The 56110-nt window shown below is 67.0% G+C and carries 51 protein-coding genes and 1 tRNA gene (2 of these 52 only partly in view); 29 read left to right on the forward strand and 23 right to left on the reverse strand.

The annotated features are described in order from the left end of the window. A protein-coding gene (locus ACZ1I2_RS02725) for a histidine phosphatase family protein (protein WP_465175216.1) crosses the window boundary here: on the forward strand, positions 1 to 562 show its 3' portion. 95 nt of this gene lie to the left of the window's left edge; 562 of the gene's 657 nt are visible here — the last part of the coding sequence; the start codon falls outside the window, past its left edge; the stop codon is at positions 560 to 562. After that, on the forward strand, positions 559 to 1038 hold the full coding sequence (locus ACZ1I2_RS02730) for a hypothetical protein (protein ID WP_465171134.1): 480 nt from the start codon (positions 559 to 561) through the stop codon (positions 1036 to 1038). Before ACZ1I2_RS02725 ends, ACZ1I2_RS02730 begins: the two co-directional genes overlap by 4 nt. Here ACZ1I2_RS02730 and ACZ1I2_RS02735 read toward each other — a convergent pair. Then, the gene (locus tag ACZ1I2_RS02735; protein ID WP_465171133.1) at positions 975 to 1904 is read right to left on the reverse strand and encodes a LysR family transcriptional regulator; all 930 of its coding nucleotides are present in this window, start codon (positions 1902 to 1904) and stop codon (positions 975 to 977) included. The two genes, ACZ1I2_RS02730 and ACZ1I2_RS02735, sit on opposite strands and share 64 nt — an antisense overlap. 91 nt (positions 1905 to 1995) lie before the next feature. Here ACZ1I2_RS02735 and ACZ1I2_RS02740 point away from each other — a divergent pair, with 91 nt between their 5' ends. From ACZ1I2_RS02740 to ACZ1I2_RS02750, 3 genes are all read left to right on the forward strand, one after another. After that, positions 1996 to 2949, forward strand: coding sequence for an NAD-dependent epimerase/dehydratase family protein (locus ACZ1I2_RS02740; protein WP_465175215.1), 954 nt, complete (start codon positions 1996 to 1998; stop codon positions 2947 to 2949). Positions 2950 to 2982: 33 nt separating this feature from the next. Beyond that, entirely contained in the window at positions 2983 to 4191 is a 1209-nt protein-coding gene (rlmN, locus tag ACZ1I2_RS02745) for a dual-specificity RNA methyltransferase RlmN (protein WP_465175214.1), read from the forward strand. Positions 4192 to 4326: 135 nt separating this feature from the next. Beyond that, positions 4327 to 5088 (forward strand): sulfite exporter TauE/SafE family protein, encoded by a 762-nt coding sequence (locus tag ACZ1I2_RS02750; RefSeq protein ID WP_465175213.1) that lies wholly within the window; start codon positions 4327 to 4329, stop codon positions 5086 to 5088. On the opposite strand, the gene ACZ1I2_RS02755 is transcribed toward ACZ1I2_RS02750, so the two are convergent. Next, entirely contained in the window at positions 5079 to 5705 is a 627-nt protein-coding gene (locus tag ACZ1I2_RS02755; protein ID WP_465181569.1) for a DUF6445 family protein, read from the reverse strand. The two genes, ACZ1I2_RS02750 and ACZ1I2_RS02755, sit on opposite strands and share 10 nt — an antisense overlap. Here ACZ1I2_RS02755 and ACZ1I2_RS02760 point away from each other — a divergent pair. From ACZ1I2_RS02760 to ACZ1I2_RS02775, 4 genes are all read left to right on the forward strand, one after another. Then, positions 5677 to 5946: a hypothetical protein gene (locus ACZ1I2_RS02760; RefSeq protein WP_465171128.1), complete on the forward strand. Its 270-nt coding sequence runs from the start codon at positions 5677 to 5679 to the stop codon at positions 5944 to 5946. The two genes, ACZ1I2_RS02755 and ACZ1I2_RS02760, sit on opposite strands and share 29 nt — an antisense overlap. A 130-nt stretch (positions 5947 to 6076) precedes the next feature. Beyond that, complete coding sequence (locus ACZ1I2_RS02765; protein ID WP_465171127.1) at positions 6077 to 6817, forward strand: cytochrome b/b6 domain-containing protein; 741 nt, start codon at positions 6077 to 6079, stop codon at positions 6815 to 6817. After that, the gene (locus ACZ1I2_RS02770) at positions 6814 to 7575 is read left to right on the forward strand and encodes a molybdopterin-dependent oxidoreductase (protein ID WP_465171126.1); all 762 of its coding nucleotides are present in this window, start codon (positions 6814 to 6816) and stop codon (positions 7573 to 7575) included. Before ACZ1I2_RS02765 ends, ACZ1I2_RS02770 begins: the two co-directional genes overlap by 4 nt. Positions 7576 to 7595: 20 nt before the next feature. Then, positions 7596 to 8828: a class I SAM-dependent methyltransferase gene (locus ACZ1I2_RS02775; protein WP_465171125.1), complete on the forward strand. Its 1233-nt coding sequence runs from the start codon at positions 7596 to 7598 to the stop codon at positions 8826 to 8828. A gap of 184 nt (positions 8829 to 9012) precedes the next feature. On the opposite strand, the gene ACZ1I2_RS02780 is transcribed toward ACZ1I2_RS02775, so the two are convergent. Together ACZ1I2_RS02780 and ACZ1I2_RS02785 are read right to left on the reverse strand one after the other, a co-directional pair. After that, positions 9013 to 9546 (reverse strand): YceD family protein, encoded by a 534-nt coding sequence (locus tag ACZ1I2_RS02780; protein WP_465175211.1) that lies wholly within the window; start codon positions 9544 to 9546, stop codon positions 9013 to 9015. Further along, positions 9543 to 10049: a ubiquinol-cytochrome C chaperone family protein gene (locus tag ACZ1I2_RS02785; RefSeq protein WP_465175210.1), complete on the reverse strand. Its 507-nt coding sequence runs from the start codon at positions 10047 to 10049 to the stop codon at positions 9543 to 9545. The genes ACZ1I2_RS02780 and ACZ1I2_RS02785 overlap by 4 nt, the downstream gene beginning before the upstream one ends. Positions 10050 to 10163: 114 nt before the next feature. Between ACZ1I2_RS02785 and ACZ1I2_RS02790 the strand changes: the two genes are divergently transcribed. Both ACZ1I2_RS02790 and ACZ1I2_RS02795 read left to right on the forward strand, forming a co-directional pair. Further along, entirely contained in the window at positions 10164 to 10655 is a 492-nt protein-coding gene (locus tag ACZ1I2_RS02790; protein ID WP_465171122.1) for an outer membrane protein assembly factor BamE, read from the forward strand. Between the two features lie 146 nt (positions 10656 to 10801). Continuing rightward, positions 10802 to 11308, forward strand: a complete 507-nt coding sequence (locus ACZ1I2_RS02795) for an RcnB family protein (protein ID WP_465171121.1) — start codon at positions 10802 to 10804, stop codon at positions 11306 to 11308. Positions 11309 to 11380: 72 nt separating this feature from the next. Here ACZ1I2_RS02795 and pbpC read toward each other — a convergent pair whose 3' ends face one another. Next, positions 11381 to 13477 carry a penicillin-binding protein 1C gene (gene pbpC / locus ACZ1I2_RS02800; RefSeq protein ID WP_465175209.1) on the reverse strand — a complete coding sequence of 699 codons (2097 nt, stop codon included), beginning with the start codon at positions 13475 to 13477 and terminating at the stop codon, positions 11381 to 11383. A gap of 148 nt (positions 13478 to 13625) precedes the next feature. Beyond that, positions 13626 to 19424: an alpha-2-macroglobulin family protein gene (locus tag ACZ1I2_RS02805; RefSeq protein ID WP_465175208.1), complete on the reverse strand. Its 5799-nt coding sequence runs from the start codon at positions 19422 to 19424 to the stop codon at positions 13626 to 13628. A gap of 197 nt (positions 19425 to 19621) precedes the next feature. Between ACZ1I2_RS02805 and ACZ1I2_RS02810 the strand changes: the two genes are divergently transcribed. From ACZ1I2_RS02810 to ACZ1I2_RS02820, 3 genes are all read left to right on the forward strand, one after another. Beyond that, entirely contained in the window at positions 19622 to 20536 is a 915-nt protein-coding gene (locus ACZ1I2_RS02810) for a sulfite exporter TauE/SafE family protein (protein WP_465171119.1), read from the forward strand. Between the two features lie 35 nt (positions 20537 to 20571). Beyond that, entirely contained in the window at positions 20572 to 21291 is a 720-nt protein-coding gene (locus tag ACZ1I2_RS02815) for a TIGR02186 family protein (protein ID WP_465174015.1), read from the forward strand. 85 nt (positions 21292 to 21376) lie between these two features. After that, entirely contained in the window at positions 21377 to 23050 is a 1674-nt protein-coding gene (locus ACZ1I2_RS02820) for an ATP-binding protein (RefSeq protein ID WP_465175207.1), read from the forward strand. A gap of 30 nt (positions 23051 to 23080) precedes the next feature. Here the strand turns inward: ACZ1I2_RS02820 and ACZ1I2_RS02825 are convergent, their stop codons facing one another. Continuing rightward, positions 23081 to 24544, reverse strand: a complete 1464-nt coding sequence (locus ACZ1I2_RS02825) for a peptidoglycan DD-metalloendopeptidase family protein (RefSeq protein ID WP_465181570.1) — start codon at positions 24542 to 24544, stop codon at positions 23081 to 23083. A 268-nt stretch (positions 24545 to 24812) separates the two neighbouring features. Between ACZ1I2_RS02825 and ACZ1I2_RS02830 the strand changes: the two genes are divergently transcribed. The 6 genes from ACZ1I2_RS02830 (at position 24813) to ACZ1I2_RS02855 (ending at position 30423) form a co-directional block, all read left to right on the forward strand. Beyond that, positions 24813 to 27314, forward strand: a complete 2502-nt coding sequence (locus tag ACZ1I2_RS02830; RefSeq protein ID WP_465175205.1) for a helicase-related protein — start codon at positions 24813 to 24815, stop codon at positions 27312 to 27314. Then, entirely contained in the window at positions 27307 to 27618 is a 312-nt protein-coding gene (locus ACZ1I2_RS02835; RefSeq protein ID WP_465171115.1) for an RNA-binding S4 domain-containing protein, read from the forward strand. Before ACZ1I2_RS02830 ends, ACZ1I2_RS02835 begins: the two co-directional genes overlap by 8 nt. Positions 27619 to 27691: 73 nt before the next feature. Further along, complete coding sequence (gene fdxA, locus ACZ1I2_RS02840) at positions 27692 to 28033, forward strand: ferredoxin FdxA (RefSeq protein WP_465171114.1); 342 nt, start codon at positions 27692 to 27694, stop codon at positions 28031 to 28033. A gap of 229 nt (positions 28034 to 28262) precedes the next feature. Further along, entirely contained in the window at positions 28263 to 28796 is a 534-nt protein-coding gene (locus tag ACZ1I2_RS02845) for a CarD family transcriptional regulator (protein WP_272624218.1), read from the forward strand. A 111-nt stretch (positions 28797 to 28907) separates the two neighbouring features. Further along, a complete protein-coding gene (locus ACZ1I2_RS02850; RefSeq protein ID WP_465171113.1) occupies positions 28908 to 29660 on the forward strand; it encodes a head GIN domain-containing protein in 753 nt (250 codons plus the stop codon). A 52-nt stretch (positions 29661 to 29712) separates the two neighbouring features. Continuing rightward, on the forward strand, positions 29713 to 30423 hold the full coding sequence (locus ACZ1I2_RS02855; protein ID WP_465171112.1) for a GIN domain-containing protein: 711 nt from the start codon (positions 29713 to 29715) through the stop codon (positions 30421 to 30423). Here the strand turns inward: ACZ1I2_RS02855 and ACZ1I2_RS02860 are convergent. Both ACZ1I2_RS02860 and mgtE read right to left on the reverse strand, forming a co-directional pair. Then, positions 30420 to 30824 (reverse strand): DUF1489 family protein, encoded by a 405-nt coding sequence (locus ACZ1I2_RS02860; protein WP_465171111.1) that lies wholly within the window; start codon positions 30822 to 30824, stop codon positions 30420 to 30422. The genes ACZ1I2_RS02855 and ACZ1I2_RS02860 overlap by 4 nt on opposite strands. Before the next feature lie 24 nt (positions 30825 to 30848). Further along, complete coding sequence (gene mgtE / locus ACZ1I2_RS02865; RefSeq protein ID WP_465171110.1) at positions 30849 to 32255, reverse strand: magnesium transporter; 1407 nt, start codon at positions 32253 to 32255, stop codon at positions 30849 to 30851. Positions 32256 to 32418: 163 nt separating this feature from the next. Here mgtE and ACZ1I2_RS02870 point away from each other — a divergent pair, with 163 nt between their 5' ends. Further along, positions 32419 to 32874, forward strand: a complete 456-nt coding sequence (locus tag ACZ1I2_RS02870) for a peptidylprolyl isomerase (protein WP_465171109.1) — start codon at positions 32419 to 32421, stop codon at positions 32872 to 32874. A gap of 37 nt (positions 32875 to 32911) precedes the next feature. On the opposite strand, the gene ACZ1I2_RS02875 is transcribed toward ACZ1I2_RS02870, so the two are convergent. Then, the gene (locus ACZ1I2_RS02875) at positions 32912 to 33802 is read right to left on the reverse strand and encodes a LysR substrate-binding domain-containing protein (protein WP_465171108.1); all 891 of its coding nucleotides are present in this window, start codon (positions 33800 to 33802) and stop codon (positions 32912 to 32914) included. Between the two features lie 334 nt (positions 33803 to 34136). On the opposite strand from ACZ1I2_RS02875, the gene ACZ1I2_RS02880 reads away from it, so the two are divergent. Further along, positions 34137 to 36431, forward strand: a complete 2295-nt coding sequence (locus ACZ1I2_RS02880) for a CDC48 family AAA ATPase (protein ID WP_465171107.1) — start codon at positions 34137 to 34139, stop codon at positions 36429 to 36431. On the opposite strand, the gene ACZ1I2_RS02885 is transcribed toward ACZ1I2_RS02880, so the two are convergent. Beyond that, a complete protein-coding gene (locus tag ACZ1I2_RS02885) occupies positions 36360 to 37664 on the reverse strand; it encodes an MFS transporter (protein ID WP_465177193.1) in 1305 nt (434 codons plus the stop codon). The genes ACZ1I2_RS02880 and ACZ1I2_RS02885 overlap by 72 nt on opposite strands. Positions 37665 to 37708: 44 nt before the next feature. Continuing rightward, the gene (locus ACZ1I2_RS02890) at positions 37709 to 38032 is read right to left on the reverse strand and encodes an antibiotic biosynthesis monooxygenase family protein (RefSeq protein WP_465171106.1); all 324 of its coding nucleotides are present in this window, start codon (positions 38030 to 38032) and stop codon (positions 37709 to 37711) included. A 137-nt stretch (positions 38033 to 38169) separates the two neighbouring features. On the opposite strand from ACZ1I2_RS02890, the gene ACZ1I2_RS02895 reads away from it, so the two are divergent. Then, positions 38170 to 38784, forward strand: coding sequence for a class I SAM-dependent methyltransferase (locus ACZ1I2_RS02895; protein ID WP_465171105.1), 615 nt, complete (start codon positions 38170 to 38172; stop codon positions 38782 to 38784). Positions 38785 to 38787: 3 nt separating this feature from the next. Here the strand turns inward: ACZ1I2_RS02895 and ACZ1I2_RS02900 are convergent, their stop codons facing one another. Next, a complete protein-coding gene (locus tag ACZ1I2_RS02900) occupies positions 38788 to 39966 on the reverse strand; it encodes a phospholipase D-like domain-containing protein (RefSeq protein WP_465175204.1) in 1179 nt (392 codons plus the stop codon). A 115-nt stretch (positions 39967 to 40081) separates the two neighbouring features. On the opposite strand from ACZ1I2_RS02900, the gene rpoZ reads away from it, so the two are divergent. After that, positions 40082 to 40426 (forward strand): DNA-directed RNA polymerase subunit omega, encoded by a 345-nt coding sequence (gene rpoZ / locus ACZ1I2_RS02905; protein ID WP_272624204.1) that lies wholly within the window; start codon positions 40082 to 40084, stop codon positions 40424 to 40426. A gap of 178 nt (positions 40427 to 40604) precedes the next feature. On the opposite strand, the gene ACZ1I2_RS02910 is transcribed toward rpoZ, so the two are convergent. Both ACZ1I2_RS02910 and ACZ1I2_RS02915 read right to left on the reverse strand, forming a co-directional pair. Then, entirely contained in the window at positions 40605 to 41288 is a 684-nt protein-coding gene (locus tag ACZ1I2_RS02910) for an RlmE family RNA methyltransferase (RefSeq protein WP_465171103.1), read from the reverse strand. After that, positions 41285 to 42340 (reverse strand): Ppx/GppA phosphatase family protein, encoded by a 1056-nt coding sequence (locus ACZ1I2_RS02915; protein ID WP_465171102.1) that lies wholly within the window; start codon positions 42338 to 42340, stop codon positions 41285 to 41287. The genes ACZ1I2_RS02910 and ACZ1I2_RS02915 overlap by 4 nt, the downstream gene beginning before the upstream one ends. A 159-nt stretch (positions 42341 to 42499) precedes the next feature. On the opposite strand from ACZ1I2_RS02915, the gene ACZ1I2_RS02920 reads away from it, so the two are divergent. Together ACZ1I2_RS02920 and ACZ1I2_RS02925 are read left to right on the forward strand one after the other, a co-directional pair. Next, positions 42500 to 42573, forward strand: a tRNA-Gln gene (locus tag ACZ1I2_RS02920). A gap of 286 nt (positions 42574 to 42859) precedes the next feature. Then, a complete protein-coding gene (locus ACZ1I2_RS02925) occupies positions 42860 to 43453 on the forward strand; it encodes an outer membrane protein (RefSeq protein WP_465175203.1) in 594 nt (197 codons plus the stop codon). A gap of 65 nt (positions 43454 to 43518) precedes the next feature. On the opposite strand, the gene ACZ1I2_RS02930 is transcribed toward ACZ1I2_RS02925, so the two are convergent. From ACZ1I2_RS02930 to ACZ1I2_RS02955, 6 genes are all read right to left on the reverse strand, one after another. After that, the gene (locus ACZ1I2_RS02930; protein WP_465171100.1) at positions 43519 to 44274 is read right to left on the reverse strand and encodes a GntR family transcriptional regulator; all 756 of its coding nucleotides are present in this window, start codon (positions 44272 to 44274) and stop codon (positions 43519 to 43521) included. Positions 44275 to 44433: 159 nt separating this feature from the next. Beyond that, on the reverse strand, positions 44434 to 45843 hold the full coding sequence (locus tag ACZ1I2_RS02935; protein WP_465175202.1) for an alpha/beta hydrolase family protein: 1410 nt from the start codon (positions 45841 to 45843) through the stop codon (positions 44434 to 44436). Positions 45844 to 45952: 109 nt separating this feature from the next. Next, positions 45953 to 46963 (reverse strand): SMP-30/gluconolactonase/LRE family protein, encoded by a 1011-nt coding sequence (locus ACZ1I2_RS02940; protein WP_465175201.1) that lies wholly within the window; start codon positions 46961 to 46963, stop codon positions 45953 to 45955. A gap of 56 nt (positions 46964 to 47019) precedes the next feature. Further along, entirely contained in the window at positions 47020 to 47358 is a 339-nt protein-coding gene (locus ACZ1I2_RS02945; RefSeq protein WP_465175200.1) for a c-type cytochrome, read from the reverse strand. Between the two features lie 26 nt (positions 47359 to 47384). Continuing rightward, a complete protein-coding gene (locus ACZ1I2_RS02950) occupies positions 47385 to 49301 on the reverse strand; it encodes an outer membrane protein assembly factor BamB family protein (protein ID WP_465175199.1) in 1917 nt (638 codons plus the stop codon). Beyond that, positions 49298 to 50230 (reverse strand): cupin domain-containing protein, encoded by a 933-nt coding sequence (locus ACZ1I2_RS02955; protein WP_465175198.1) that lies wholly within the window; start codon positions 50228 to 50230, stop codon positions 49298 to 49300. Before ACZ1I2_RS02955 ends, ACZ1I2_RS02950 begins: the two co-directional genes overlap by 4 nt. 210 nt (positions 50231 to 50440) lie before the next feature. On the opposite strand from ACZ1I2_RS02955, the gene ACZ1I2_RS02960 reads away from it, so the two are divergent. The 3 genes from ACZ1I2_RS02960 (at position 50441) to ACZ1I2_RS02970 (ending at position 53739) form a co-directional block, all read left to right on the forward strand. Beyond that, entirely contained in the window at positions 50441 to 51700 is a 1260-nt protein-coding gene (locus tag ACZ1I2_RS02960) for an MFS transporter (RefSeq protein WP_465175197.1), read from the forward strand. Between the two features lie 69 nt (positions 51701 to 51769). After that, complete coding sequence (locus tag ACZ1I2_RS02965; protein WP_465175196.1) at positions 51770 to 52963, forward strand: CaiB/BaiF CoA transferase family protein; 1194 nt, start codon at positions 51770 to 51772, stop codon at positions 52961 to 52963. Next, positions 52960 to 53739, forward strand: coding sequence for an enoyl-CoA hydratase (locus tag ACZ1I2_RS02970; RefSeq protein ID WP_465175195.1), 780 nt, complete (start codon positions 52960 to 52962; stop codon positions 53737 to 53739). Before ACZ1I2_RS02965 ends, ACZ1I2_RS02970 begins: the two co-directional genes overlap by 4 nt. 215 nt (positions 53740 to 53954) lie before the next feature. On the opposite strand, the gene ACZ1I2_RS02975 is transcribed toward ACZ1I2_RS02970, so the two are convergent. Both ACZ1I2_RS02975 and ACZ1I2_RS02980 read right to left on the reverse strand, forming a co-directional pair. Beyond that, positions 53955 to 55445: an NAD-dependent succinate-semialdehyde dehydrogenase gene (locus ACZ1I2_RS02975; RefSeq protein WP_465175194.1), complete on the reverse strand. Its 1491-nt coding sequence runs from the start codon at positions 55443 to 55445 to the stop codon at positions 53955 to 53957. Beyond that, positions 55442 to 56110, reverse strand: partial view of an iron-containing alcohol dehydrogenase gene (locus ACZ1I2_RS02980; RefSeq protein ID WP_465171090.1) — the 3' portion only. 570 nt of this gene lie beyond the right edge of the window; only the last 669 of its 1239 coding nucleotides appear in the window; the start codon falls outside the window, past its right edge — the gene reads right to left on this strand; the stop codon is at positions 55442 to 55444. Before ACZ1I2_RS02980 ends, ACZ1I2_RS02975 begins: the two co-directional genes overlap by 4 nt.

Consider the following 56110-nt stretch of genomic DNA (forward strand, 5'->3'; position numbering starts at 1 on the left):
GGGCGATCACCTTCATACGCCGCTGACGCGCGCCGGATTCGCTCAGGCCGACGAAATGGGCCGGGCCTTGCGCGCCGAACTCGGCCCGAAACCCGCACTCACTCTGTGGGCCTCGTCGACCGGCCGGGCCCTGCAGACCCTTGCGGTGATTTGCGAGCATCTCGAGCTCGACTGGCATCAGGCAAGGACCGATGCGCGCCTCGTCGAGATCGGCATGGGCAGCTGGGGCGGGCGCTATTACACCGATGTGGTGGCCGAGGTCGGGCCGGTGTTCGATTCGGTGCACCAGATGCTGGCGCCCTCGCCGGACGGCGAAGTCTATCATCAGATCGTCGAGCGCGTTTCGGGCTGGCTGGCCGATACCGACGATGATGCGGGCGACCGGCTGGTGATCATGCACGGCATTTCCAGCCGGGTGATGCGTGGGGTGATGACGGGCGCGCCGGATATTCCCGCCCTCGGCGCCCCCGCCGCGCCGGGCCTGCCGCAGGGATCGGTGGTGATGATCGAAGGCGGCGTCGAGACGGTCGTCCATACCGGCACGGGCTATTCGCCGGCGTGAAACGGGCGCTGTTCCTGCTCCTGCTGGTGGCTGCGCCCGCCGCCGGGCGCGAGTCGCTCGGCATTTTCGACCATTGGGGCGCCTTTTCCGATGCCTCGCCCCGGCGCTGCTTCGCGATCGCCGAACCGATGGCGCGGGGCCACGCGGCCGGCTGGCGACCTTTTGCCAGCATCGCGACCTGGCCGGGCCGGGCCGCGCGCAACCAGCTCCATGTCCGCCTCAGCCGCGAACGCGATCCGCGCGCCCGGGTGACGCTGTCGGTCGGGGAGCGCCGCTTCGAGCTGATCGCCGGCAATGCCGATGCCTGGGCGCCGGATTCGCGCACGGACGCGGCGGTCGTGGCGGCGATCCGCTCGGGCCGGAGCATGAGTGTCGAGACCCTGGGCAAGGGCGGCCAGCCCTTTGCCGATGTCTATCCCTTGCGCGGTGCCGCGACGGCGATCGACGCCGCGACCCTGGGCTGCGCGCGCAGATAATCGATCAGCCCCTCGGCCAGATGGTCGAAGGTCGCCCTGATCCGCGCCACGCCGCGCATGTCCTCGTGCATCACCACCCAGGTATCGAGATCGAGGTCGAACGCGTCGGGCATCACCCGGGCCAGCGCGGGATCGCGTGCGGCGAGCGGGATCTGGCAGATGCCGATGCCGATCCCGGCGCGAATCGCGGCAAGCTGGGCGAGGTCGCTGTCGCTGCGGAAGATGAAGTCCTCGCGGCCGATCCGGTACCGGGCCTGTAGGGCGCGCAGCGTGGTGTTGTCATGCTCGACCCCGATGATGCCGATCGCGCGGAGCTCGTCGAACGTTCGCGGCGTGCCGTGTGCCGCGAGATAGTCGGCGCGGGCGTGCAGCCCCAGCGGCACCGCGCCGATCCGCCGTGCGACCAGCGCATTCTGGGTCGGGCGGACCATGCGGATCGCGATATCGGCCTCGCGGCGCAGCATGTCCTCGTTGCGGTTGCTCGGCGACAGTTCGAACACCAGCGCGGGATGCATGCGGCGCAGCGATGCGAGGATCGGCGGCAGCACCTCGACCGCGATGATTTCGCTGGCCGAGATGCGCACCGTGCCCCCGATCTCCTGCGCGCCCGCCGATCCGGCACGCACAAAGGCATCGGCGGCCATCGCCATCGCTTCGGCATGATCGCGCAGCGCCATCGCTGCCTCGGTCGGCTGTAAGCCGCCGGCCGAGCGGGTGAACAGCGGCACGCCGAGCGACGCCTCCAGCTCCTCGATTCGCCGCCGCACCGTCGGCTGCGCGACCGACAATGCGCGCGCCGCGGCGGAAAGGCTGCCCTCGCGCAGCACGGCGAGAAAAGCGCGCTGGCGCTCCCAATCGATGTTCATCAAAAATGTATAGGCCGACTCTATCTCCCTGACAATTTTCAATGAGGTCGAGTCGCCGCATATCACCGCCATCAACGTGATGGAGGCAGCAATGACGAACGGAAAGACGGCCCTGGTGCTCGGCGCAACGGGCGGCGTGGGCGGTGAGACGGCACGCGCGCTGATCGCGCATGGCTGGACGGTGCGTGGCCTGACCCGCACGCCGCGCTCGAGCGACGACGGCATCGAGTGGATCACCGGCGACGCGCTCGACCGCGACGCGGTGATGCGGCCGGCCAGGGGCGTCTCGGCGATCGTCCATGCGGTGAACCCGCCGGGTTATCGCGACTGGGAAAAGCTGGTGATGCCGATGCTCCACAACAGCATCGCGGCGGCCGAAAGCGCCGGCGCCCGGCTGGCGCTGCCAGGCACCATCTACAATTACGATCCGCGCTCGATACCTGTCGCACGGGAAGATTCGCCCCAGCGGCCGAACACAAAAAAGGGCGCGTGGCGCGTCGAGATGGAGCGGGCGATCGAGCAGGCGTGCGATCGCAGCATGCGCGCGGTGATCCTGCGGGCCGGCGACTTCTTCGGGCCGCGGCCGGGCAATAGCTGGCTGTCGCAGGGACTGGTAACGCCGGGCAAGCCGGTGAAACGCATAATGTATCCCGGGTCGCGCGGCGTCGGCCATGCCTGGGCCTATCTGCCCGATGTCGCGGAGACCTTTGCGCGGCTGCTCGATCGCGATGCCGATCTGCCGGCCTTTGCCCGTTATCATTTCCGCGGCGTCTGGGATGGCGACGGCACCGTCATCGTCGAGGCGATCCGCGCCGCCACGGGCAATCCCGGCATCAAGCAGGGCGGCTTTCCCTGGGCGCTGCTGCCGCTGATCGCGCCGTTCAACGCCACGATGCGCGAGATGATCGAGATGCGGCCCTATTGGCAACACCCGGTCGAACTCGACAATCAGGCGCTGGTCGAGATGCTGGGGGAGGAGCCGCACACGCCGCTGGCCGAGGCGATGACGACGACCCTTCGAGCACTGGAATGCGGGGTGGAGTAGAAAAACCCGACGAAATCGCCTATGTGCGCCCGCATGCTTGATATCCCGACGCACTCCATGCCCATCCCCGGGCACATCGACCCCGTGCCCGTCCCCCGCGCGCCGACCCTGCGCGAGGACGGCAAGGTCGACCTAATCGGCCTGCCGCGCGAGGCGATTCGTGCCGCGCTGGAAGAAGCGGGCATGGAACCGAAACAGGCCAAGCTGCGCGCCAAGCAGCTGTGGCACTGGATGTACAATCGCGGCGTGACCGAGTTCACGACGATGACCGACATCTCCAAGACTCAGCATCCCTGGTTCGCCGAACGCTTCGTGATCGGCCGGCCCGAGGTGGTCGAGGCACAGGTCTCGACCGACGGCACGCGCAAATGGCTGCTGCGCTCGCCCGACGGGCAGGACTACGAGATGGTGTTCATCCCCGATGCCGATCGGGGAACCCTCTGCGTCTCCAGTCAGGTCGGCTGCACGCTCAATTGCCGTTTCTGCCACACCGGCACGATGCGGCTGGTGCGCAACCTGACCGCGGGCGAGATCGTCGGCCAGGTCATGCTCGCGCGAGACGGCCTGGGCGAATGGCCGAGCCAGCCCGAGGGGCGCATGCTCACCAACATCGTGATGATGGGCATGGGCGAGCCATTGTATAATTTCGATGCGGTGCGCGACGCGCTGAAGCTGGTGATGGACGGCGACGGGCTTGCCCTGTCGAAGCGCCGCATCACGCTCTCCACGTCGGGCGTGGTGCCGATGATGGCGCGCGCCGGCGCGGAGATCGGCGTGAACCTCGCCGTGTCGCTCCACGCCGTGACCAAGGAAGTCCGCGACGAGATCGTGCCGATCAACCGCAAATACGGCATCGAGGAGCTGCTCCAGGCGTGCGCCGATTATCCCGGCGCCAACAATGCCCGCCGCATCACCTTCGAATATGTGATGCTCCGCGACAAGAACGACAGCGATGCCGACGCGCATGAGCTGGTCCGGCTGATCCGGCACTATCGCCTGCCCGCCAAGGTGAATTTGATCCCGTTCAACCCCTGGCCCGGCGCCCCCTATGAATGCTCGACGCCGGAGCGCATCCGCAGCTTCTCGAGCATCATCTTCGAAGCCGGCATCTCGGCCCCGGTGCGCACGCCGCGCGGCCGCGACATCGATGCCGCCTGCGGTCAGCTCAAGACCGCGTCGGAGAAGAAGAGCCGCGCCGAGCTCGATCGCCAGGCCGAGGAAAAGCTCGCGGCGCTTGGCTGACCTTTTGCGTCAATATCTTCCGTTCGTGCTGAGCTTGTCGGGCCGAAGGCGGCCGGAGGCCAACCACTGCTCTTCCTTTGCCGGCCGCGGAAAAGAAGAGCAGCCCTTCGACAAGCTCAGGGCGAACGGAGGGTGATGGTGCCTGCGCTAACCTCTCTGGCCCTCGCCGCCGGTGCCGGGCTGCTCGCCGGCGCGATGAACGCGCTGGCCGGCGGGGGCACCTTCGCCACCATGCCGACCCTGATCGCCCTCGGCCTGCCCTCCCCCGTCGCCAATGCGACGAGCAACGTCGCGCTTCAGCCCGGGCTCGGCGCCAGCGCCTGGGCCTATCGCAAAGGCCTGGGACCGCTCGCCGGTTTCTCCATGCCGGTGCTTGCCGCGATCACCTTTGCCGGAGGCCTTGCCGGCAGCCTGTTGCTCGTCGCGACGCCGGCGCGGCTGTTCGACATGGTCGTGCCCTGGCTGTTGCTGCTCGCCACGATCGTGCTCGCCTTTGGCCAGCGGGCCGCGGTGGCGCTGCACCGCCGGGTGACGATCGGCCCGAAGACGCTGGTCGTCGCCCAGATCCTGCTCGGTATCTATGGCGGCTATTTCGGCGGCGGCGTCGGGCTGATGATGACGGCGGCGTTCGGGCTGCTCGCGCATCAGGAACCGCACAAGATGGCCGGCGCGCGCACCCTGATGGTGGCGACCGCCAATGCGGCGGCGGCGCTGATCTTCATCATCGCCGGCATGGTGCGCTGGATCTACTGCATCCCGATGCTGATCGGCGCGATCATCGGGGGCTATCTCGGCGCGCGGCTGGGGCAGATCCTGCCGCCGCTGGTCATCAGGATCTGGACCCTGCTGATCACCGCGGTGACGACGGCGGTGTTCTTCTGGCGCGCCTACGCCTGAGCGGCGGGCGCGGCGGCGAAGAACATCAGATGGACCAGCCGGCCATTGTCCGGCCGGTCGCCGAACGCGGCGCCCGAATTATGGAACATCCACGGGCTGAACAGGATCAGCCGGTTGAAGCGCATCGGCACGGTCATGGCCTTTTCCCAGCGCGACGGCTTCAGCGTGTCCTGGTTGACCACTTCCTCGATCAGCCGGTTGATGTCGGTATAGCCCGCGGCGAACAGACCGGCCTCGGTCTGGGGCACGCGTTCGAGCCCGGTCGGGCGGTGGCTGAAGAAATCGGTGCCGCCGCGGCAATGCTCGGGCAGCGAGAGATAGAGGATGCCCGAATAGAAGCACGGATCGATATGGACGCCGCTCGCGCCCTTGTCGCCTTTCAGGGTCAGGCGGCAATGCTGGTGCGTCGTCCCGGCAGCGGGTTGTAACCGAACGCCCGTCCGCGACGAAACAGCATCGTCGAGGCCGGCGATCGGCAGCGGCCGGGTGGAGAGAAGCCCCGGATAATTGCCCTTCTTGAAGGCCGGATCATAATCGAGCGCCAGCGCCTGGGCGCGAAAGCTCAGGGGATCGCGCAGGAAATCATCGATGACCATCAGCGACGGCAGCATGGCCATGGCATGGCAGATTTGCCCACCTCGGGGAACGCCGGTTTTTCCCTGCTATCGAGCGATAACAGCGAAAGAACAGGGAAATATTTTATTTTCTTGTTTTTCGGGCACGAAAACCGTCATTTTTCACGATATTATCCTGCTAAAACAACGGGATATGCTACACTTCCCTGATGTGCGGAACAGCGAAATCCGATGCGGGAACAGGGAAAATTCCGGAACAGCGTTAAGCCCTGAACGCGTTTGACGATGAGAAACAGCAGCGCGGGCCGAAGATCTCGCGCGGTGCCCCCGTTGCACAAAGAGTGACGCGATTGAATCGACCCGGGCCCGATTGCGGCTCTACAACGGGCCCGAAATAAGGATATGCAACCGCCATGGATGATGCGCCCTTATCCCCCGAGACCGAGGCCGCGCGGCCAACAGGGGTGATCTACCGCCATGGGCTGGCGACGCGGCTGTGGCACTGGGTCAACGCCGTCACGATCTTCATCCTGCTCGGCAGCGGGCTGATGATCTTCAACGCGCATCCGCATCTCTATTGGGGTCTCTACGGCGCGAATTACGATCATGCCTGGCTGACCCTGCCGCAATGGCCCGGCTGGCTGACCATCCCGGCGAACTACAATCTCGCCATCGCCCGGCGCTGGCATTTGCTGTTCGCGCTGCTGTTCGGCTTCGGCCTGTTGTTCTTCATGGTGGCGAGCCTGATCAACCGGCATTTCCAGCGCGACCTGCGCGTCCGGGCCACCGAGTTGACGCCGCGCAGCCTGCTCCATGACCTGCGCGAGCATGTCGCGCTGCGCTTCCACGATCCGGAAAATCCGGGCGCGTTCAACATCTTCCAGAAGCTGTCCTATGTGCTGGTGATCTTCGTGCTGATCCCGCTGATGATCCTGACCGGCCTGACCATGTCGCCGGGCATGAACGCGGCCTGGCCCTGGCTGCTCGACCTGTTCGGCGGGCGGCAATCGGCGCGGTCGATCCATTTCATCGTCGCGGCCGCGCTGACCGGGTTCATCATCGTCCATCTCGCGCTCGTGATCATCGCCGGGGCCTGGAACGAAGTGCGATCGATGATCACCGGTCGCTGGACCATCCCGGAGGATGAGGCATGAGCCGCATCATCACCCGCCGCGCCCTGATCACCAGCGCGGCCGTCGGCGGCGCCGGCCTGCTGACGGGTTGCGACAAGGTCGCGAACGACCCGGGATTTCGCAAGATCCTGTTCGCGGGCGAGAAGATGAACCTGGGGCTGCAGCGCGCGCTGATGAATCGCGACGCGCTCGCCCCTGAATTCCGCCCCGACCAGATGTCGCCGCGCTTCCGCACCAATGGGACGCGCAACCCCAATACGCCCGATTATACCGCGATGCTGGCGGAGCGTTTCGCGCAGTGGCGGCTCCAGGTCGGCGGGCTGGTCGCGCGCCCGCTCAGCCTGTCGCTGGCGCAGATCCGCGCGATTCCGGCCCGAACCCAGATCACCCGGCACGATTGTGTCGAAGGGTGGAGCGCGATCGGCAAATGGCATGGGCCGATGCTCGGCACGATCCTGAAGGCAGCGGGGCTCAGGTCCGATGCGCGCTATATCGTGTTCACCTGCGCCGACCTGTTCAGGGGCAAGAATTATTACGAATCGATCGACGTGATCGATGCCTTCCATCCCCAGACCATCCTCGCCTGGGCGATGAACGATGCGGTGCTCGATGTCGGGCACGGCGCGCCGATTCGCCTGAGGGTGGAGCGCCAGCTTGGCTACAAGCACGCCAAATATGTCATGCGCATCGATGCGGTCGCTTCGCTGGCCGGAATCGGCAAGGGCAAGGGCGGCTATTGGGAGGACAATGTCGATTACGATTGGTATGCTGGCATCTGATTGTTAGGAGCCCATTTTATATGGCTCTGATCGATCGATTCCTCGCCGCTCGCGTCAAGCGCGGACAGCTTACCGTCCATCACGCCAACGGCACCGTCAGGGTGTTCGGCAAGCCGGATCCCGATCCGGATTTCCCGAACGTGACGATCCGCTTCACCGACAATGGCGCGGCCAATTTCATCACGCGTCATCCCAGCCTGGGGGCGGGGGAGGCCTATATGCAGGGCCGGATGGCGGTGGATGGCGAAGACATCATGGGCCTGGTCAAGCTGATGACCGCCAATGACCTGTGGGAACATGGCCTTGGCGGCCTCCATCCCAGCCGCGCCCGCCGAGCGGTCGGCGCGGTCACCCACCGCATCAGCCGAATCAACATGGCGCGCCGCTCGAAGAAGAATGTCGCGCACCATTATGATCTCAGCGACCGGCTGTACGATCTCTTCCTTGACGCCGACCGCCAGTACAGCTGCGCCTATTTCACGGATCCGGCCAATAGCCTTGAACAGGCCCAGGCGGACAAAAAGGCGCATATCGCTGCCAAGCTCGCGCTGAAGCCGGGCATGACGGTGCTCGATATCGGCTGCGGCTGGGGCGGCATGGCGCTCTACCTGCACGAGAAGACCGGCGCCAGCGTGCTCGGCGTCACCCTGTCGGAGGAGCAACTCAAGGTTGCCCGGCGCCGTGCCGAGGAAGCCGGCGTCGCCGACAAGGTGACGTTCGAGCTGATCGATTATCGGCACGTGACGGGCAAGTTCGACCGCATCGTCTCGGTCGGCATGTTCGAACATGTCGGCCCGGCGCACTACCGGACCTTCTTCAGGCAGTGCCGCAACCTGCTGACCGATGACGGCGTGATGCTGCTCCACACGATCGGCCGCGCAGGTGGGCCGGGCGTGACCGACGACTGGACCGCGAAATATATCTTCCCGGGCGGCTACAACCCGGCCTTGTCGGAGATCGTGCGGGCGCATGAGGGGCTGCGGTTCTTCCTCACCGACGTCGAGGTGCTGCGGCTGCATTATTCCTACACGATCGACCACTGGTACGAACGCACCGTCGCGGCGCGCGACGCCATCGTCGCGCTGTATGACGAGCCCTTCTATCGCATGTGGCAATTCTACCTGGCCGGTGCTTCCTGTGCGTTCCGCTATGGCGGCATGGTCAATTACCAGCTGCAATATGCCAAGAATCGCCACGCCTTGCCGATTACGCGCGACTATATGATCGAGGGCGAGCAGGCGATGCGGACCTAGAGCAAACTTAGCTGGCTGGCGTCACATCTTCCCGTTCGCCCTGAGCTTGTCGAGCCGAAGGCGAGCGAAGCTCAACGGCTGTTCTTTCTTCCGAGCAAGCGAAGAGCAGGGCTTCGACAAGCTCAGCCCGAACGGGGGTGGTGGATCAATCCAGCTCGAAAACGCGCTGGAGGTTTCGGTTCGCTTACCGCTTTTCCAGCCTGGCCTTCAGATCGGCCAGCCCGGCAAGCGCGCCGAGCGGCTTTGCCTCTTCCTCGCTGATCACGCCGGCTTCCTTCAGTACCGCCGCCGCGTTCGGCCCGCGCGGAAAGGGGTCGAGCGCGAGCGCCATGGTCTCCGCCGCCGCTTCGCCCAAATCGATCGCGGCGCCATCGAAGCTCATCGTGTCGAGCGCATCCTCGCTGAGCTCGACCTCGTCGCTTTCAGGCTCGTTCCCGGCGACGAAGCGAAGCGCGACGGGTTCGTCGACCGAGACGGGAATCGCATCGTCGGTGACGACACAGGCCTGAACCACCGCGGCCACCACTTTTCCGTGCGCGACCACTCCGGCCGCATCGCGGCGGAGACGGAAAATGCCGTCAAGCCGCTCGATTGCCTTCAGCCCGAAACGCGCCGCCAGCGCCGCCCGCTCCTCGGCATTGGCGGACACTTCGATCTCGCGTTCGCCCTCGCCGATCGTGTCGATCCGCTCGAGCCGGGAGAATTCGGGTACGGTCATGGCAGTTCGCCGGCGAGCAGAACGCCGGTCGGCGTCGCCGTCAGCGACTCGCGCAGCGCAAGCAGCGATTCGCGCGCATGAACCAGCGCCGTCGTTTCGGGCGCCGCGCCGCGATACAGGTTGCGGACCAGCGCGGCGTCCAGATCGGCCACGGTCGCTGCGTCGCGATAGGCACCGAGCCGGCCGCCGAGCATGCTCATCATCTTGCCGATATGCTTGCCGACGACGATGTCACCGATGCCGATCTCGCGCAGTTGCCCGTCCATGTCGTCGACGAAGCGCTCCGTCAGCTTCGCGCTGGGGCCGGCGGCGACAGGATCGCCCTCGAGCCGCAGCAGCACGAAGGAAAGGATGGTCGCGACCATGTCGAACCGGCCGTCGATCGAGTCGGGGACCCCGCCCTCTTCGTACCAATGGGGCAGGCGCGCGCGCGTGATGACCGCATTATAGAGCGGCAGCGCCTCGTCATCCCGGCTACCGAACAGCTTCGCGATCCATTGCACGTCTCAAGGTCTCCCGCGCGTGCCCTTGTTTGGCCGCGTTCATCCGCATATTGAGGCTGGCGGCGCATGATGCAATGCACTCGCGTTGCCGCGCCGGCGTGCCTGGAGAGTATGATGAGTGTGATTTCCGCCCGCTTGATGATGGGCGCCGCCCTGGGCCTCGCGACGATCGCCGCCGGTGGCTGCACGCCGCTGCGCATGCACCAGGGCTATGTGGTCGACGCCGACCTGGTCAATTCGGTGCAGCCGGGCGTCGACAATCGCCAGTCGGTGCTCCAGGTGCTGGGCAAGCCGAGCTTCGCCAGCCAGTTCAACCAGGGCGAATGGTATTATGTCTCCCGCGACACGCGCAATTTCGCGTACAACAACCCCAAGGTGACCAGCCAGACGACCCTGCGCGTCAGCTTCGACGCCAAGGGCAATGTGACCGCCGTGACCCGGACCGGCGCCGAGCAGATCGCAAAGATCAGCCCGTCGGGCGAAAAGACGCCGACGCTCGGCCGCAAGCGCAGCATCTTCGACGAGCTGTTCGGCAATATCGGCACCGTCGGCGCCGCCGGCATGGGCCCGGCGGGTGGCGACAATGGCGGCCGCGACACGCCGTAGACAGCCATTCCGGGCGGAACCCAACGCGCCTTCATCCTTTCTATCGCCTGACTGGGTGGTTCGCACCCCGTTCAGCGCGACTCGACCAGAAGGGTCGCGCGGCGGCACCCCTTTTCGGGTGTTTCCGGGAGAGAATGGAGAATATCATGCGTAAATTCATCATGCTGACGCTGATGGCGGCGACGGTGTTGCCGACGACCGCAATGGCGCAGTCGAACCGCGAAGTGCGCCAGGACCGGCGCGACCTTCGCCAGGAACAGCGCGAGCTGAACGATGCCCATCGTCGTGGCGACCGCGGCGACATTCGCGACCAGCGCCGCGACGTGCGCGAGGCCCGGCAGGAGCTGCGCGAGGACGTTCGCGACCGCAACCGCCGCTGGGGCCGCAACGACTGGAACAGCTATCGCAACCAGAATCGCGCGCTTTATTCGCGCGGCAACTGGCGCGCGCCGTTCGGGTACAACGCGTTCCGCCCGGGCGTGCGCATCCGGTCCAGCTATTACGGCCCGCGCTATTTCATCAACGATCCGTGGCGCTATCGCCTCGCGCCGGTCGGCTACAACCAGCGCTGGGTGCGGCACTATAACGACGTGCTGCTGGTCGACACCCGCCGCGGCATCGTGATCGACGTGATCCGCAACTTTTACTGGTAAGATCCTCGTCACGCCCCGGGCGGCATCGCCGCCCGGATATGGCCGCGTCCGCCCTCGGGTGGGCGCGGCCTTTTATCTGATGGTGAAGAGTGTCTGGTCCACCACCCGGCCGCTGGCATCGATCAGGCGCAGCCGGTGCTGGCCGGGCGCGGCGAGGATCTGGGGCTGCGAATCGGCCGCGCCGAGATCGCGCCGGTCGAGCAGCAGGCGGTGCGCGGTGACGTCGCCCGAGACGCCGACCGCAAGGCGCTGGCGGTCGGGCGGAATGTCGGGGTCGATCGCATAGACGCTGCCCGCGACCGGATTGACGATGCGCGGGCGGCGCGCGGCCTGGGGCGCGGCGACGATCTCGCTCTGCGCGGTGCCGGCCAGGAAATATTCGAGGCGCGGCTGTTCGACATGGTTGGCGAAGCGGATCGCGCGCTGCTCGATGCCGGCGGGGCGCGGCGGCGCGACCATCTTGCGATCGGCGTTCAGCGCCAGCATCAGATCGCGCCACACCGGCGCGGCGCCGCTGGTGCCCGAGACGGCGCGCATCGGATCGCCCTCCAGATTCCCGACCCAGACCGCGACGGTGTATTTGTCCGAAAAGCCGATGCACCAATTGTCGCGCATCGCCTTGGACGTACCTGTCTTCACCGCCGCCCAGAAAGGCAGGCGCAGCGCCGAATCGAGGCCGAAGGTCGCGGCGCGGGCATTGGGATCGGCCATCATGTCGGCGACGATCCAGGCGGCCTGGGGTGTGGTGACCTTGCGCGGCGCCTCCTGCGGTGCATCGGCGGTGAGGCGCAGCGGCGACCAGCGGCCGCCATTGGCGAGGCTGCGATAGGCATCGGCCTGTTCGAGCAGGGTGACCTCGGCTGAGCCGAGCGCGAGCGAGAAGCCGTAATATTGGCCATCCTCGGTCATGCCGCGATAGCCCGAATCCCACAGCCGGTCGCGGAACGGATCGACCCCGACGAGCAGCAGGGTGCGTACCGCGGGCACGTTGAGCGAGCCGGCCAGCGCCGAACGCGCCGAGACCTGGCCCTTGAAGCCGCGGTCGTAATTCTGGGGCACGTACAGGCCCGAGGCAGTGTCGAGCTGGACCGGCGAATCGTCGAGGATCGAGGCGGGGGTGAGATAGCCCTTCTCAATCGCCTGGGCGTAGAGAAAGGGTTTCAGGGTCGAGCCGGCCTGGCGATAGGCATTGGCGCCATCGACCGACGGCGCGGTCGAGGCCCCACCGATGCCGCCGACATAGGCGAGCACGTCGCCGCTGGCATTGTCGAGCACCACCACCGCGCCGTCGCGGGCGCGGGCGCCGCCAAGGCCCTGGAGCTGACGCTTCAGCGCGGTGATGGCAAATAACTGGATGCGCCGGTCGAGTGTCGTCCTGATGCGCAGGCCGGGTTTCCTGAGCAGGCGATCGGCGAGATGCGGGGCGAGGCCGGGGTCGAGCGCGAGGCTGCGCGTCGGGCCGAGCATCGAGGCGGCCTCGCCGGCGAAGCGGGCGCAATCCTTTTCGTGCGACAGGGCGCAGGCGCGGCGCCCGACCCGGGTCGAATCGGCCTGGGGGTCGGGGAGAAGCGCAGCCAGTAGCAGCGCATCGTCTCGGGCGAGCGCGTCGGGCGTCTTGCCGAACAGGCCGAGCGCCGCCGCGCCGATGCCCTGCGCCTCGCCGCGGAAACCGGCGAGGTTGAGATATGCTTCGAGGATCTGGTCCTTGGTCCAGCTGCCTTCCAGCGCCCAGGCGGCGCGCATCTGGCGGATCTTGTCCCACCAGCGCCGCGAACCCGGCGCGGCGAGACCGGGCGCGAGATAGCCGGCGAGCTGCATGGTGATGGTGCTGGCGCCGCGGGCGTGCTCCCCCTGCGCCTTGTCGCGCGCGACACCCGCCAGCGCGAGCAGATCGACGCCGCCATGGCCGAAGAAGCGCCGATCCTCGGCGGCGATCAGCGTCTCGCGGGTGACGGCCGACACCTTGTCGAGCGGCGTCCAGCCGAGCCGGCGCGCCGCGAAATCGACCCGCGCGCTGTCGATGAGGTTGCCTTCGCGGTCATAGAGCCACGCTTCGGACGGATGCCAGGCCGCGCGGACCTGGACATAGCCGGGGAGGGGTGGGGGCAGGGTGGCGTAATCGAGTGTCGCATAGATCAGGGCGACCAGGCCGATGCCGGCGAAGGTCATGCCTGTACTTGTGCGCAAGGCAGCCCACCACCGCTCCAGCTGAAGCTGTCCGAACGCGCTCGCCTTCTCGACCCGATCGAAAAGAAAAGAACAGCCCTTCGACAGGCTCAGGGCGAACGGTATTGGGCGTCGTGGCTCTTCCATTCGGTCACCGCTGCGCCACCGTCATCGGCGCATTGGGCAGCTGGGCGCGGATCGCGGGCGAGTACATCGCCTCGACCCGCGACGGCGGCAGGTTGAACCGGCCCGCGCCGTTGAGGCGGACCAGATAGCTGACCGTCAGCTTGCCCTTGGGCAGCCAGGAGAAGAAGGCGCGCCACGAATCATTGCCGCGCTCGACATAAGCGAGCTGGGCGCCGACCTCGACATTCCACAGCTTGCCTTCCCCGTCCTGCGCGACGAAATCGAAGCCGCCGCCATTGCTGCCCTGGTCGGCAAGGATCTTCGACTGGCCGCCGAGATCGCCGATGATCGTGCCGCCCGCGGGAATCGGATCGTCGATCACCACCCAGTTGCGCTCGGCGGTCGCCTCGACCGTGATCGTCACCTTCACGACGTCGCCGCGGGTCAGCACGCCCTTGGTCCGCGCCTGCACCACATCGACCTTGCGCGACAGGCGGTAGCCCGCGTTGAGCGGCTTGGTCAGCGGCACCGCGGCCGAGACCGACACGCTCGCCCAGGGCCCGGCCCCGCCCGATTGCGAGAGGCGGAGCGGGGTCTGCGTTGCGGGGAGCGGGAAGCTCGCCTGGCGCAGGTCGACCGTGAGCGGCCACGCCCTGGAGACGGTGCGGCTGCCCAACATGAGCGAGGTCGTGCCGGCGATCGCCTCGGCCGGGTAAAGCGTCGCGAACTTGCGTGCGGCGACGGTGCCCCAGGCATTGGCGGTGGTCGTGTCCCAATGGCCGCGGATCTGGCGCAGCGACACGCCGACCATCATCTTCGGCGCATCGTCCTGCCAGCCGGGCCGGCCGAGCGTGGCGAGCAGCGCCTTGATCGAGGCCTCGTCGCTCGACGACATCAGCCACCAGGCCGAGCTCGACGCATCGGTCAGATCGAGCCTTGTGCCCTCATAGGCGATGCGCGAGCGGATCACGCCTTCCGCAGCCGCCTTCAGCGCGGTGCCGTTGGCGAGGCCGGGGATCTTGTCGAGCGCCATCAGATAATCCGCGACGCTGGCGGTCGGCATCTCTTTCGGCGTGATGCTGATCTGGCCGAGCATCGCCGGCGTCGCCGCGCCGGCCCGGGCCAGCGCGGTGAAGGCAGCGACCTTTTCCAGGCGGACATCGCCATAGGTCTCGTGCCGCAGCCGGCCGTCGAGCACTGCCTTCAGCCCCTCGATCATGCGCGTGCGCGATGCCTCGGGGATGGGCAGGCCGGCATCCGCCGTCAGCGACAGGACATAGGCGGTGAGGATCTCCGATCCTTCCAGCGAGTCCGACGGCCAGAAGCGCAGCAGCCCGTCCGGCGCCTGATAGGTCGGGATCGCGCCGGCCAGCGCGGTCCAGCCCGCCGAATCGCCCAAAGCGACGATGCGCGACAGGCGCTGTTCGAAACAATCATAGGGATAGGCCGACATGAAGGCGCGCACCCCCGCGAGCGGCGGGGCGAGCGTGTCGTCCAGCTTGATGTCGACCAAACCGCGACCCGGCAGCGCGCCGGCGGGCGGGGCGATGGGGATCATCGTATCAGTCCCGACCCGGGCGAGCGTCGCCGCCCAGACTTCGACCGGCACCGCGGGTACGACGTCCTGGTTGACGGTGAGCTGGTCGGCCGCCTTGCCATTCTCCGCCCTGGCGCTGACGTGCCAGCGGAGATTGGCGACATTGCCCGGCGCGGTGAGGTTCCAGGCAACGGGTGTCGCGCCGCCCGCCGGGATGATGACGGTCAGCGGTTTGCCCTGCGCGACGCGTGGGGTGACGTCGATCGTGGCGGTGACCTTCATCGGCTTGTCCGAGCCGTTCCGCAGCGTGAAGCCCGCCGCGAAATAATCGCCGGTGCGCACCAAAGGCGGCAGGCCGGCGAAGATCGACAGGTCCTGCGCGGTCCTGACGCTCGCCATGCCGGTGCCGAAGAGTTGCGCGCCGTCGGTCGCGATCGCGACCAGCTTGAACGAGGACAGCGCGTCGCTCATCACCACCGGAATCCGGGCATGGCCGTTGGCATCGAGCGCGACGCGGCCCTTCCACAGCAGCACCGGCTGGAAATTCTCGCGGTTGAGACCCGACATGTCGTTGCCGCCGCCGCCGCCCGCCTCGACCGCCTTGCGGCCGTAATGGCGCTTGCCGACGACCTGCATCTGCGCCGTCGACGTGAGCACCGAGAGCGAGCGTTCGCCCATCATCGCGGTCAGCACGTCCCAGCTTTCATTGGGCGCGAGCTGGAGGATCGCCTCGTCGACCGCGGCGAAGGCGACATCGGCGGTGGCCGCCGGCTTGCCGTCCGGCGTCTTCACCTGAAGATCGACCTGCGCGGTATCGCGCGCGGCATATTTCTCCTTGTCGGCCTTGACCGCGACCTGGAGCTGATGCGCTTCCCAGCCGACCTTCACCTTGGCCATGCCGAGGCGGTAGGCGGGCTTGGCGAGATCGACCAGGGCAGTCGGCTCGGGCGCGGCGGGCGGGCCGCTGGCGAGGCCGAGGCTCTGTGCGATGCCGTGGACCCAGCTCCAGAAGCCGCCCTCGACGCGCCCGCGCACCGCCATGACAGAGACGAACACGTCGGGCGCATAGCTACCCGGCATCTTCACTTCGACCACCGGGTCAGTGCCCGACAAGGTCGTCACATAGGAGGACAGCACGCCCTCCCGCTCGACCGTAACGAGCGCCGTCGCCTCGCGGAACGGCATGCGCACCTGGAAGCGCGCGGTCTCGCCGGCCTTGTAGCTGGTCTGTTCGGGCACGACGTCCATGCGGTCGCCATTGTCGCCGCCGAACCACCAGTCATCGTCGCCGGCAAGCCATACCGAACGGGTGGCGCGCGCCACATTGCCGTTGGCGTCGGTCGTCGTCGCGACGGCATAGACCTCGCCCGAGACGCCGGGATCGGCCTTGCACTGGGCCAGCCCCTGCGCGTCGGTCGTCGCGGTGCAGGTGCCCGCGAGCTTCTCGGTCTTCATCTGGTTGTCATAGGCGTAGAAGCCGCCGATCAGCCGGCGCCGCGCGGTCAGGATCTTGCGGCTGTAGAGCGCGACCGAGATCTTCTGGTTGGCGATCGGCTTGCCCGAGGTGTCGAGCGCGACGAAGCGCAGGCGCAGATCGTCCTGCTTCATCAGCCAGCCATCGGTCTTGACGCCGATCTGCACGGCCGAGGGGAAGATCGGGATGCGGCGCGACGCGGTCAGCACTTCGCCGTTCGCGTCCTGATAATCCATCTCGACCAGCATGTCGGTCGCGCCGTCGAGAGTCTGCGGCACTTCGATCACCGATTTGGCCGTGCCGTCGCCGCCGAGCGTCGCGGGCAAGGTCTGGGTCGGCGGGAGCGGCGTCTGCTCCTCCTCGCCGTCGCCGTCGAGCGGCTTGGTCCCCTCCTGCACGGCGTTGCCGCCGAAGCTATAGCCCTCATAGCCCTCGGGCGTGGAGCTTCGCCCGAAATAGCCGACGCGCAGGTCGACCGGCAGGTTGGAGGCCCCACCCCCCGAGAGATAACCGACGAACAGGTCGAGCGGCAGCGTCCTGGGCCTGACCGCGGCGTCCTTCGGCCCGGTCACCGTCGCGCGCATGGTCGGCAATTTGTAGACGTCGACCTTGAACGACTGCGACGTGTAGATCGTCTTGTCGCCGACGATCACCTGCAGGTCGTAATCGCCCATTGGTGCGCCCTGCGGCGCGGTCCAGCTCGATTCGCCGATGCCGTTGGCGTCGATCTTGAGCGGCAGGTCGAACTGCGTGTCCGATCCGCGATGCGATAGACGCAGCGTCCCGTCGAGCGCGGGCGCCATGCCGAAACCCGCGCCGATCGAGGTGCGCAGGATATGCTTCATGTTGATCGTCTCGCCCTGGCGGACCAGCGCGCGATCGAACACGGTGTGGAGGATGTCGCCCTTGGCCTGATACCCGTAAGGCAGGTCGAAATCATAGGGCCGGATGCCCTCGCCCCAGGCGGTGAGGGTGAAGCTGAAATCATCGCCTTCGCGCGCCGACACCATCAGCGGATGCGAACTGCCATTCTCGCAGCTGCCATAGGTTTCCGGCTCGGGCAGGCCCTGCGGCACGAACACGCCGCCGCTCGCATCGGTGGTACCGCGCGCGAATAGTTCGCCGGTACAGCTGTCGGTGATGCGCACCGCGGCGCCCGCGACCGGCTTGCCAGTGTCGAGATGCGTCACCCAGGCAAGGCTGCGTTCGCGGCCCCATTTGAAATGCACCGCCATGTTGGTGACGAGCGCCGCGGAGGCGACATAGCGCGGCGCCTTGCGGCCGAGCAGGGCCTGGCCGAGCACCGGGCTGGCCAGTTCGACGACGTAGAAGCCGGGCTTGCCGAGCGGAATGCCGACGACCTCGAAATCCTTGCCCTTGCCGGGCAGGCCGACCTGGAGCGGCGCCCCGCCGGCATCGGCGAGAATCGATTTCGAGCCGGTATCGTTGATCGTGATCGATTCCTTGCCCCGCTTCTCCTGATGGCTCTCGTAATCGTCGGCATCCGCGACGGTGCGCAGCCATTCGGCGACCTTGCCGTCGGAGCCGTCGACGCGCAGCGACGTGCCGGCGATCGCGGTGCTGAGCCCCCGGAGCGAGGGCTCCACATTGCGGACCGTGACGGGCAGCACGCCCTGTTCCTTCGCCTCGAGAATGCCGAAGGGCGCAGCGAACTTCACCAGCGGCGGCGCCTCGTCGAAACGGACCTCGAGCGGGAAGCGCTCGGCATTGGCCAATATCCGGCCGCTCTCGTCCTTGACCCCGGCGGGCAGCGTCAGCTTCGCGACGGTCGCCGGCGGCAGCGGCGCCGAGAAAGTGATGTCGCTGATCGTCGCCTTCTTCTTTTCGTCCTTGTCGAACACCGGCGCGATCGCCTTGCCATCGGCTGTGGTGATGCGGATCTGCTCGGCGAGGCTCATCGCGATCGGCGCGGTGAAGCGGACATGCGCTGCCTCCACCGGGCTGCACCCGGCCTGGGCATTGACGCGCGAGCATTCGAAGCGCGCGGTGAAGGGTTTGCGCACGGTGTAGTCGAAGCGCTGCTCGGTGCCGGCGAGCTTGCCGCCCGCGCCGGCGATCTTCGCGCCCCAGACCAGCGCCATGTCGCGCCCCGGCGGCAGCGGACGGCGGCACTTCAGCGCGGTGACGCTCGCATAGGCCCTTTGCCTGTCGGCGGCGTTGGCCGGCACCGCCGCGGGCAGGCCGGCGCTTTCCAGGAAGCTGCGGACATTCCAATTGTCCGTGCCCATCTCGCCGAGCAGCTTGCCGGGCAGGTCTGCCGCGAGCACGTCGACCGGAATCTTCTCGCCGATGCCGTCGACCGCGCAATAGGCATTGGCGCCGACCGAGGAGACGGTGGCGGGCATATTGGCGGCGATCAGGAACACCTGATCCTCCTCGATCTCCCCGCCATATTGTCCGGGCAGCACGGCGCGCGCGACCGGACCGCCGGCATCGACCTTGAATTCCTGCTGGCCGGTCACGGCATAGCCGGAGACGCTTTTCAGCCCGCTCTTCACCGCGAAACTGCAGGTCGTGCCGCCGGGCAGGCCGCTGCTGAAGTCATAGACATAGGTTTGCGGATCGACCCAGCGCCCCTCGCCCTCCACGGCGCAGGTGACGCCGAACGGCGACGGCGCGCGCGGATCGCCGAGCGGGACCATCGGCTGGCTGAAGCGCGCGGTGAAGGACCGGATCGCGCCGCCATCGCCGACGCCGGGCGTCGCCATCACGACCTGGGGGCTGTTGTCGCCAAGCGCGGTGACGGGCGCGAGCGCCAGTCCGAGGAGTGCCAGACGCAGTGCGAGCTTCATCGAACTCTCCCGAAAGCCGCCCGCACGCTAAGGCCCGATCCCGCTTCAAGTCCAGCCGGAACTAGCGGTCTTCTGACGGCAATATCCGGACAATTCTGCCGCCGATTGCCGGTGACGCCGCTCGATTCGCCGCGACGGCCGATATTCTCCGCGTCGCGCTTTCCGCGGCGCCCCGAACAGGATATCCGCCTTGGGCAATGGACATCTATCTGCCCATCGCCAACCTCTCGGTGAACGCGCTCGTCATCGTCCTGCTCGGCGGGGGCGTCGGGCTGCTGTCGGGCATGTTCGGGGTCGGCGGCGGATTCCTGACGACGCCGCTGCTGATCGTCTATGGCATCCCGCCCACGGTCGCCGCCGCCTCGGCCGCGAGCCAGGTGACGGGCGCCAGCGTGTCGGGCGTGTTCGCGCATTTCCGGCGCGGCGGGGTCGACACCAAGATGGGCGGCGTGCTGGTCGCGGGCGGCCTGGTCGGGTCGCTGTTCGGCGGCTGGCTGTTCAAGCTGCTCCAGGCGAGCGGCCAGATCGATACGGTGATCGCCATCGTCTATGTGCTGATGCTCGGCTCGATCGGCGGGCTGATGGCGCAGGAGAGCTGGACCGCGATTCGCGCCAGCCGCACGGGGGCGCCGCCGCGCCCGCGCAAACGCCGGCACCATCCGCTGGTCGCGGCGCTGCCGCTCAGGACGCGCTTCTACCGGTCCGGTCTTTATATTTCGCCGCTTGCCCCGCTGCTGCTCGGCTTCTTCGTCGGCATCCTGACCATATTGCTGGGTATCGGCGGCGGTTTCATCCTGGTGCCCGCGATGCTGTATCTGCTCGGCATGACCACGCAGGTCGTGGTCGGTACCTCGCTGTTCCAGACCCTGTTCGTCACCGCGATGGCGACGATGGTCCATGCCACCACGACCAAGGCCGTCGATATCGTGCTGGCCGCGCTGCTGCTGCTCGGATCGGTTGCCGGGGCGCAGGTCGGCGCGCGCTTCGCGACCAAGGTGAAGCCGGAATATCTCCGCCTCGCGCTCGCGATCATCGTGCTGCTCGTCGCCTTCCGCATCGGCCTCGGCCTGGGCTGGCGGCCGGACGAGATCTATTCGGTCGAGCTGTCGTGAAGCGGTTGCTCCTCCTGCTGCTCGTGCCGCTGCTGATGGGCCAATCCAAGCCAGTGCTGGTACCCGACGTCTCGCAGCGCGACATCGAGATCGCCTATAGCTTCACCGGTGCCGAACTGCTGCTGTTCGGGGCGATCCTCTATCCCGGCGGGCGGCTGCCGGACGACGACAAGCCGACCGACATCGTCGTGGTGGTGAAGGGGCCGGTCCAGTCGATCCTGGTGCGCGAGAAGGAGAAGGTGGCCGGCATCTGGGTCAATGCGGCCCGGCTGCGCTATCGCTCCGCGCCGAGCTTCTACGCCATTGCTTCGTCGCGGCCGGTTGCCCAACTGGTCGATCAGCGGACTCAGGCGATCTACGAGCTTGGCCTGAACAGCCTGCAGCTTTCCCCGGCAAGCAGCGCGCCGGCCGACGAGCAGGACCGGTTCGCGCGCGGCCTGGTCGACCTGAAGCGCCGGTCCGGCCTGTATTTCGAGGCGCCGGGCGCGGTCGAGATCACCGACGGGGTGCTGTACCGCGCCCGCGTGACCATCCCGGCACGCGTGCCGGTCGGGCGCTTCACCGCGGAAACCTTCCTGATCCGCGACGGCCGCGTATTGGCGGCGGCGACCCGCGACATCGACATCCGCAAATCGGGGTTCGAGCGCTTCGTCGCCCGCTCCGCCGATCGCTGGTCCTTCACCTACGGCTTGACGGCCGTGGCCCTGTCGATCCTGTTCGGCTGGACCGCCGGATGGGTTGCCCGGCGCTTCTAGGAGCGCGGCGGCACGCCGCCGGCACACTCAATATTTACCAGTCTTCGGCATAGCTCGGGTGAACGACACCGGGGGAAACCGAGGAATGACCGAGATACTGGGCAGCCATGCTTTCGAGAATGCCGCGCCCGCCGGTACCGGTGTCGCGCTGCCCGAAGCAGCGGGTGACGCCATCGGGTTCGTGTTCGAGATATCCGGATCGAGCAGCCAGGTGATGCTGGATGCGCGCGCGCTCGAGCTGGCCGCGCGGCATAGCGACCCCGTTGCGGCCAGTGCCGGCCAGGTCGGCAGCCAGATCAAGATGCGGGTCGGCACCGCCTGGCTGATCGCCAATATTCGCTCGCTGAAGCTGGCCGATGGCGCGGGCGACCGCATCGCCGCCCAGGTCGATTTCCTGGGCGAGGGCGATGAGGAAAGGCTGACCGGCAAGCTGTACAAGTTCCGTCGCGGCGTGACGCGCTATCCCACCCCGGGCTGCCGCATCTTTCCGGTGACCACCGCCGACCTGAAACAGATCTACGCCGCGGACGACCGCGCCAATATCGAGATCGGCACGGTCTATCCGACCAGCGACATCCGCGCCGCGCTGTATGTCGATGCGATGCTGGGCAAGCATTTCGCGCTGCTGGGATCGACCGGTACGGGCAAATCGACCAGCGCCGCGCTGATCCTCCACCGGATCTGCGACCTCGCGCCGCAGGGCCATATCGTGATGGTCGACCCGCACGGCGAATATAGCGCGGCGTTCAAGGACAATGGCGCGCTGTTCGACGTGTCCAACCTGCAGATGCCCTATTGGCTGATGAATTTCGAGGAGCATTGCGAGGTGTTCGTCACCTCGAGCGGCTCCGAGCATCAGATCGACGCGGACATCCTCGCCAAATGCCTGTTGATGGCCCGCGCCAAGGGCCGGCTGGGCCAGGAAATCACCAAGCTGACGGTCGACGCGCCGGTACCGTATCTGCTGAGCGACCTGACCAATCTGATCCAGCTCGAAATGGGCAAGATGGACCGTGCCGGCGACACCGCGCCCTATCTGCGGCTGAAGACCAAGATCGACGAGATCAAGGCCGATCCGCGCTACAGCTTCATGTTCTCCGGCATGCTCGTCGCCGATACCATGGCAGGCTTCATCGAACGCATCTTCCGCCTGCCCGGCGGGGGCAAACCGATCTCGATCATCGACGTGTCGGGCGTACCGTCGGAGATCACGTCCGTCGTGGTCGCGGTGCTGAGCCGCATGGTGTTCGACTATGCGATCTGGTCACGCGGCGAGGCGCAACGCCCGATCCTGCTCGTGTGCGAGGAAGCGCATCGCTACATCCCGAACGAGCGCAACGCCGACAGCTCCTCGGTCGGCCGCATCCTGAGCCGGATCGCCAAGGAAGGCCGCAAATATGGCGTGTCGCTGGGCCTGATCACCCAGCGTCCGTCGGACCTGGCCGAGGGCGTGCTGTCGCAGCTCGGCACGATCATCTCGATGCGCCTGAACAATGATCGCGACCAGGCCTTCGTCCGGGCCGCGATGCCGGAGGGCGCGCGCGGTTTTCTCGATTCGATCCCGGCACTGCGCAACCGCGAATGCATCATCTGCGGCGAGGGCGTCGCCATCCCGATCCGGGTGTCGTTCGACGGCCTCGAGGAGAGCAAGCGCCCGGCCTCCGAGGACCCGCTCTTCTCCGAGCTCTGGCGCGAAGTCGGCAACGAAGACCTGATCATCGGTCGTACCTTGAAGCGCTGGCGCTCACAGGGGCGCTGACATTCTCCCCCTCCCTTTAAGGGAGGGAAATCAGCGGGCGCCGGGCTTCACTGCCATCAGGCTGGCATAGCGCGCCTTGAACGCGCGCAGCGCATCGCCCGAGAGCTGCGCGATACTGGTGAAGGACATGGAGCGTGGATTGACCGCGATGCCGTTCTTCCAGACTTCCCAATGGAGGTGCGGGCCGGTCGAGAGGCCGGTCGAGCCGATATAGCCGATCACCTGCCCCGCGGCGACGCGGGTGCCGGAGCGGACCGCGATCCGGCTCATATGGCCATATCCGGTGCCGATGCCGCCACCATGCGCCAGCTTCACGAAATTGCCGTACCCCGCATTGCGCCCGGCAAAGGCGACGATACCGGCCATTGCCGCATGGATCGGCGCGCCATAGGGGGCGCCGATATCAAGCCCCTTGTGCATGCGGGTGAAGCCGAGCAGCGGATGGCGGCGCAGGCCGAAGGTCGAGGTGACATGGCCCGCGACGGGCATGCCCATGGTGCCGCGCCGCTCATACTGGCCCGACGCCTCATACCATTGGCCGTCATTCCATTTGATCAGCCGCGTCTTCTTGCGGGCCTGGTCGAGCCCGGCGAACATCAGGCCACCGATCTGGACTTCGCCGGTCGCCGCGCGGGCCTGTTCGACGATGATGTCGAACGTGTCGCCGGCGCCGACGTCGCGGCCGACCGAGAGGCGCGTCGCCATCGCCTTGATATAGGCCTCGACGATCTTGGCGGGCACGCCGGCGGCGCGCGCCGAACGATAGAGGCTGCGCCCGGCCAGCCCCTGGAAACGGGCCGGGGTGTGATCGATCACGATCGGGTGGCGCGTCAGGACAAGCGCGCCGTTCACGCGCGACACGCTGAGATTGAGATCGAAGCGCGCGCGGAAGGACAGGAGCTCGAGCGGGCGGGCGACGGTGCGGTTCGGGCGGCGCCCGAGCGTCATGTCGATCGGCGTGCCGGGCTTGAGCTCGGCGGTGCCGACCGCGCCCGAGACGAGCTGCGCGGTGGTCGACGCTTCGCCTTCGGACACGCCGGCGCGCCGCAGCACGCGCGTGAAACTGTCGCCGGTGCCGAACAGGGTCGTGACGTCGATGATCGGGCGTTCGGGCGTTTCGGACAGCGGCGCGACCAGATCGTTCGCCGCCATGTGCCGCCCGGTATCGGCGCCCCAGGCGAGCGGCGCGATCGATTGGGCGCGCGCTTCGTCCCAGTCGGCGCCGTCGAGCGCGGGCGGCGCGATACCCGGAATCGTCCTGTCGAAGCCGGGCGCGAACATCCAGGTGGCGGCGCAGAGCGCGGCACAGGTCGCGGCGCCGCGCCACCAGTCGAGCGAGCCGATCCGCGATCCGAGATCGGGCGTCCAGTCGATCCGGCCGATCGCGTCGCGCAGGCGGTCGATCGTCCGTGGTTCCGCCACGGGGACGATTGCCCGGCCGAACGACAGGGTTGCGGTGCCCCCCGTCAGATCCGAGCCATGATCACTGCGCAAGAACAAAGGCTGTCCGCCCCCAAGGTCGCGACGCCGACTGAAATGATTGAACCCCCCGGCGCGAGGCCGCATGACTGTGGCGGCATTGTCCTAAAGTCAAATTAAGGAACGCTTCCAGGCAGGGCGGGCGCGGCGAAACGTGGCGGCCCTGCGACGATTCGCCATGGCGTCGCGCATGCCGAATCCATCAAGCATTCGATATGGTTAGCGCAGTTTTCGATTGTCGCAGGTTGCGCCGGCGCGATCGGCACGCGATGTTGGTTTCACGATGAGGCGTGACACCGACATTCCGGTCACCGCGGTGCTGGGCCCGACCAATACCGGCAAGACCCATTTGGCGGTCGAGCGGCTGTGCGGCCATTCGAGCGGCATGATCGGCTTTCCGCTGCGGCTGCTCGCCCGCGAGGTCTATGACCGGGTGGTCAAGATCAAGGGCGCCAACCAGGTCGCGCTGATCACCGGCGAGGAGAAGATCGTCCCGAAGGACGCGCGCTGGTTCCTCTGCACCGTCGAGAGCATGCCGGTCGACCGGGACCTGGCCTTTGTCGGGATCGACGAGGCGCAACTGGGCGCCGACCCCGAGCGCGGGCATGTCTTCACGGACCGTATCCTTCGCGCGCGCGGCCGCGAGGAGACGATGATCCTTGGTTCCGAGGCGTTGCGGCCGATGCTCAAGGCGCTGGTGCCGGGGATCGAGATCCTCAACCGGCCGCGTTTCTCGACCTTGAGTTATGCCGGCGCGCGCAAGATCTCGCGCCTGCCCAAGCGCTCCGCGATCGTCGCCTTCTCGGCCGAGGAAGTCTACGCCGTCGCCGAGATGCTGCGCCGGCTGCGCGGCGGTGCCGCCGTGGTGATGGGCGCGCTTTCCCCGCGCACGCGCAATGCCCAGGTCGCGATGTTCCAGGCGGGCGAGGTCGATTATCTCGTCGCGACCGACGCGATCGGCATGGGGCTGAACATGGACGTGTCGCATGTCGCCTTTGCCAGCCTCGACAAGTTCGACGGGCATCGCCAGCGCCGGCTGACCGTGGCCGAGATGGCGCAGATCGCCGGGCGCGCCGGCCGGCACCAGCGCGACGGGACCTTCGGCGCGCTGGTCGAGGAAGGGCCGGGCGCGTTCACGCCCGAAGAAGTGCTGGCGATCGAGGAGCACCGCTTCCCGCGGCTCGACTTCCTCTACTGGCGCGACGGCGCCCCCGACATGGCAAGCGTGGATGCGCTGATCGCCAGCCTGGAAGCGCGTCCGGCCGAGCGCGTGCTGCGCGCGGCGCCGCAGGCGACCGACCTCGCGGTGCTCAAACGCCTGGCCGAAGAGGCGTGGGTGCGCGACCGGGTGCGCTCGCCGGCGATGGTCAAAAGGCTCTGGGCGGCGGCGGGCCTGCCCGATTTCCGCAAGCTTGGCGTCGATCCGCATGCCCGTTTCGCCGGGCGCGTGTTCGGGCATCTCAGCGAAGGCAGCGGCCATATCCCGCACATCTGGTTCGCCGAGGAGATCGCCCGGCTCGACAATGTCGCGGGCGACGTCGAAACGCTGGCCGGGCGGATCGCGGCGGCGCGGAGCTGGGCCTATATCGCCAACCGGCCCGACTGGCTGGCCGACCCGGCGCACTGGGCGGCGCGCGCGGCGGCGGTCGAGGAGCGGCTGTCGGACGCGCTGCATCTCAGCCTGACTCAGCGTTTCGTGGACAAGCGCACGACGATGCTGCTGCGCCAGATCGGTGCTGACAAGGGGGCCCTGCCGGTGACGATCGGGCCCGAGGGCGAAGTGATGGTCGAGGAGCATGCGATCGGGCGGCTCGACGGCTTCCGCTTCACCGTCGCCGCCGACGCGCGGCATGGCGACAAAAGGCTGTTGCTGGCGGCGGCCGAACGCCGGCTGGGCGATGAGCGGGCGCGGCGAGGGGAGAAGCTGGCGGCAGCCGAGGATGCGGCGCTGGCGATCGACGACAGCGCGCGACCGGTGATCCTGTGGGAGGGGCTGCATGTCGCCGAACTGAGCCCCGGCCCTTCGCTGGCACGGCCGCGTCTCAAGCTGGATCGCGCGCTCGACTGTCTTGAACGGGGCTTGCAGGCGCGGGTACGGGCACGGCTGGAGGCGTGGCTGGCCGGCCAGATCGCGCGGCGCCTGCCGGGGCTGGTCGCGCTCGACGACACGCAGCGCGATCCGGCCGCCGCGCCGCCGCTCCGCGCGGTCGCGGCGGCGCTGGTCGGGGCTGGCGGGATCGTCGCGCGCGGCGGGATCGATGCCGCGGTCGACGCGCTCGACGCGGGCGCCCGCAAAAGGCTGCGCACGATCGGGGTGACGATCGGCGCGCTGGACCTGTTCGATCCGCGATTGCTGAAGCCCGGGCCGGCGCGGTGGCGGCGCATGTTGATCGCGGCGCAGGCCGGAGGCGCGCCGGATTCGGCGCCGCCCGAGGGTGCCAGCGTGCTGGCGCGTGGCGCACAGGGCGCGACGCTCGCCCATGGCTATCGCCCGCTCGGCAACCAGGCAGTGCGGGTCGATCTGGCCGAGCGGATCGCGCGGGCAGCGCATGACGCGCGCGCGGGGCGCAAGCCGTTCGCGCCTGACCCGGCGCTCGCCACCTCGATCGGCGTGACGCCCGAGACGCTGGCGCGACTGATGGCGGCGCTCGGTTTCCGCACCGCGCCGGCGCAGGAAGGCGCGCCGCGCTGGGTGTGGCGCGGGCTGACCAGGGCAAAGGTGGCGCCGCCGCCGCGCGACAATGCCTTCGCCGCGCTCGCGGGCCTTCGGTCCACGCATGGCTAGCGGCGCGGCGGAAGGCGCGACGATGCGGCTCGACCGGTTCCTTTGGTTCGTGCGCCTCGCCAAGACCCGCAGCGCCGCCCAGAAGATCGCCGGCGAAGGCCGTTTGCGGCTCGACGGCCGGGCAATCGACCGCGCTCATGCCAGTGTGCGCGTCGGCAGCGTGATCGCTTTTGTCCAGGGCGCGCGGGTGCGCGCGATCAGGGTCGAGGCACTGCCGTCACGGCGTGGGCCAGCGCCCGAGGCGCAGGCCTGCTATACCGACCTGGTCATTGAGAACGTCTCGCATCAGGCGTCCGAAGATTGACGAGGGCGGCGACCGGGCATAGCAGACGGGTCGTTTCGTCGGACCCTTGGCGTTCCGAACTGGGGAGTATGCAATGACCTACGTCGTCACCGATGCCTGCATCAAGTGCAAGTACATGGACTGCGTCGAGGTCTGTCCGGTCGATTGCTTCTACGAAGGCGAGAACATGCTGGTGATCAATCCCAGCGAGTGCATCGATTGCGGCGTGTGCGAGCCCGAATGCCCGGCCGAGGCGATCCTGCCCGACACCGAGAGCGGTCTCGAGAAATGGCTGGAGCTGAACAACACTTTCTCGTCGCAATGGCCCAACGTCACGCGCAAGAATGATCAGACCCCGGCGGATGCCGACGAACACAAGGGCGAAGACGGCAAGTACGACAAATACTTCTCGCCGGAGCCCGGCTCGGGCGACTGATTGCCGGCATTTTTAGTCGTTTCCGTACGATTTTTCGCGGGGGTTGCCCGCAATGGGCGTGCTGCGTCTGGTAATTTTATTACGACTCTGCTACATGAGGTAGGACGGAGGCGCGGATTCGCGTCATCCGGCTGGAGACGTTTAAATCAACACCCCCTTATCGCGCGCACGCAGCCCCGCTGCCGCCGCGCACCCTCAGGGGAACCAGTCCACGGAAAGGCTCAACGGAATGGCTGCCAAGGCGCTGTCCTTCGACGTCGGCGATTATGTCGTTTACCCCAAGCACGGCGTTGGCCGTGTCATCGAGCTGCAACGGCAGGAAATCGCCGGCATGCAACTCGAACTCTATGTCCTTCGCTTCGAAAAGGAGCGCATGACGCTCCGCGTACCGACCAACAAGGCTGAAAGCGTCGGCATGCGCAAGCTGTCGTCGGACAAGACGCTTCGCGAAGCGCTCGATACCCTGACCGGCAAGCCGCGCGTCAAGCGGACCATGTGGTCGCGCCGTGCCCAGGAATATGAAGCGAAGATCAATTCGGGCGACCTGGTGTCGATCGCCGAAGTGGTCCGCGACCTGTTCCGCGCGGACGACCAGCCCGAGCAGAGCTATTCGGAGCGCCAGATCTTCGAAGCGGCGACCAGCCGCCTCGCGCGCGAACTCGCCGCGATGGAGCAGGTCGACGAGCCGACCGCGCAGGAAAAGATCCTGGAGATCCTCCGCAAGGCGGCGGCGATCCACAACAAGGACAAGACCCCCGCCTGATCGCGGGAGTCCGAACTCCACACGGAAGGGGCGGCCGGCAACGGCCGCCCCTTTTCATTTGCATGGCCTGCCACGGTGTGTTATTAAACCAATACACACAAGGAGAATTCCATGCGCTTCGTTGCCCTGATCCTGGCCCTGCCGCTGGCGGCAGTCCCGCTCACGGCCTGCTCTTTCTCGTCGAGCGGCGAAGAGTCGAAACCCGGGATCGCCGGGTCGGGCAGCGGCGCCACGCGCAGCTATTCGGTGGCCGATTTCACCGGCGTCGAGCTGCGCGGCTCGGACGATGTCGATGTCCGTGTCGGCACCGGCTTCTCGGTGCGCGCGGAAGGGCCCTCGGAGCAGCTCGACAAGCTCAAGATCGAGAAGGTCGGCGATACGCTGCGGGTCGGGCGGATCGACGGCAACAATTTCAGCTGGGGCAGCGGCGACCACAAGGGCGTGAAGATCTTCGTCACGATGCCGCGTATCGCCGAGGCAAGCATCACCGGTTCCGGCGACATGGCGGTCGACCGGGTCGAGGGCCAGCGCTTCGACGGGTCGAGCGCGGGATCGGGCACGCTCGATGTCGCCGCGATCAATGTCGAGACCGGCAAATTCTCGATCGCTGGATCGGGCGACATCAGCCTGAAGGGCAGCGCCAAGAAGCTGACCATCGACATCGCCGGATCGGGCGGCGTCGATGCGCCCGGCCTGACCGCCCAGGGCGCCGAAGTGTCGATCGCCGGCTCGGGCAACGTGCGCGCCGCGGTGAAGGGTGGTGCCACGGTGTCGATGATGGGATCGGGCGATGTCGATCTCGGCCCGGACGCCAAATGCGCAACCTCGAAGATGGGGTCGGGCGAGGTGAAGTGCGGCGGCTGAACCGCGGATCGCCGCTCTTGCCTGAAAGCGCGATTGGGGCGATGCCGGACGAATGATCCGGTTCCTGCTCGCGCCCCTGCTGCTGTCCCTGCCGGTTACCGCCGGTGCCGCCGAACGGACCTATGCGGTCGGCAGCTTCGACCGGATCCGTATCGACGGACCGTTCCAGGTCCAGCTCCTGACCGGCAAGTCGCCCGGCGCGCGGGCCTCGGGTGACGCGCGCGCGATCGAGGGGCTCGATATCAGGGTCGAGGGGACCACGCTGATCGTCCGCGCCGGCATCAATGGCTGGGGCGAGCAACCCGTCGCCGGCAGCAAGGGCGCGCCGGCGATCACCGTGTCGACCCTGGCGATCCGCAGCGGGATCGTAGTGGGCGGCGGGCGGCTGAGCGTCACCGGCCTGGTCCGGGGCCAGCGCATCGATCTGTCGGTGACCGGCAGCGGCGCGATCGACGCCGGCGCGATCGAGGCCGATCAGTTCAACGCGACGATGCTCGGATCGGGCAGCATGAAGCTGGGCGGGCGCGCCGCGAGGGTTCAGCTGACCGCCAACGGATCGGGCGGGATCGACGCGACGGCGCTGAACGCTGGAGACCTGGTCCTGCTGCTCGACGGCCCGGGCGAGATGCGGGCGACCGCGCGCTTTACCGCGAAGGTGACCACGACCGGCCTCGGTGCCGCCACCGTCTATGGCAAGCCAGCCTGCACCGTGAAGGCAGTCGCCGGCGGGCCTGTAAGCTGCGGCAAGCTGCCGGCGCCTTAAATCAGCCCCAGCCCGGCGAGCTTGCCCATCAGCGCCGCCGGCATCTGATCGCCCACCACCATGTCGCCGTCGAGATCGGCCGGCGCGTCTGCGTCTTCGAGATAGCGCCAGCCCTGATGGGCGCGCTTGGGCCGGGCCTGAGTCAGGATCAGTTTCGAGTCGATATGGATGGCGACGCGTCCTCCCTCCGCCTCGCCGAAACGAAGGATCGGCGAGCGCGCGATGAGCTGGTGCTTGACGATCCAGAACAGCGAGCCCTGTCCCGCAATCTCCTCGTGCCGCTTGGGCAGATAGCGTGTGGTGAGGAATACCGGCCCGGCCTCGGCGCGCAGCAGCAACCGTTCGGCGAGATGGTCGACGCCAGTAGCGGCAAACGCGACCTTGGTAAGATGCAGCGGCATTTCAGCGATTTGGGTAGTCGTGGGTCAGCCGCCAAGACCCCATAGGGTGGCAAGGCCGAGGAACGAGAAGAATCCCATCACGTCCGTCATCATCGTCACGAACACCGCCGAGGATACCGCCGGATCGACCCCGGCGCGCTCCAGCCCGACCGGGACCAGTACGCCCGACAGCCCGGCGATCAGGTTGTTGATCACCATCGCCATGGCGATGACGATGGCGAGATCGCTATTGCCGAAGATGACATAGGTGCCGAGCCCGATCAGCACGCCGAGCATCGAGCCATTGGCGGCGGCGATGGTGAATTCGCGCATGATCATGCGCCGCGTGTTGGAACTGGTGAGCTGGTTGGTGGCGAGCGCGCGCACGACCACCGCCAGCGTCTGGGTGCCGGCATTGCCGCCCATGCCCGAGACGATCGGCATCAGCACGGCGAGCAGGGCGAATCGTCCGATCTCGCCCTGGAACAGCCCGACCACCGAGGCCGCGAGCATCGCCGTGCCGAGATTGACGATCAGCCAGGTGATTCGCGTGCGTACGGTCAGCTGGATCGGCTCGTTGATGTCGCCATCGCCCGCGCCAGACAGGCGCAGCACGTCTTCGCCGGCTTCCTGCTGAATGATGTGGACCACGTCATCCACCGTGATCATGCCGACCAGCCGGCCACTGGCATCGACCACGGCGGCCGAGATCAGCGCATATTTCTGGAACCGCAGCGCGACTTCTTCCTGGTCCATGTCGACCGGGATCAGCGTCTGCTCGCGCTTCATCACGTCGCCGATCGAGACGGTGCGCGGCGTGCGGAGAATCCAGGAGAGCTGGCAGGTGCCGACCGGCTTGTGCGCCGGGTCGACCACGAAGATCTCCCAGAAATCGGTCGTCAGCTCCTCATGGCCGCGCAGATAGTCGATCGCGTCGCCCACGCTCCAATGCTCGGGCACCGCGATCAGCTCGCGCTGCATCAGGCGGCCGGCGGATTCCTCGGGATAGGAGAGCGCTTCCTCGATCGCGGCGCGGTCATCCGGGTCGAGCGCGCGAAGCACGGCGCGCTGGTCGTCCTCCTCCATGTCCTCGATGATCGCGACGGCGTCGTCGGTATCGAGCTCGGAGGCGATGTCGGCGACCTGGTGCGGCTCGAGCGCGTCGATCAGGTCCTCGCGGACATAATCATTCATCTCGGCGAACACGTCGGCGTCGAGCAGGTCGGTGATCGCCTTGGCGAGATCGGCGCGCTCTTCGTGCGGCGTCAGCTCGAACAGATCGGCGATGTCGGCGGGATGCAGCGGCTCGACCAGTGCGCGCGCCGCCTCGGGATCGCCCGCATCGACCGCGTCGAGCACGGCCCTGACGAATTCCGGCTTCAGCCGGTCATCCTCGTCGAGCTGGCCGGTCTCGGTGTCCGACTCGGGCTGGGTCAGTTCGGTCTCGCTCATCCTGACCTCCCAAAGCCGTCGCGATGCCCGCCTCTACCCTCGCCGGGCGGCAAAGCCAAATCAACAAGACAGCGTCGGCGGGCCGCGCCTCGAATTCACGCCGCCATTGCGGATATCGAAGACCGCCCCTAGGTGCGGGGACCCATTTCTTCAGGAGCCCGACATGGCCGATTCCCCCGAAACCCTGACGCTGACGCTGGACGGCGGCGACGTGACGATCAAGCTGCGCCCCGATTTGGCGCCCCAGCATGTCGCGCGCATCGTCGAGCTGGCCAATGACGGCTTTTACGACGGCGTCGTCTTCCACCGTGTGATCCCGGGCTTCATGGCCCAGGGCGGCGACCCCACCGGCACCGGCATGTCCGGATCCGACAAGCCCAACCTGCCGGCCGAGTTCTCGCGCGAGCCCCATGTCCGCGGCGTGTGCTCGATGGCGCGCTCGCAGAGCCCGAACAGTGCCAACAGCCAGTTCTTCATCTGCTTCGACGACGCGCGCTTCCTCGACGGCCAATATACCGTGTGGGGCGAAGTGACGTCGGGCATGGAGCATGTCGATGCGCTGCCCAAGGGCGAGCCGCCGCGCGAGCCGGGCAAGATCGTCACGGCACGCGCCGCGTAATCTTCTAAAGCCCCTCCCCTCCCGGGAGGGGCTTTTCTCACACGCCCGGATCGCCGATCGTTTCGATCAGCCAGTCGTGGAACAGGCGCACCGGGCGCTGCGCGAGGGCGCGGGGCCGGCAGGCGAACCAGTAGCTGTACGGGCTCTCCACCTCGATATCGAACAGCTTGACCAGCCGGTCGTCATGCGCGTCCTCGAAATGGCTTTCGTGCATGAAAGCGATGCCGAGTCCCTGCGCTGCCGCTTCGAGCATCAGCGCGCCCGAATCGAAATGGTCGATCGCCAGCGGTTCGAGATCGTCAAGCCCCGCGGCGCGGCGCCAGGCGGTGAAGGTGTCGGGCATGTCGCGGTGGACCAGCGCGGTGAGCCCGGCCAGCTGTTTCGGCCGGGTGATGGGATCGGCCCGCTCGACCAGGTCGCGCGCGCCGATGACATAGACCGAATTGCGATCCAGCCGCTTGCCGTAAAGTGCCGGGTCGATCTCCCGCGCCAGGGCGATCACCGCGTCGAGCCCGTCGCCCAGCCTGGCAAGGCCATGCGCCGCCGTATCGATGTCGAGATGGAGCTCGGGATGCTTGGCGCGCAATTCGGCGAGCCGGGGGAACAGCCGCTGCGACGCGAACAGCGGCAGGATGCCGAGCCGCAGGCGTAGCACGTCGGTGCCGCTGGTCATCACCTCGACCGCGTCGGACAGGCTGTCGAGCGCCGGCGCGATTTGCGCCAGCAGGCGTTCGCCATCGGCATTGAGCACGACAGCCTGATGCCGGCGATCGAACAAGGGTTTGCCGATGAAGCGCTCGAGCGCCTGGATCCGGCGGCTGAGCGCGGGCGGGGACAGAGCGAGTTCCTGCGATGCGGCCTTGATCGAGCCGAGGCGCGCGACCTGCACGAACGCCTCGATCGCGGTCAGCGGCGGCAATCTGCGCATGATAAAAACGCTCCCTTTACGGCCGCATTGTGCGCCGCGTCATATACCCTGCGTTCCAAATCTACCATCGTCCCTCGTGTAATTGCCAGCCCCGATTGCACCAAACGCAATTGCACCGACTCTTTTCGCACTTGCAGCATAAACCGCTGCGCCGCATATAGAGCAGGCCTTTCAGGCATCCTCTCCTAAAACTTTCAAGGCCGGCCCTTTGGGGTCGGCCCTTTTTTTGTCTGCTTCCAGTGGCTTATCCGAAGCAGGCAATGCTCCCCTCGTATCTGCGGAACAACGATCCTATCTCGCGCGCTCAGCGTCGAGTTTCTCGAGGGGATACCATATGGCCGATGGCGAAGCGCCGGTTCGGAAATTGCAGGTTGCCAATGCCAGGCCCGAAGACAGCGGTCGCGGCCTGGCGCATATGCCGCGCGCGCTGATGGCGGCGCTGGGCATCGGCGAAGGCGATGTGATCGAGATCGTCGGCAAGTCGACCACGCCGGCGCGCGCCGTCGCGCCCTATGCCGAGGACGAAGGGCTCGAGATCATCCGCATCGACGGCCTGCAGCGCGCCAATGCCGGTGCCGGCTCGGGTGATTTCGTCGAGGTGCGCAAGGTCGAGTCCAAGCCGGCGACGCGCGTGGTGTTCGCGCCGGCGCAGCAGAATCTGCGGCTCGAGGGATCGTCCAACGCGCTGAAACGGACGTTTTTCGGTCGCCCGCTGACTCAGGGCGATGTCGTCGCGACCGCCGGGCAGCAGCGCGTCGACAATATGCCGCCGGGCGTGCAGCAATTCCTTCGCGCGCCCGCCTATGCGCTGCAGGAGATTCGTCTCGCGGTGATCGGCACGACGCCCAAGGGTGTCGTCCATGTCGACGAGAATACCGAGATCGAGCTGCGGCCCGAATATGAGGAGCCCAAAGAGGCGCGCCGCGCCGACGTCACCTATGACGATATCGGCGGCATGGGCCCGACGATCGACCAGCTGCGCGAGATGGTCGAGCTGCCCTTGCGCTATCCCGAGCTGTTCCAGCGCCTGGGCGTCGATCCGCCCAAGGGCGTGCTGCTGCATGGGCCGCCCGGTACCGGCAAGACCCGCCTCGCGCGGGCCGTCGCCAATGAAAGCGCCGCCGAATTCTTCCTGATCAACGGCCCCGAGATCATGGGGTCGGCGTACGGCGAATCCGAGGGCAAGCTGCGCCAGGTGTTCGAGGAAGCGGCGAAGAACGCGCCCTCGATCGTGTTCATCGACGAGATCGATTCGATCGCGCCGAAACGCGGCCAGGTGTCGGGCGAAGCGGAAAAGCGCCTCGTCGCGCAGCTGCTGACCCTGATGGACGGGCTGGAGGCGCGCGCCAATGTCGTCGTCATCGCCGCGACCAATCGCCCCGAGGCGATCGACGAAGCGCTCCGGCGCCCCGGTCGGTTCGACCGCGAGATCGTGGTGGGCGTGCCGGACGAGCGCGGACGGCGCGAGATTCTCGGCATCCACACCCGCGGCATGCCGCTGGGCGACAAGGTCGACCTCAACGAGCTGGCGCGGACCACCTATGGGTTCGTCGGTGCCGATCTCGCCGCGCTCGCCCGCGAAGCGGCGATCGAAGCGGTGCGCAAGATCATGCCGCGCCTCAACCTCGCCGAGGGCACCATCCCGCCCGAAGTGCTCGACACGCTCGCCGTGACGCGCGAGGATTTCCTCGATGCGCTGAAGCGCGTCCAGCCGAGCGCGATGCGCGAAGTGATGGTCGAGGCGCCGCGCGTCCGCTGGGAGGATGTCGGCGGGCTCGACAAGGCGCAGGCGCGCCTGAAGGAAGGCGTCGAGCTGCCGCTCAAGGACCCGGACGCCTTCCGCCGACTCGGCATCCGACCAGCCAAGGGTTTCCTGCTCTATGGCCCGCCGGGGACCGGCAAGACCCTGCTGGCCAAGGCCGTCGCGCGCGAGGCGGAGGCGAATTTCATCGCCACCAAATCGTCCGACCTGCTGAGCAAATGGTATGGCGAATCCGAGCAGCAGATCGCCCGGCTGTTCGCCCGCGCCCGGCAGGTGGCGCCCTGCGTGATCTTCATCGACGAGCTCGATTCGCTGGTTCCCGCACGGGGCGGTGGCCTGGGCGAGCCACAGGTGACCGAGCGCGTGGTCAACACGATCCTGTCCGAGATGGACGGACTGGAGGAGCTTCAGTCCGTCGTGGTGATCGGCGCGACCAACCGGCCGAACCTGATCGACCCGGCGCTGCTGCGCCCGGGCCGGTTCGACGAGCTGGTCTATGTCGGCGTGCCGGACAAGGCCGGTCGCCGCCGTATCCTGGCGATCCAGACCGGCAAGATGCCGCTCGCGCCGGACGTCGATCTCGACGAGATGGCCAGCCGCACCGAGCGCTTCACCGGCGCCGACCTGGAGGACCTGGTGCGCCGCGCGGGTCTGATCGCGCTGCGCCAGTCCTTGTCGGCCGCCGAAGTGACGATGGCGCATTTCGAGGAAGCGCTGCAGGATTCGCGCGCCTCGGTGACGCCGGACATGGAGCGCGAATATGAGCAGATGGCGGCGCGGCTGAAGCAGGAAGCCTCAGCCATCCAGCCGATCGGCTTCATCACCCCCGGACAGCTTCGTCCGCATGGGCCGAAGGGCAGCGACTGACGGTTCGCGCAGCGCGAACCAGCAATAGCCGAGCAGAAGGACGAGCGCGGCACCCGCTGTCAGATAAGGCAGCGCGTGCCGCGCCTCGTACAGCCCGACTCCGATCGATGGCCCGAGCACGAAGGACGCGCCGTTGATCGAGGTGACCTTGCCGGCGACTGAGCCCTGCGCCGCATGCCCGACGGCAAGCGATGCGCCGGCGGTGAAGCCGGGGCGGGTGAAGCCGAAACCGATCGAGGCCAGCGCATAGGCCGTGGCGATGCCGTAGAGCGACGTCGCGAGACCGGTCAGCGCGCAGCCGGCAGCGCCGATGACCAGGCCGACCAGCATCAATTGCCGCGGCTTCATGTCGAGCAGCGGGATGATGCCCCATTGGACCAGCAATGCTGCCCCCGCGCCCATCATCAGTACGATGCCGGTCGGCTGGAGCGCGTCGGTCGGCGCGAGCTGGAGCCGGTCGATGACGAGGAAGCCGATCGCCTGGCTGGTCATCGCCTGGGCATGGCCCATCACCAGCCCGGCGATCATCCACGCACGGACGCGCGGGTCGAAATAGCCGACGCGCTCGCTGTGCGGCTCGATCGCGGCGGTGATGCTGGCGCCGCTGCTCTGCCCGCCGATCGAGGGATAGGCGTTGGCGGCGCCGTGCGTGCCGGGCTGCGGCGTCCGGTCATTGGGCAGCCGCTTGACCACCGCGATATAGATGAAGGCGGCGAACAGCGCGAAGAGGAAGGCCGGGCCCGACAGCCCGATCTCGACCGCGCCGATGCTGCCGAGGATGAGGAACGGGGCGATCGCCGGCCCCAGGATCGTGCCCAGCCCGAACGCCGACCCGAGCAGAGTCAGCGCGCGCGTGCGCTCCTCGCGGCTGGTGCGCCCGGCGACCAGCGCCTGGACCGCCGGGGGCGCCGCGGCGCCGAAGGTCCCGTAGATCAGCCGGCCGCCGATGAAGCAGATAAAGGCGGCGGTGCCGCTGATCCAGCCATTGATTCCGGCGGCGAGGAACAGGCCGCACAACAGCAGCGAGACGCAGAAACCCCCGATGCCGAGCAGGATCATCGCCCGCCGGCCATGCCGGTCGGAGCGATTGGCCCAATAAGGCGCGGCGATCACCCAGAGCAGGGCCGACACCGAAAAGGCGGCGGCGACCGCGCTGTCGGGCACTTTCAGCGAGCGGCCGAGCGCGGGCAGGATCGATTGCAGCGCGGTGTTGCCCGCCGCGATGGTGAGCATCACCAGGAACAGGAGCGCGAAATCGCGATTGACCCCGGGTGCCTTCACCCTTTGATCCAGCCATAGGAGCGCTGTGCCGCGCAGACGATGACGTCGTAGCTTTCATACCAGCGCTCGCGCCCGCCGTCGCGGATCGCCTTGTGCTCGGGATGGTCGCGCCAGGCGAGCGCGCTGGCCTCGTCGGCCCAGAAGCTGAGCGTGATGCCAAACCCGTCGGGCCCGCGCGTGCTTTCGATTCCGCGATAACCGGGCTGGGTCCTTGCCAGCGACTCCATCGCCTCGGCGGCGGCGGCATAGCCGGCATCGTCGACGGCGGTGCGCCGCGAGAGGAAGATCACCACGATCTGGCCGGTCCGGTCGTCGCGCATGCGCCTCGCTTAGGCGCTTCGCGGCGGCGCGCAACCCTGAACGGGACGCCCATGGCCTTTGCGGCGGACCCTAAGACTTGAATGTTCGTTACACTATTGCGACAGATGCTCGTGACTCATCAAAACAAGGATCGCCAGTGACCGTTTCCACCACTGCAGCGCGGCGCCAGCGCCGGGCCGCCGCCGGAGTGTCCTCACCCTGGGCCATGTTCCTGAAAGGGTTCATGAAACATCCGGTCATGGTCGGATCGATCGTTCCCTCCTCGGGCAAGCTGATCCGCAAGATGCTGGGTCCGGTGGACTGGCAGAACACGAAGCTGTTCGTCGAATATGGGCCGGGTGTCGGCACTTTCTGCCCGCATATCCTGGAGCGGCTCGCGTCGGACGCGACCTATATCGCGATCGACACCAACCCCGACTTCATCCGCTATCTGCGCCACGAGATCACCGATCCGCGGTTCCTCGCGGTCGGCGGGTCTGCGGCAGACGTGCGCCAGATCGTCGAGGACCATGGCTTCGACCATGCCGATTATGTCCTGTCGGGCCTGCCCTTCTCGACCCTGCCCGCCGGCGTCGGCGACGCGATCGGCCAGGCGACGGCCGATGTGCTGCGCCCGGGCGGCGCCTTTCTGGTCTATCAATTCTCGCCCAAGTGCCGCGATTTCATCGAACCCTATCTTCCGAAAATCGACCACGACATGGAGTGGTGGAACGTACCGCCCGCCCAGCTTTACTGGGCGTGGAAGGAATAGGGGTCAGGGCCTTTTCGCGAGCCGCTTGCGCGGCCCGAAATTGAGCCCCTTCGTCACATTATAGTCGAGCACGGTCATCACGAAGAAGGCGGCTGCCTGTTTCAGACGCACCCACCAGGTGGTGCGTGCCTTGTACAGGGCGGCGGTGATCCGCTCGGACTGGTCGACCTCGCCGTCGACATAGGCGCGCACATGCGCGGCAAAGGCCTTGTCGTCGATCCGCAGCATCATCTCCAGGTTCAGGAACAGGCTGCGGATGTCGTAATTGGCCGAGCCGATATAGACCACGTCGTCGATGACGAAGAGCTTGGTATGCAGCTTGGTCGGCTGATATTCGTAGATCTCGACCCGTTTCCGGAGCAGCCCGGCATAAGTGAAGCGCGACGCCCAGATCGCCGCGCCATGATCGTTCTTCGACGGTAGCACAATGCGCACCCTGCCGCGCATGCCCGCCCGGTCGAGCCGTTTCAGCATGCCGGCGCTGGGCGCGAAATAGCCGGCGATGATGTCGATCGCCTGGGCACCTTCCAGGTCCCGCTTCACCGCGCGCGCCCAGGGGGACAGGCGCCGTGTCGGGCCGCCGAACAGCCAGCGCGTCCCGCCCTCGGGCTCGCTCCAGGTGCCGAGCGCGCGACGCAGCGAGCGGAGCGGCGCCCGAGGTTGCTTCGACCAGCGCGACAGCGCGTCGAAATAGCCGGCGATATGCCGGGCCGCGGGGCCGACCACCAGCAGCCCCAGGTCGCGCCACGCCTGTTCGGCGGGCGTGCCGAAATAACTGTCCTCGACGTTGAAGCCGCCGATGATCGCGCGGGCCTCGTCGGCCAGCGCCAGCTTCTGGTGGTTGCGCAGCAGATAGCGTCGGCCCCAGCGCGGCACGAAGCGGCAGACATCGACTCCGGCATCGCGCAGCGGCTCGAAGAAATGATGCTGCTCGGCATGTTCGCTGCCCAGGCCATCGACCACGAGCGACACCGTCACCCCGCGGGCCGCCGCGTCGAGCATGGCCTGGCGCACCCGGGTGCCCGCCGCGTCGTCGACATAGATGTAATAGATGATGCGCAGGGTGCGCTCGGCGCCCGCGATCAGGTCGATCAACGCATCGAGCCGGCGCGGCCCGGTATCGAGCATGGTCAGCTGGTTGCCGTCGACGGTGAAGCTCGGCTGGACGGCGGGTTCGGTCATCCCGCTGATGTGGCCGCGCGGAGCGACGGGGGCAAGCCGGATTCCTTGACTCCTGGCAGGTTGCGCCCTAGATCGCCGGTCTTCATTCTATCGTTGTTTGCGAAGGAAGCCGTTCATGGCGCGCGTCACTGTCGAGGATTGCGTCGACAAGATTCCCAACCGGTTCGATCTGGTGCTGTTCGCGGCGCAGCGTGCCCGGCAGATTTCCGGCGGTGCCGACCTGACGATCGACCGCGATCGCGACAAGAACCCGGTCGTCGCGCTGCGCGAGATCGCCGAGGAGACGGTGCGCCCGAATCACCTGGAAGAGGCAGTCGTTTCCGGCCTGCAGCGCGTCCAGGTCGATGACGAGGACACGCCCGACGAGATCGGCTCGCTCGCCGCTTCGGCCGAGGCGCTGCGCCTCACCGCCGCCGCGCCGCCGCGCAACCAGAATCTGGGCGGCGACTACGAGGGCTGAGCCCTTCGAGTCCGACGAATACCAAAAAGCCCGCGGAGCGATCCGCGGGCTTTTTGTTTTCATTGGCGACGTCGGCCAGCCACGCCAACCGTCACCCAGGACTTTTCTGGGGCCATCGCGCCGCACCGGTGCCAGCGCGAGAGGAGGAATGGATGCCGGAACAAGTCCGGCATGACGGCTATTCCTCGGATACCGTTTCCCGCCGCCCCTTGAACCCTTGCGCCACGACATACCATTCGGACGAGCCCTTGCGGCTCGCGGGCGGCTTGGCGTGCTTCACCGTCTTGAAATTGCGCTTCAGCTCCGCGACCAGCGAGGCGTCGGCGCCGCCGGCGAACACCTTGCCGACGAACACCCCGCCCGGCTCGAGCACATCGACCGCAAAGGCCAGCGCCGCCTCGACCAGCGCCATGGTGCGGAGCGCGTCGGTCTGCGGATGGCCGACCGTATTGGCCGCCATGTCCGACAGCACCAGGTCTGGGGCGCCGCCCAGCGCCTCGGTGAGCTTGTCCGGCGCGGCATCGTCCATGAAGTCCATCTGGAAGATCGTGACGTCGTCGATCGGGTCGACCGGCAGCAGGTCGATGCCGACGATCGCCGTCTTGGGCGAGCGCCGCCGCACCACCTGGCTCCAGCCGCCGGGCGCGATGCCGAGATCGACCACCCGCCTCACCCCGCGCAGGAAACCGAATCGCTCGTCCAGCTCGATCAGCTTGTAGGCGGCGCGGCTGCGATAGCCCTCGGCCTTGGCGCGCTTCACATAGGGATCGTTGAGCTGGCGATCGAGCCAGCGCGTCGATTGCGGCGTCCGCCGCCGCGCCGTCTTGACCCGGACCCGAAGCCCGCCACCATCCTTGCTCATAAGGCTTTCCCACCGATCAGCCGGCGCAATATGCCTTCGCGGATACCGCGATCGGCGACGCCGAGCCGTTCGGCCGGCCAGAGATCCAGAATCGTCTCGAGGATCGCACAGCCGGCCACGACCAGATCAGCCCGCTCATTGCCGATACAGGGCATGGTGGCGCGTTGGGCAAGGCTCATCCGCGACAGGTCGCTGCTGATCCTGCGCATCGAGGCGGCCGGCACGATCAGCCCGTCGACCGCCGAGCGGTCATAATGCGACAGGCCGAGATGGACGCTGGCCAGGGTGGTGACCGTGCCGCTGGTGCCGAGCAACCGCGGCCGCTCCATCCCGGTCGGCAGGCGGGCGGCGAAACCGGCGAAGCTGTCGGCGACGAGTCCGCGCATCCGCGCATAGGCTGCGGCCAGGCCGTCAGGGCCGGTCCCGCCGCCCGCGCTCTCGGTGAGCGAGACGACGCCCCAGGGCGCGCTGTGCCAGTCGAGCACCACCGGGACCTTGGGCCGCGTGTCGACCAGCACCAGCTCGGTCGATCCGCCGCCGATGTCGAACACCAGTGCGGGGTCCTCGCCGGGCTCGATCAGCGCATGGCAGCCGAGCACGGCAAGCCGGGCTTCCTCCTCGGCGGAAATGACGTCGAGATGAATGCCGGTTTCGGCATAGGCGCGGGCGATGAAATCGGGGCCGTTGCTCGCCCGCCGGCACGCCTCGGTCGCAACGGAGCGCGACAGGGCGACGTTGCGGCGCTTCAGCTTGTCGGCACAGACCTTCAGCGCGGCGAGGGTGCGGTCGATCGCGGCGTCGCTCAGGCGACCCGTCGCCGCGACACCTTCGCCCAGCCGGACGATTCGCGAAAAGGCGTCGACCACGGCGAATCCATCGCCCTGAGGCCGTGCGATCAGCAGCCGGCAATTATTGGTGCCGAGGTCGAGCGCGGCGAAGTGACGCGCCTCCGGCCAACGCGCGCGTCCCGCCCCGGGATTCTTTCCGGGAGTTGGCGCCGAACGGGCAGGTCTGTCCTGCCGGTACGGCATCTTGGGCGATTGATCCCCCATGCCGTGTGTACTCGCTTTTATGTTCTGCCGTCGCGTCGGCCCCGGGGGGCCGCCGTTCGGTGCTTGGGGAAAGCGTAGCGCAGGCAATGCCATGCGGCAAGCAGCACACCTGCGGTCGGTTGACAGCCCCGGCGCGGCCCCCTAGATCGCGGGCCGCGTTGCCCCGTCGTCTAATGGTAAGACTACGGACTCTGACTCCGTCTATTGAGGTTCGAATCCTCACGGGGCATCCATTTCCCCACCTTGAGCATGTGGGGAGCCATCAGCTCTCAGCATGTTAGTCGCCGGACCGCCAACGAACGGCGCCACCGGATCGCACTTGGCTGCGTTGGTCGGAAATCCTTGCCGGCAGCCGAGGCACGTCCGTGTCGAGCCGGTCACCGACCCATATTTGATCAGTTGTCGTCATCTCCCAGCGGTGTGGCCCTGAGGACACAGTCTGACGAAGACCGTGCTCGTGGCGGGATCATATTGCAGTTCAGACGGTTAACGCCTCGCCTTAACACGAGGACAGTAAACATGCGTACCATATTGTTTATCGCGGCCGCGTCGGCCGCGTTGATTTCCGGCGGCGCTTCCGCTCAGGACAATCCCACATCCTTTCGCGGCATTCGCATCGAGGGAAATATTGGCGGGGACCGCTTCCAGTCCCAGGGCGTCCATAACGACAAGCTCGGTTATGGCGGCACGGTCGGCTTCGACGGTGTGATCGGTGACAGGATCGTGATCGGCCCGGAGGGCAGCTACTGGCGCGCCAATGACTGGACGGAGAACTGCACCTCCGCAAGCAACGGATCAACCTGCCACAAATCCTTCGAGGAATGGGGTGCCGCGGTTCGGGCGGGCGTTCTTGTAACACCGCGCGCGCTGGTATTCGCCAAGGGCGGCTATGTCAGCAATGAACAGCGCAAGCGCTTCACCGCGGGGCCGGGTGGCGGCTCCTTTTATGACCATTTCCGGACTGACGGCTATCAGGTCGGCGGGGGCGTGGAGTACACGGTCACTGAAGGCCGGGTGCCCGCCTATGTGAACGTGCAATATGTCTATTCGCAATATAACGATCATACGTCGCGCCAGCGCCTGATGGCAGGCGTGGGTATCCGCTTCAAATAGGCCTCACGACCAGCGGGAGGCACGTCCTCCCGCTGGTTCGTCCCAATGGGTCAACGCAACTCGGACTATAGTTCGCGGCGCGGCCCGCCGCTGCGCGGCTCTGACGGGACGCGACCCGCCATGCGCGCCGACGCTTCTTCCATGCGGATGCGCGAACGCTCCAGATGGACCCGCATCGCCGTCTCGGCCGCCGCCGGATCGCGCGCGAGCAGCGCGTGGATGATCTCGGCATGCTCCTGCGCTGCTTCCTGGGGCGCATTGGTGTTGAACAGGAAGCGGAAGATGTGGAGGTGCATGTGCAGCCTCTCGATCGTCTCGGCGATCAGATGGTTGCCGCTGCCGGTCGCGACCAGGCTGTGCAGCATCGCATCCGCCTCGGCGAAGCGGGCATAAGCGACGCCGGTTTCCGCCTGGATCCGGTCCATCTCCTCTTCCATCGCCGACAGCTGGCGCAGCATGTCGTCGTTCATCGATTCGGCGGCGCGCGCGGCGGCATAGGGTTCGATCAGCTGGCGCAGCACATAAAGGTCGCTGACCTCGGCGGGCGTCATCTGCGCGCTCGCATGATAGCCGACATTGGGGACCTTGATGACGAGCTTCTCGGCCTCGAGCCGGCTCAGCGCCTCGCGGATCGGGGTCTGCGAGATGCCGAGCTTGCGCGCGACGGCGTCGATCCCGATGCGTGTGCCCGGCGCGATCTCCATCGACACCAGCATCGACAGGAGATGCTCGTGCGCCCAGGCGACCAGGGTCGGCACCGGGGCTGGCCGCGGCGAGCGATAGCCGGCGGGGAAGGCAAGGGGGGAGTCGGTGGTGTCCATCTAGGTCTCGAACTGCAACGGCGCCGTGGCGTCTATGCAACACCTATAGGATATCGGATCACCGCGGGAAAGGACGATCGCGGTGCATAGGGTAACAATGGGCCTATCGCCCCGTCCCCGCAGGCCAGCCCAGGCGTCATCAGCGCCCGCGCTACCAGCCTATTTCCAGTATTTGCCGGCGAACTGGATGAAATAGGGCCAGTTGGGGTTGGGGGTGTGGCCTTCGGTGTGCTGGCGGTATCCGATATCGCCCGTGCCGAGATAGGTGAGGATCGGCGGGAACGTTGCGGTCTGCAGCCCCTTCCTGCCAAGCAGCGTCCAGACCGGGCTGGCCGCCGCCGAGGCCATGAACATGCCACGCGCATCGACCCAGCCATCACCGGGCACCGCGGAGAGTGGCGTCATGATCAACGCGCCGCCGCCGATAAACAGCGGCCGGGGCGCGACCATCGCGATAAGCTCGTGGCTGTCGACCGACATCTCGCTGGCATTGTGGCCGATGGCCGCGAATTTGAGGAAATTGCCCGCGAACCAGTGAAATTCACTGACCGCCGCCAGATTGGGAATGCCCTCGCCGAAATTGCGGCGATAGAGCGCGGCACCGCCCGCGCCGGAGGAGGAAATGAAGCCGGTGGCGAAGCGCTGGTCGTACGCGAGCGCGACGAGCGCTGCCTTGCCGCCACGCGAATGACCGAAGATCGCGACCTTCTTCGCATCCACCTGCCTGTCGGTCGCGAGATAATCGAGCCCCCGGCTCGCGCCCCAGGCCCAGGCGCGCAGCACGCCCCAATCCTCCAGGCTGCGCGGCTGCCCCTTGTTGACCAGGCCGATAATGCCTTGCGTCAGGCCCGCCGCATTGTCGGCCTGCACGCTATTGGTGTCGAGCGTCGCGAAACCCCAATTCTTCGCCAGCAATTGCTCGCGGTAATCGGGTCCCGGCGGCAGCGCCGGCGCGCCCGGTGGCCGCGGGCGCGGATTGACCGAGCCGAACGACATCACGACCGGCACGCGCTTGCCCCGGGCGGATGCCGGCGTCGACAGGTTCATCAGGATATCGACGGTGATGCCGGGCGCCGCCGCGTTGTCGACATGGCCGACCAGCTTCCGGGTGACGACAGCGGTCGCGCCGATCGTCTCCTCCACGGTTTCGGCGACACGCCAGGTCACCATCGGCACATTGGCCGGCACCCGGCCATAGACCTCGCGGTCGAACAGCTCGGCAATCTCGGCACGGTGGGCGGGCCATTGTGATGCCCTGGTCAGCTTGACCCCGGCATTGCTGGTCAGGGGATCGGGGAGGTTGGGAAAGGGATTGGCCCGGGTCTCATCGAAATTGGCGAAATCGGGCTTGCTCGGATCGCGCGCCGAGACGGTCGGGGTCAGCGCGGTTATTCCCAGCAGGTGCATCTCGCGGGTCCGTTCCGTCGCGGATTCGGCCGTGATGCGATCGCGCTCCGGATCGGCCGGCGGGGCCGCCGGCGCGGGTGGCGTCTGCGCGGCGCGGATCGATGGGGCCGCCAGCGCGGTGGAGATCAGCAGGAGCGCTGCAACGGAAAGCCTTCCCTTCACGATCTTCTCCTGGGCCAGTGATAAAAAGGCGGGGCGGCGCCGAAGCGACGCCCCGCCAGGTGTCCCGCGCTCGGGAGCGACGGGAGGGGTAGGGTGAGCGCCGGGTGGCTCAGCGCTTGTACAGCGGCGGTGAGCCGGCAACCTTCGTCCGGAGACGGTAGATGCTGGTCGAGCCGGTGAAATAGAGATCCTTGCCGTCGGCCCCGCCCCAGGCGAGGTTGGCGGCGACTTCGGGCAGCTTGATCTGGCCGAGCAGCTTGCCCTGCGGCGAGATGATTCGAATGCCGCCCGGGCCAGTGCTCCAGACATTGCCGGCGGCATCGGTCTTCAGCCCGTCCGGGCCGCCCCGGCCCATGCTGCGATCATAGGTGAACAGCACGCGCGGGTTGGACAGCGCGCCGTCATTGCCCACGTCATAGGCGCGGGTGAACATCTCCGGCCCATAGCTGTTGACGTAGAAGGTCTTGCCGTCGTTCGAGAAAGCGAGGCCGTTGGGCAGCTTCAGGTCGGTGACCATCGGGGTCAGCTTGCCGTTGGCATAACGATAGACCGCGGCGAAGGGCTGCTCGAGCGGCGGCGACGGCTCCATGTTCATCGGGCCGAAGGGCGGATCGGTGAACCACAGCGCGCCGTCCTTGGCAAAGACCAGATCGTTCGGGCTGTTGATCTTCTTGCCGTCATAGGTGCTGAGAAACGGCTTGATCGCAAGCTTGGCGTCAAGCCGCGACAGGTTGCGGCCGCCCTGCTGGGCATAGACGATCGTGCCGTCCTTGTCGGTGGCCATCGCGTTCGGCCCGAGCGTCTTGCCCGGCTTCGGGTTGGGATAACCGCCGGCATGATCGACCAGCAGCTCGACCTTGCCGTCGGGCGTGACCGCGCGGATTTCCTCGCCGCCGACATCGGAGAACCACAGCCGCCCTTCACGCCACATCGGGCCTTCGACGAACTTGAAGCCGGTCGCGACCTTTTCGATCTGCGCATCGGGCGCAATCAGGGCGTCGAGCGCGGGGTCGGCCCGCACCACCTCGGACTCGGGTGCGGCGGGCGGCGTCTGCGCGGACGCGCTGATCGCCGCGATCCCGGCACTCATGACAAGGGCGTATTTCAGCACGGACTTCATCGCTTTATCCCCTCCAGGGTTATTCTCGTTCGGCCGGGAAAACCCGGCCGCAAGTCTCACTTCGCGGGCTTGGCCGGTTCGGGGCCGAAATTCGTCGCGAGATAACCGATCACCATGGTCATATCGTCGGGCGTCAGATCGGCGCCGCGATCGACCATCAGCTGCACCGTCGCTGCCCAGTCATCGGCGCTGCGGCGCTGGTTGAACACGCTCGCGGTCGAATGGCAGGTGCTGCAGCGTTCGTTGATCACGACCAGCGCCGGGCCGGGCGGCGGCGCCGGGGCGGTGCTCGCCGCCGCCGGCGCCGGCGGCGCGCTCTGCGCCTCCAGTCCACGAGTCGCCACGACCGCAAAGGCCAGGCCCATCACACTCAACGCTATCTTGCGTACAGACATCTCGACCCGATACTCCAGTTACAAACTTACTTCGGCAGCGCGAACGCCAGCACGGCATCGCTCGATACCGGCGAGCCGTTGAACCCGCCGGTATCGACCGCCGCGACATATTGGCGGCCGCTCTTGCCGGCATAGCTGATCGCCGAGCCATAGATCGCCGCGGGCAAGGTCGCGGTCCACAGCACCTTGCCGGTGCGGGTATCGAAGGCGCGCATCTTGTTCTCATCGGTGCCGCCGAAAAAGGCGAGGCCGGACGCGGTGACGATCGGCGCGCCCGAGCTTAGCCGGCCCGTATCGCGCATGCCTTCCGGCAGCGTATCGGTCGTGCCGAGCGGCACGCGCCACGCGATCTTGCCGCTGTTGACGTTGACCGCGACCATCTCGCCCCAGGGCGGCGGGCCGCACGGCGTGCGCGTCTCGCGATCCCAGAAATAGACATAGCCGCGCGCCAGCCCCCAGGAACCGTCCGCCTGCTTGGCGAGCTGTTGCGGGCTGGCCAGCGAGTTGACATTGGTGATGTAGAGTCCCTGTTTGGGATCGAACGCACCCCCTCCATAGTCGATGCCGCCCAGGCTGCCCGGGAAGAAGGCGACGGCCGAATCCGCCCGGAACGGCTGGAACATCTTGCTTCCAACGATCTTGTAATCGTCGACCACTTTCTGGCAGCGCTGCTTCACATCGGGCGTCATCGCCGCCATTTCCGACATGTCGAACGACAGGCGGGTCAGTGGCGGCGGCGTCGATGGCATCGGCTGAGTCGGTGACGGGACTTCGCCCGGGATGTCGGTGTCGGTCGGAACCGGCACTTCCTTCACGTCGTAGATCGGCTTGCCGGTGACGCGGTCGAGGATGAACATGATCGCCATCTTGCTCATCACGGCGATCGCCGGGATGGTCCGGCCGTTCTTCTTCACGTCCATCAAGGTCGCGGCGGGCAGGTCGACGTCCCAGATGTCATGATGCACGACCTGGAAATGCCAGAGATATTTGCCGTTATTGGCATCCACCGCGACGATCGAGTTGCCGTAGAGATTGTCGCCCTTGCGGTCCCCGCCCCAGCGATCGAAGCTGGGCGCGGCGATCGGCAGATAGGCAATGCCGCGCTTTTCATCGACGACGATCTGCGTCCAGACATTGTTGCCCGACCGGTTCTTCCAGCTATCGCCTTCCCAGCTGCCGAAGTTCTTCTCGCCGGGCTGCGGCACCGTGTGGAAGGTCCAGACCAGCTTTCCGGACCGCGCGTCCCAGGCACGCACATCGCCGCGCGCACCGAGCGACGGGGTTTCCTGTACGCGCGACCCAGTGATGATCAGATCACCATAGATTGCCGGCGGACCCGACATGCCGAATTGCGTATTCGGGTTTCCGTTGGTGATCTCCGGCGTCTTCATGTTGACCACGCCGTTCTCGCCGAAGCCGGGCACCGGCACGCCGGTGGCGGCGTCGAGCGCGATCAGCCGGCCCGAGCGGGTGCCGAACACGATCTCCGGCCTGGCCTTGCCCGAGCCGGGCCAATATTGGACGCCGCGCGTCGAGGCCTGGTCGCGTTCGGGCATCTGGTAGGCCCAGAGTTCCTTGCCGGTATCGGCATCGAGCGCGACGACCTTGCCGTAGGGCGAAGGGAAGTACATCACGCCGTTCATCACGATCGGCGTCGCCTGCGACGAGGAGAAGCGCGGTCGTGGCGGTGGCGGCGTGTTGGCCGGTGCCTCGGGGTTTACCGGGAAGGCAGGCACGACGAAATTCGACGGCTTCATGTTGTAGGTCCAGGCGACCTGAAGCTTGTCGACATTCTGCGGCGTTATCTGGGTCAGCGGCGAATAGCGCGACGCCCCCTGGTCATTGCCGTAGCTGGGCCAATCCTTGCCGGCGGGCGCGGCGTTGAGCGTGGTGGCGGCGGCGGCGATCGTCGCGGCGCCCGCGAGCAGCAGCGCGACCCTCAACGGGCGGTCCTCGGACGAGCGGCCTGCGCGGCCATGTACGACGCCTTGGACGCGAGGTCCTTCGCTACACCGATCACCATCATGTCGAGGGGAGCCGCTCCTGTTGATCGAATCGACCGGGACTGGCCCAGGTCGACGGGGATGACATCCCCGGTGTGAATAGCCGCTGTCTCGGATCCCACGGTTGCTTCGCCGTCGCCCGAGATGACCAGATAGACCTCGCTCATTTCCGCCATGGTCCGGGCACCGACCGAGGCGCCCGTCGGGATGCGGAGATGATCGACATAGGACCAGGGAGTCGAGAACACGCTCGGCTCGAACGCGCGGCGATACTGCACCGTGCCGGTGCCGCCATCCATGCCCGCGACCGCGCGCAGCTGGGCCGGATCGAAGCGCGCCGAGATGAACTGCGGGATCGGGTCGAGCGCCACGCCGGTGCGCGGATCGTTCAGGTTGAACGCGTCGTAAGTCTTGGTCAGCCCAACATTGATATTGACCCATTGCACAGGCTTGTCAGTGGGATTGTAGATGCCGTGCGCCTGACCCATCCGGTCGGGCACCGCGGCCGGGCCCTTGATGAGTGAGGTATGGCCGTTGATCGTGAACTGCGCCTCGCCGTCCAGGATGACGAACATTTCCTCGCACCCATTGTGGAAATGCTCGCCGATGCCGCTTTTCGGCGCGATCACGCCGCGATGGACGAAGATCAGATTGGTGCTGAGCGCATCGGCACCGAAGATCTGGCCGAACTCCATGGATCCGGCGCCGGCATGAACGCCTTCGCTGTGACGGAACTTGGTCGGATCAGTGTGCCCGATGCGCTGCGCCAGCGGTTTGGCGGATGGGGCCGGAGCAGCGGACTGCCCATGGGCGGCAGCGACAATGAGCATCGGCGCGACGATCGCGCACGCCAGATAGTGCTTCCTCAATCCAGATCTCCCCTCGGCGTCTCCGCCGGCTCCTTGCGGGGCCGGCTCAGACGTTGTTCTTTGTTTCGACGGATGCTAGCAGGGTGCAATATCATATACAATATGATCCTGAGCCATTTGGCGACAGGGCGCGGATTAGCGAGGGGATAGACCATGATGACGGAAGCGAGGCGCTCGCAAGTGCGGGTCTTATTGATTTTCCTGCTTTTTATGCTGAGCGCAGTCGCGTTCCTCGACCGGACCAACATCTCGGTCGCGGGCGTGCAGATGCGTCAGGAATATGGAATCGATCAGATTCACCTGGGCTGGGTCTTCAGTGCCTTCCTCATCGGCTATGCCGCCTTCCAGGTTCCGGCCGGTTGGCTCGCGGTCAGGATCGGGCCGCGCAAAGCCCTTACTTATGGCGTCATCTGGTGGGGCCTCTTCTCCGCCGCGACCGCTTTGGTCTCTCCCGCCTTCGGCAGCACCGTATTGCAGCTGATCATCGTCCGTTTCCTGCTCGGGGCGGGTGAAGCGGTGATCTATCCGGCGGGCAACCAGCTCCTGTCGCGCTGGATCCCGATCCAGGAGCGCGGCAAGGCCAATGGCCTGATCTTTGCCGGCGTCGGCGCGGGTTCCGGCCTGACCCCGCCGCTGATCACCGCGCTCATCGTGTTCGGCGGCTGGCGCCTGTCCTTCTATGCCTGCGCGCTGATCGGCATCATCGTCGGCGCCATCTGGTATGTCCTCGCGCGCGACAAACCGGAAGATCATCCGGCCGTCTCCGCATCCGAGCTCGCCCATATCCGGGCGGGCCTGCCCGCCCTGTCGACCGCTCCAACGCCTGCCACGCCGTGGGGCACGATCCTGACCGATCGTAACGTCTGGGGCCTGTTCATCAGCTATTTCTGCTTCGGCTATGTCGCCTGGCTCTTCTTCAGCTGGTTCTTCATCTACCTGGCCGAGGTGCGCCATGTCGATCTGAAGACGAGCGCGCTGTACAGTTCGATGCCGTTCATCGCGATGACCATCTGCTGCCTGAGCGGTGGCGTCGCGAACGACCGGATCGCCAAGAAATACGGCCTGTTCTGGGGTCGCAGCGGCCTGGCGGTGGTCGCTTTCATCCTGACCGCCGGTTTCCTGGCTGCGGGATCGCAGGTGACCAGCACTGGCCTGGCCGTGGTGATCCTGGCGGGCGGGGCGGGTGCGCTCTATCTGTCGCAAAGCTCGTTCTGGTCGGTCACCGCCGATATCGCGGGCCCCTATACCGGGGTCGTCTCGGGCTTCATGAACATGGGCTGCCAGATCGGCGGCGCGATCACGGCATCGCTGACCCCGTGGATCGCGGCGGAATATGGCTGGATCGCGGCGTTCGGCACGGCCGCCGCGCTGGCGGTGGTCGGGGCAGTCGCCTGGTGTTTCGTGCGGCCCGACCGACTGATCGTTGCCGAGCGGCCGGCCGCGCCCCATCTCGAGGCGGTTGCCGCCTGACTTTTCGCCGACGGGCAATCATCGACTATAGTGCCGTCGGCGGGCGGCGAGAATGAAGGAAGACATTGAATGACGACGCTGCCGCTTTCCGGCATCCGGGTGCTCGATATCACCCAGGTCATGGCAGGCCCGTTCTGCTGCATGCTGCTGGGCGACATGGGCGCCGACGTGATCAAGATCGAGCCGCCCAAAACGGGCGATTCAACGCGTCATTCAATGGGTTTCCGCCTGAAGGGGGAGGACAGCCCCGGCTTCCTCGCGCTCAACCGCAACAAGCGCAGCATCACGCTCGACCTGAAGAACGAGGCGGATCGCGACGTGCTCTATGCCCTGGTCAAGACGGCCGATGTGGTGGTCGAGAATGCCCGGCCGGGCGTCGCCGCCCGGCTCGGCATGGGCTATGACACGCTCAGCGCGATCAACCCGCGGCTGATCTATGCCAGCATCTCGGGCTTCGGCCAGACCGGCCCCTGGGCGCAGCGCCCCGGGTTCGACCTGATCGCGCAGGCGATGTCGGGCGTGCTCAGCTCGAACGGCTTTCCCGGCATGGAGCCGGCCAAGAACTCGATCGCCGTCGCCGATCTCGGCGCGGGGCTGTTCTCGGTCTATGCGATCCTGAGCGCGGTGATCGGCCGCGAAAAATCGGGCGTCGGCCAATATATCGACGCCTCGCTGCTCGAGGCCGCGATGGGCCTGTCGATCTGGGAAACGACCGAGCTGTGGGGCACCGGCAAGTCGCCGACCCCGATCGGCTCCGCCAACCGCATGTCGGGCCCCTATCAGGCAGTACTGGCCAAGGACGGCTGGTTTGTCATCGGCGCGGCCAATCAGGGCCTGTGGCTGACCTTCCTCAAGATCCTCGGCCGCGAGGAATTGCAGGACGTGCCGGAATATTCCACCAACGCCGCGCGCGTCGCCAACCGGATCGAGCTGATCTCGGAACTGGCCCCGACCTTTCTGACGCGCACCAGCCAGGAATGGATCGACGCGCTGCTCGGCGCCGGCGTGCCCGCCGCGCCGATCCTCGATTACGAGCAGGCCATGGCGAGCGAGCAGGCCGTTGCGCGCAACATGGTGATGGATGTGGCGCACCCGGTCGAGGGGACGTTCAAATCGCTCGGCTTCCCGGTGAAGATGATGGGCACGCCGCAGGAAGTCCGCCTGCCGCCGCCACTGATCAACGAGCATGGCGCGGAGATCCGCCGCGAGCTGCGCGAACGCGGCCTGCTGCCGGCGGCGCCCCGGGCGGAGGCGGCGGAATGAGCGGCCAGACCATCCTCGAGCGGGACGGCGCGATCGCGCGCGTCCGGTTCGACAACGTCCCCGCGCACAACGCGCTGACTCACCAGATGTGGGTCGACCTGCACGATATCTGCGTGCAGCTGGCCAATGACCCGACGGTGCGGGTCGTCACCTTCCGCGGCACTGGCGGCAAGGCGTTCATCTCGGGCACCGACATCTCCGGCTTCGCGCATTTCGACAAGGGCCAGGACGGCGTCGATTACGAGAACGAGATCGACATCTTCATGCGCTCGATCGACAAGATCCCCGCCACGACGATCGCGATCGTCGAGGGCTGGGCCGTCGGCGGCGGCATCAACATCTCCTCCGCCTGCGACTTCCGGATCGCGACGCCCAATGCGAAGTTCGGCTCGCCGATCGGCCGCACCATCGGCAATTGCCTGTCGAGCAGTAGCTATGCACGCGTCGGCGGCGCCGTGGGCATCCAGATCGCCAAGCGCATGGTCCTGCTCGGCGAGATGATCACTGCTCAGGAACTGCTAAACAGCGGCTTCCTCTACAAGATGGTGGAACCCGAGGAGCTCGACGCCGCGGTCGAGGCGCTTGTCCAGCGCGCGGCGGAAAACGCGCCGCTGACCACGCGGACGACCAAGGAAGCGATCCGCCGGATGACCTTCGACAACCTTCCCGACATCCAGGACCTGATCGCCAACGTCTATGGCAGCAACGACTTCCGCCGCGGCGTGCACGACTTCCTGGCGAAGACCAAAAAGACCCCGATCTGGACGGGCGATTGAGCGTTACGGCGGTTCAGACCGCGCCTTAAACCCACTCATTACCGTCACCCCGGACTTGTTCCGGGGTCCATCGTCCCGCGAACGCAACGGCTGCGGTGTCTGCGGATCGATGGATGCCGGAACAAGTCCGGGGTGACGTTTGGGCCTAAGCGTTACCTACCAACAAAAACGGCCGCCTCCTTCCGGAAGCGGCCGTCTTGCGATCCGCCAAGCCGTTACCAGCTGACGGCGATATATTTCGCTTCGGTATATTCATGCAGGCCGTGGTGCGAGCCCTCGCGGCCCAGGCCGCTCTGCTTGACGCCGCCGAACGGCGCCGCCGCGTCCGACACCAGGCCGCGGTTGAGCGCGACCATGCCGGCCTCGATCCGCTCCGAAATGGCGAGGCCCTTTTTCAGGTCGCCGGTGAAGACATAGGCGGCCAGGCCGAACTCGGTGGCATTGGCCAGGCGGATGGCGTCCTCGACATCGTCGAACACGGTGATCGGCGCGACCGGCCCGAACACCTCGGTCGTCAGGATCTCGGAGTCCGGATGGATGTCGGCGATGACCGTCGGCGGGTAGAAGAAGCCGTCGCCATGCGGGGTCTCGCCGCCGATCAGGACGCGCGCGCCCTTGGCCTTGGCGTCCTCGACCAGCATCTCGATCTTGTCGATCGCTTCCTGGTTGATCATCGCGCCGCATTCGGTCGCCGATTCATAGCCCGGCCCGACCTTCAGCGCGCCCATCTTCTCGACGAGCTTGGTCGTGAACGCCTCATAGATGCCGCGCTGGACATAGAAGCGGTTGGCCGCGGTGCAGGCCTCGCCGGCGTTGCGCATCTTGGCGACCATCGCGCCTTCGATCGCCGCGTCGAGATCGGCATCGTCGAGCACCAGGAACGGGGCATTGCCGCCCAGCTCCATTGAGGCGCTGAGCACCTGGTCGGCGCATTCGCGCAGCAGGATGCGGCCGACCTCGGTCGATCCGGTGAAGCTGAGCTTGCGTACGCGCGGATCGTGCAGCATCGCGCGGCACACGCCCGGCGCGTCGCTGGTGTTGATGACGTTGACGACGCCCGCCGGAACGCCGGCCTCGAGCATGATCTGCGCGACGGCAAGCGCGGTCAGCGGCGTCTCCGCCGCCGGCTTCAGGATGACGGTGCAGCCCGCCGCCAGCGCCGGCGCGATCTTGCGCGTCGCCATCGCCGCCGGGAAATTCCACGGCGTGATCAGCAGCGAGATACCGATCGGCTGATACTGGACCAGGATGCGGTTGTTGCCGGCCGGCGAGATCGCCAGCTCGCCGTTGATGCGCACGGCTTCCTCGGCATACCAGCGGAAGAACTCGGCGGCATAGCCGACCTCGCCGCGCGCGTCGGGCAGCGACTTGCCGTTCTCCAGGCTGATCAGCTGGGCGAGCCATTCGGCGTTCGCCATCATCTTTTCCCAGCACGCCATCAGGATCGTGGCGCGCGCACGGGGCGCGGTGGCGGCCCAGGCGGCGGCGGCCGCCTCGGCGGCGTCGACACAGGCGATGCCGTCCTCGACCGTGCCGTCGGCGATGGCGGTCAGCACGCCGCCGGTCGACGGATTGACCACCTCGATGCGGGCGCGGGCACGGCCCTCGACCCAGGAAGCGCCGATCAGCAGATCGGTCGGGATGTCGAACGGCGCTTCATGCTCGCCGGCTGCGGGGGCTGCGTAACTGTTGAGGGATTCCATCATTCTGCCTTTTGGAGGTTCAGATTCACGCGATCCATGAGCATCGAGCGGTCGCCCGCATAAGCGGCGCCGGTGATGCTGCGCATCGCGTCGAGATCCAGGGGACGGGGGTTGTTCTTGACGAGGCGTTGCGCCTTCAGGCCATTCTCCGCCACATATTCCTGCATGTCTTCGGCCAGGCCGAGCTGCTTGAGCGAGGTGGGGATGCCGACCGAAGCGAACAAGTCGGCGATCCCGTCGATGAAGAGCTGCGACAGCACGTCCTCATCATCGTCCGGCGAGCCCAGCCCGACGACACGGGCGAGCTCGGCAAAGGCCGGAACGGCGGCCGGACGGTTGAACTGCATGACATAGGGCAGGAGCGCCGCGACGCCGTCGCCATGCGCGGTGTGAGTCAGGTTTCCGACCGGATATTGCAGCGCATGCGCCGCCGCCGTGCCCGCCACGCCGAAGGCGCAGCCGGCGGCGAGCGAGCCGAGCATCAGCTGCTCGCGCGCGACCATGTTGCCGCCATCGTCATATCCCGCCTTGAGGCTGTCCCACACGCATTTCACCGCAAGCTTGGCGAAATGATCGGACAGCGCGTTCTTGCCGACAAAGACATGTTCCTGAGTCAGCATCGCATCGATCGGCCGGGAGAGCGCGGTATAGGCCTCGACCGCGTGAGT

The organism is Sphingomonas sp. BL-S-29 (assembly GCF_055521495.1).

Coding starts and splice junctions, on each gene's coding strand:
- ACZ1I2_RS02735 (WP_465171133.1), bottom strand. CDS start 1,904: ATGAACATCGATTGGGAGCGCCAGCGCGCTTTTCTCGCCGTGCTGCGC.
- ACZ1I2_RS02740 (WP_465175215.1), top strand. CDS start 1,996: ATGACGAACGGAAAGACGGCCCTGGTGCTCGGCGCAACGGGCGGCGTG.
- rlmN (WP_465175214.1), top strand. CDS start 2,983: ATGCTTGATATCCCGACGCACTCCATGCCCATCCCCGGGCACATCGAC.
- ACZ1I2_RS02750 (WP_465175213.1), top strand. CDS start 4,327: ATGGTGCCTGCGCTAACCTCTCTGGCCCTCGCCGCCGGTGCCGGGCTG.
- ACZ1I2_RS02760 (WP_465171128.1), top strand. CDS start 5,677: ATGACCATCAGCGACGGCAGCATGGCCATGGCATGGCAGATTTGCCCA.
- ACZ1I2_RS02755 (WP_465181569.1), bottom strand. CDS start 5,705: ATGGCCATGCTGCCGTCGCTGATGGTCATCGATGATTTCCTGCGCGAT.
- ACZ1I2_RS02765 (WP_465171127.1), top strand. CDS start 6,077: ATGGATGATGCGCCCTTATCCCCCGAGACCGAGGCCGCGCGGCCAACA.
- ACZ1I2_RS02770 (WP_465171126.1), top strand. CDS start 6,814: ATGAGCCGCATCATCACCCGCCGCGCCCTGATCACCAGCGCGGCCGTC.
- ACZ1I2_RS02775 (WP_465171125.1), top strand. CDS start 7,596: ATGGCTCTGATCGATCGATTCCTCGCCGCTCGCGTCAAGCGCGGACAG.
- ACZ1I2_RS02780 (WP_465175211.1), bottom strand. CDS start 9,546: ATGACCGTACCCGAATTCTCCCGGCTCGAGCGGATCGACACGATCGGC.
- ACZ1I2_RS02790 (WP_465171122.1), top strand. CDS start 10,164: ATGAGTGTGATTTCCGCCCGCTTGATGATGGGCGCCGCCCTGGGCCTC.
- ACZ1I2_RS02795 (WP_465171121.1), top strand. CDS start 10,802: ATGCGTAAATTCATCATGCTGACGCTGATGGCGGCGACGGTGTTGCCG.
- pbpC (WP_465175209.1), bottom strand. CDS start 13,477: ATGACCTTCGCCGGCATCGGCCTGGTCGCCCTGATCTATGCGACACTC.
- ACZ1I2_RS02805 (WP_465175208.1), bottom strand. CDS start 19,424: ATGAAGCTCGCACTGCGTCTGGCACTCCTCGGACTGGCGCTCGCGCCC.
- ACZ1I2_RS02810 (WP_465171119.1), top strand. CDS start 19,622: ATGGACATCTATCTGCCCATCGCCAACCTCTCGGTGAACGCGCTCGTC.
- ACZ1I2_RS02815 (WP_465174015.1), top strand. CDS start 20,572: ATGGGCCAATCCAAGCCAGTGCTGGTACCCGACGTCTCGCAGCGCGAC.
- ACZ1I2_RS02820 (WP_465175207.1), top strand. CDS start 21,377: ATGACCGAGATACTGGGCAGCCATGCTTTCGAGAATGCCGCGCCCGCC.
- ACZ1I2_RS02830 (WP_465175205.1), top strand. CDS start 24,813: ATGAGGCGTGACACCGACATTCCGGTCACCGCGGTGCTGGGCCCGACC.
- ACZ1I2_RS02835 (WP_465171115.1), top strand. CDS start 27,307: ATGGCTAGCGGCGCGGCGGAAGGCGCGACGATGCGGCTCGACCGGTTC.
- fdxA (WP_465171114.1), top strand. CDS start 27,692: ATGACCTACGTCGTCACCGATGCCTGCATCAAGTGCAAGTACATGGAC.
- ACZ1I2_RS02845 (WP_272624218.1), top strand. CDS start 28,263: ATGGCTGCCAAGGCGCTGTCCTTCGACGTCGGCGATTATGTCGTTTAC.
- ACZ1I2_RS02850 (WP_465171113.1), top strand. CDS start 28,908: ATGCGCTTCGTTGCCCTGATCCTGGCCCTGCCGCTGGCGGCAGTCCCG.
- ACZ1I2_RS02855 (WP_465171112.1), top strand. CDS start 29,713: ATGATCCGGTTCCTGCTCGCGCCCCTGCTGCTGTCCCTGCCGGTTACC.
- ACZ1I2_RS02860 (WP_465171111.1), bottom strand. CDS start 30,824: ATGCCGCTGCATCTTACCAAGGTCGCGTTTGCCGCTACTGGCGTCGAC.
- mgtE (WP_465171110.1), bottom strand. CDS start 32,255: ATGAGCGAGACCGAACTGACCCAGCCCGAGTCGGACACCGAGACCGGC.
- ACZ1I2_RS02870 (WP_465171109.1), top strand. CDS start 32,419: ATGGCCGATTCCCCCGAAACCCTGACGCTGACGCTGGACGGCGGCGAC.
- ACZ1I2_RS02875 (WP_465171108.1), bottom strand. CDS start 33,802: ATGCGCAGATTGCCGCCGCTGACCGCGATCGAGGCGTTCGTGCAGGTC.
- ACZ1I2_RS02880 (WP_465171107.1), top strand. CDS start 34,137: ATGGCCGATGGCGAAGCGCCGGTTCGGAAATTGCAGGTTGCCAATGCC.
- ACZ1I2_RS02885 (WP_465177193.1), bottom strand. CDS start 37,664: ATGCTCACCATCGCGGCGGGCAACACCGCGCTGCAATCGATCCTGCCC.
- ACZ1I2_RS02890 (WP_465171106.1), bottom strand. CDS start 38,032: ATGCGCGACGACCGGACCGGCCAGATCGTGGTGATCTTCCTCTCGCGG.
- ACZ1I2_RS02900 (WP_465175204.1), bottom strand. CDS start 39,966: ATGACCGAACCCGCCGTCCAGCCGAGCTTCACCGTCGACGGCAACCAG.
- rpoZ (WP_272624204.1), top strand. CDS start 40,082: ATGGCGCGCGTCACTGTCGAGGATTGCGTCGACAAGATTCCCAACCGG.
- ACZ1I2_RS02910 (WP_465171103.1), bottom strand. CDS start 41,288: ATGAGCAAGGATGGTGGCGGGCTTCGGGTCCGGGTCAAGACGGCGCGG.
- ACZ1I2_RS02915 (WP_465171102.1), bottom strand. CDS start 42,340: ATGGGGGATCAATCGCCCAAGATGCCGTACCGGCAGGACAGACCTGCC.
- ACZ1I2_RS02925 (WP_465175203.1), top strand. CDS start 42,860: ATGCGTACCATATTGTTTATCGCGGCCGCGTCGGCCGCGTTGATTTCC.
- ACZ1I2_RS02930 (WP_465171100.1), bottom strand. CDS start 44,274: ATGGACACCACCGACTCCCCCCTTGCCTTCCCCGCCGGCTATCGCTCG.
- ACZ1I2_RS02940 (WP_465175201.1), bottom strand. CDS start 46,963: ATGAAGTCCGTGCTGAAATACGCCCTTGTCATGAGTGCCGGGATCGCG.
- ACZ1I2_RS02945 (WP_465175200.1), bottom strand. CDS start 47,358: ATGTCTGTACGCAAGATAGCGTTGAGTGTGATGGGCCTGGCCTTTGCG.
- ACZ1I2_RS02960 (WP_465175197.1), top strand. CDS start 50,441: ATGCTGAGCGCAGTCGCGTTCCTCGACCGGACCAACATCTCGGTCGCG.
- ACZ1I2_RS02965 (WP_465175196.1), top strand. CDS start 51,770: ATGACGACGCTGCCGCTTTCCGGCATCCGGGTGCTCGATATCACCCAG.
- ACZ1I2_RS02970 (WP_465175195.1), top strand. CDS start 52,960: ATGAGCGGCCAGACCATCCTCGAGCGGGACGGCGCGATCGCGCGCGTC.
- ACZ1I2_RS02975 (WP_465175194.1), bottom strand. CDS start 55,445: ATGATGGAATCCCTCAACAGTTACGCAGCCCCCGCAGCCGGCGAGCAT.